The sequence below is a fragment of the Paenibacillus sp. MSJ-34 genome, from assembly GCF_018918005.1.
In the GTDB taxonomy this organism is placed as follows: domain Bacteria; phylum Bacillota; class Bacilli; order Paenibacillales; family Paenibacillaceae; genus MSJ-34.
Genome location: NZ_JAHLPR010000005.1, coordinates 114833 through 157889, shown reverse-complemented (window position 1 = coordinate 157889; position 43057 = coordinate 114833). Strand labels below are relative to the sequence as shown.

General features: G+C 50.8%; 49 protein-coding genes and 1 pseudogene (1 of these 50 only partly in view). 35 read left to right on the top strand and 15 right to left on the bottom strand.

Annotated elements, in window-relative coordinates:
• Positions 1-201 precede the first annotated feature (201 nt).
• The 30 genes from KQI79_RS04140 (at position 202) to KQI79_RS03995 (ending at position 22823) form a co-directional block, all read left to right on the top strand.
• Positions 202-516: a Mor transcription activator family protein gene (locus KQI79_RS04140; RefSeq protein WP_216536956.1), complete on the top strand. Its 315-nt coding sequence runs from the start codon at positions 202-204 to the stop codon at positions 514-516.
• Positions 517-629: 113 nt separating this feature from the next.
• Positions 630-1085: a guanylate kinase gene (locus KQI79_RS04135; protein ID WP_216536955.1), complete on the top strand. Its 456-nt coding sequence runs from the start codon at positions 630-632 to the stop codon at positions 1083-1085.
• A 3-nt stretch (positions 1086-1088) separates the two neighbouring features.
• A complete protein-coding gene (locus KQI79_RS04130) occupies positions 1089-1391 on the top strand; it encodes a hypothetical protein (protein ID WP_216536954.1) in 303 nt (100 codons plus the stop codon).
• Positions 1384-1701, top strand: a complete 318-nt coding sequence (locus KQI79_RS04125; RefSeq protein WP_216536953.1) for a hypothetical protein — start codon at positions 1384-1386, stop codon at positions 1699-1701. Before KQI79_RS04130 ends, KQI79_RS04125 begins: the two co-directional genes overlap by 8 nt.
• Positions 1701-2264 carry a phage protein Gp27 family protein gene (locus tag KQI79_RS04120; protein ID WP_216536952.1) on the top strand — a complete coding sequence of 188 codons (564 nt, stop codon included), beginning with the start codon at positions 1701-1703 and terminating at the stop codon, positions 2262-2264. The genes KQI79_RS04125 and KQI79_RS04120 overlap by 1 nt, the downstream gene beginning before the upstream one ends.
• A gap of 8 nt (positions 2265-2272) precedes the next feature.
• The gene (gene loaP / locus KQI79_RS04115) at positions 2273-2761 is read left to right on the top strand and encodes an antiterminator LoaP (RefSeq protein WP_367398132.1); all 489 of its coding nucleotides are present in this window, start codon (positions 2273-2275) and stop codon (positions 2759-2761) included.
• Positions 2762-2871: 110 nt separating this feature from the next.
• Positions 2872-4608 carry a phage terminase large subunit gene (terL, locus tag KQI79_RS04110; RefSeq protein WP_216536950.1) on the top strand — a complete coding sequence of 579 codons (1737 nt, stop codon included), beginning with the start codon at positions 2872-2874 and terminating at the stop codon, positions 4606-4608.
• Positions 4599-6098, top strand: coding sequence for a phage portal protein (locus KQI79_RS04105; RefSeq protein ID WP_216536949.1), 1500 nt, complete (start codon positions 4599-4601; stop codon positions 6096-6098). The genes terL and KQI79_RS04105 overlap by 10 nt, the downstream gene beginning before the upstream one ends.
• The gene (locus KQI79_RS04100; protein WP_216536948.1) at positions 6095-7099 is read left to right on the top strand and encodes a retron-type reverse transcriptase; all 1005 of its coding nucleotides are present in this window, start codon (positions 6095-6097) and stop codon (positions 7097-7099) included. Before KQI79_RS04105 ends, KQI79_RS04100 begins: the two co-directional genes overlap by 4 nt.
• A 140-nt stretch (positions 7100-7239) precedes the next feature.
• Positions 7240-8286, top strand: a complete 1047-nt coding sequence (locus KQI79_RS04095) for a transcriptional regulator (protein ID WP_253297938.1) — start codon at positions 7240-7242, stop codon at positions 8284-8286.
• A gap of 12 nt (positions 8287-8298) precedes the next feature.
• Positions 8299-8724: a DUF2190 family protein gene (locus KQI79_RS04090; RefSeq protein WP_216536947.1), complete on the top strand. Its 426-nt coding sequence runs from the start codon at positions 8299-8301 to the stop codon at positions 8722-8724.
• Positions 8725-8727: 3 nt separating this feature from the next.
• The gene (locus KQI79_RS04085; protein WP_216536946.1) at positions 8728-9759 is read left to right on the top strand and encodes a hypothetical protein; all 1032 of its coding nucleotides are present in this window, start codon (positions 8728-8730) and stop codon (positions 9757-9759) included.
• 70 nt (positions 9760-9829) lie between these two features.
• Entirely contained in the window at positions 9830-10195 is a 366-nt protein-coding gene (locus tag KQI79_RS04080) for a hypothetical protein (RefSeq protein ID WP_216536945.1), read from the top strand.
• Positions 10195-10581 carry a Fe-S protein gene (locus tag KQI79_RS04075; RefSeq protein ID WP_216536944.1) on the top strand — a complete coding sequence of 129 codons (387 nt, stop codon included), beginning with the start codon at positions 10195-10197 and terminating at the stop codon, positions 10579-10581. Before KQI79_RS04080 ends, KQI79_RS04075 begins: the two co-directional genes overlap by 1 nt.
• Before the next feature lies 1 nt (position 10582).
• Positions 10583-11032: a hypothetical protein gene (locus KQI79_RS04070; RefSeq protein ID WP_216536943.1), complete on the top strand. Its 450-nt coding sequence runs from the start codon at positions 10583-10585 to the stop codon at positions 11030-11032.
• 2 nt (positions 11033-11034) lie between these two features.
• Positions 11035-11877, top strand: coding sequence for a hypothetical protein (locus KQI79_RS04065; RefSeq protein ID WP_216536942.1), 843 nt, complete (start codon positions 11035-11037; stop codon positions 11875-11877).
• 11 nt (positions 11878-11888) lie between these two features.
• Positions 11889-12077, top strand: coding sequence for a YqzN/YkzM domain-containing protein (locus tag KQI79_RS04060; protein ID WP_216536941.1), 189 nt, complete (start codon positions 11889-11891; stop codon positions 12075-12077).
• A 5-nt stretch (positions 12078-12082) separates the two neighbouring features.
• The gene (locus tag KQI79_RS04055) at positions 12083-13546 is read left to right on the top strand and encodes a phage tail sheath family protein (RefSeq protein WP_216536971.1); all 1464 of its coding nucleotides are present in this window, start codon (positions 12083-12085) and stop codon (positions 13544-13546) included.
• Positions 13547-13561: 15 nt separating this feature from the next.
• Positions 13562-13969: a phage tail tube protein gene (locus tag KQI79_RS04050; RefSeq protein ID WP_216536940.1), complete on the top strand. Its 408-nt coding sequence runs from the start codon at positions 13562-13564 to the stop codon at positions 13967-13969.
• A 28-nt stretch (positions 13970-13997) separates the two neighbouring features.
• On the top strand, positions 13998-14432 hold the full coding sequence (locus KQI79_RS04045) for a phage tail assembly chaperone (protein WP_216536939.1): 435 nt from the start codon (positions 13998-14000) through the stop codon (positions 14430-14432).
• A gap of 162 nt (positions 14433-14594) precedes the next feature.
• Positions 14595-16700, top strand: a complete 2106-nt coding sequence (locus tag KQI79_RS04040) for a tape measure protein (protein WP_216536938.1) — start codon at positions 14595-14597, stop codon at positions 16698-16700.
• Between the two features lie 278 nt (positions 16701-16978).
• Complete coding sequence (locus KQI79_RS04035) at positions 16979-17629, top strand: LysM peptidoglycan-binding domain-containing protein (RefSeq protein WP_367398129.1); 651 nt, start codon at positions 16979-16981, stop codon at positions 17627-17629.
• Positions 17626-18651: an XkdQ/YqbQ family protein gene (locus KQI79_RS04030; protein WP_216536937.1), complete on the top strand. Its 1026-nt coding sequence runs from the start codon at positions 17626-17628 to the stop codon at positions 18649-18651. Before KQI79_RS04035 ends, KQI79_RS04030 begins: the two co-directional genes overlap by 4 nt.
• Positions 18638-19051: a hypothetical protein gene (locus KQI79_RS04025; RefSeq protein ID WP_216536936.1), complete on the top strand. Its 414-nt coding sequence runs from the start codon at positions 18638-18640 to the stop codon at positions 19049-19051. The genes KQI79_RS04030 and KQI79_RS04025 overlap by 14 nt, the downstream gene beginning before the upstream one ends.
• Positions 19044-19496 carry a DUF2634 domain-containing protein gene (locus KQI79_RS04020; RefSeq protein ID WP_216536935.1) on the top strand — a complete coding sequence of 151 codons (453 nt, stop codon included), beginning with the start codon at positions 19044-19046 and terminating at the stop codon, positions 19494-19496. The genes KQI79_RS04025 and KQI79_RS04020 overlap by 8 nt, the downstream gene beginning before the upstream one ends.
• A gap of 1 nt (position 19497) precedes the next feature.
• Positions 19498-20592 (top strand): baseplate J/gp47 family protein, encoded by a 1095-nt coding sequence (locus tag KQI79_RS04015; RefSeq protein ID WP_216536934.1) that lies wholly within the window; start codon positions 19498-19500, stop codon positions 20590-20592.
• On the top strand, positions 20585-21151 hold the full coding sequence (locus tag KQI79_RS04010) for a YmfQ family protein (RefSeq protein WP_216536933.1): 567 nt from the start codon (positions 20585-20587) through the stop codon (positions 21149-21151). The genes KQI79_RS04015 and KQI79_RS04010 overlap by 8 nt, the downstream gene beginning before the upstream one ends.
• Positions 21152-21153: 2 nt before the next feature.
• Positions 21154-22200 (top strand): hypothetical protein, encoded by a 1047-nt coding sequence (locus tag KQI79_RS04005; protein ID WP_216536932.1) that lies wholly within the window; start codon positions 21154-21156, stop codon positions 22198-22200.
• Between the two features lie 57 nt (positions 22201-22257).
• Positions 22258-22629, top strand: a complete 372-nt coding sequence (locus tag KQI79_RS04000; RefSeq protein ID WP_216536931.1) for a hypothetical protein — start codon at positions 22258-22260, stop codon at positions 22627-22629.
• Between the two features lie 14 nt (positions 22630-22643).
• Positions 22644-22823, top strand: coding sequence for a hypothetical protein (locus tag KQI79_RS03995; RefSeq protein WP_216536930.1), 180 nt, complete (start codon positions 22644-22646; stop codon positions 22821-22823).
• 70 nt (positions 22824-22893) lie between these two features.
• Here the strand turns inward: KQI79_RS03995 and KQI79_RS03990 are convergent.
• From KQI79_RS03990 to KQI79_RS03960, 7 genes and pseudogenes are all read right to left on the bottom strand, one after another.
• Positions 22894-23343 (bottom strand): annotated as a pseudogene (locus KQI79_RS03990) (ABC transporter transmembrane domain-containing protein); the annotation flags it as partial.
• A 505-nt stretch (positions 23344-23848) separates the two neighbouring features.
• A complete protein-coding gene (locus tag KQI79_RS03985) occupies positions 23849-24013 on the bottom strand; it encodes a hypothetical protein (RefSeq protein ID WP_216536928.1) in 165 nt (54 codons plus the stop codon).
• Positions 24014-24498: 485 nt separating this feature from the next.
• Positions 24499-25446, bottom strand: a complete 948-nt coding sequence (locus tag KQI79_RS03980; RefSeq protein WP_216536927.1) for an aminopeptidase — start codon at positions 25444-25446, stop codon at positions 24499-24501.
• Between the two features lie 32 nt (positions 25447-25478).
• Positions 25479-26153 (bottom strand): AroM family protein, encoded by a 675-nt coding sequence (locus KQI79_RS03975; protein WP_216536926.1) that lies wholly within the window; start codon positions 26151-26153, stop codon positions 25479-25481.
• Positions 26150-27094: a DUF1177 domain-containing protein gene (locus KQI79_RS03970; RefSeq protein WP_216536925.1), complete on the bottom strand. Its 945-nt coding sequence runs from the start codon at positions 27092-27094 to the stop codon at positions 26150-26152. The genes KQI79_RS03975 and KQI79_RS03970 overlap by 4 nt, the downstream gene beginning before the upstream one ends.
• A 63-nt stretch (positions 27095-27157) precedes the next feature.
• The gene (locus KQI79_RS03965) at positions 27158-28216 is read right to left on the bottom strand and encodes an S-methyl thiohydantoin desulfurase family protein (protein WP_216536924.1); all 1059 of its coding nucleotides are present in this window, start codon (positions 28214-28216) and stop codon (positions 27158-27160) included.
• Between the two features lie 11 nt (positions 28217-28227).
• Positions 28228-29847: an OPT/YSL family transporter gene (locus tag KQI79_RS03960; protein ID WP_216536923.1), complete on the bottom strand. Its 1620-nt coding sequence runs from the start codon at positions 29845-29847 to the stop codon at positions 28228-28230.
• 299 nt (positions 29848-30146) lie between these two features.
• Between KQI79_RS03960 and gdhA the strand changes: the two genes are divergently transcribed.
• Positions 30147-31529 carry an NADP-specific glutamate dehydrogenase gene (gene gdhA, locus KQI79_RS03955; RefSeq protein ID WP_216536922.1) on the top strand — a complete coding sequence of 461 codons (1383 nt, stop codon included), beginning with the start codon at positions 30147-30149 and terminating at the stop codon, positions 31527-31529.
• 507 nt (positions 31530-32036) lie between these two features.
• On the opposite strand, the gene KQI79_RS03950 is transcribed toward gdhA, so the two are convergent.
• Positions 32037-32861, bottom strand: a complete 825-nt coding sequence (locus tag KQI79_RS03950; protein ID WP_216536921.1) for an EcsC family protein — start codon at positions 32859-32861, stop codon at positions 32037-32039.
• A 143-nt stretch (positions 32862-33004) separates the two neighbouring features.
• Here KQI79_RS03950 and KQI79_RS03945 point away from each other — a divergent pair, with 143 nt between their 5' ends.
• On the top strand, positions 33005-35155 hold the full coding sequence (locus KQI79_RS03945) for a YhgE/Pip domain-containing protein (RefSeq protein ID WP_216536920.1): 2151 nt from the start codon (positions 33005-33007) through the stop codon (positions 35153-35155).
• Positions 35156-35166: 11 nt separating this feature from the next.
• Here KQI79_RS03945 and KQI79_RS03940 read toward each other — a convergent pair whose 3' ends face one another.
• The 7 genes from KQI79_RS03940 to pdaA all read right to left on the bottom strand — a co-directional run bounded on the left by KQI79_RS03940 (position 35167) and on the right by pdaA (position 40531).
• Complete coding sequence (locus tag KQI79_RS03940) at positions 35167-36312, bottom strand: ABC transporter permease (protein ID WP_216536919.1); 1146 nt, start codon at positions 36310-36312, stop codon at positions 35167-35169.
• 16 nt (positions 36313-36328) lie between these two features.
• Positions 36329-37276 carry an ABC transporter ATP-binding protein gene (locus KQI79_RS03935; protein ID WP_216536918.1) on the bottom strand — a complete coding sequence of 316 codons (948 nt, stop codon included), beginning with the start codon at positions 37274-37276 and terminating at the stop codon, positions 36329-36331.
• Between the two features lie 13 nt (positions 37277-37289).
• Positions 37290-37682 (bottom strand): hypothetical protein, encoded by a 393-nt coding sequence (locus KQI79_RS03930; protein WP_216536917.1) that lies wholly within the window; start codon positions 37680-37682, stop codon positions 37290-37292.
• Positions 37683-37743: 61 nt separating this feature from the next.
• Positions 37744-38517, bottom strand: a complete 774-nt coding sequence (locus tag KQI79_RS03925) for an ABC transporter permease (protein WP_216536916.1) — start codon at positions 38515-38517, stop codon at positions 37744-37746.
• Positions 38514-39227 (bottom strand): ABC transporter ATP-binding protein, encoded by a 714-nt coding sequence (locus KQI79_RS03920; protein WP_216536915.1) that lies wholly within the window; start codon positions 39225-39227, stop codon positions 38514-38516. Before KQI79_RS03920 ends, KQI79_RS03925 begins: the two co-directional genes overlap by 4 nt.
• Positions 39224-39631, bottom strand: a complete 408-nt coding sequence (locus KQI79_RS03915; protein ID WP_216536914.1) for a GntR family transcriptional regulator — start codon at positions 39629-39631, stop codon at positions 39224-39226. Before KQI79_RS03915 ends, KQI79_RS03920 begins: the two co-directional genes overlap by 4 nt.
• A 150-nt stretch (positions 39632-39781) precedes the next feature.
• Entirely contained in the window at positions 39782-40531 is a 750-nt protein-coding gene (pdaA, locus tag KQI79_RS03910; protein WP_230192168.1) for a delta-lactam-biosynthetic de-N-acetylase, read from the bottom strand.
• Between the two features lie 236 nt (positions 40532-40767).
• Here pdaA and KQI79_RS03905 point away from each other — a divergent pair, with 236 nt between their 5' ends.
• The 3 genes from KQI79_RS03905 to KQI79_RS03895 all read left to right on the top strand — a co-directional run.
• On the top strand, positions 40768-42063 hold the full coding sequence (locus tag KQI79_RS03905) for an ABC transporter substrate-binding protein (protein ID WP_216536913.1): 1296 nt from the start codon (positions 40768-40770) through the stop codon (positions 42061-42063).
• A gap of 88 nt (positions 42064-42151) precedes the next feature.
• Positions 42152-43048 (top strand): carbohydrate ABC transporter permease, encoded by an 897-nt coding sequence (locus KQI79_RS03900; protein WP_253297937.1) that lies wholly within the window; start codon positions 42152-42154, stop codon positions 43046-43048.
• A protein-coding gene (locus tag KQI79_RS03895; RefSeq protein ID WP_216536911.1) for a carbohydrate ABC transporter permease crosses the window boundary here: on the top strand, positions 43048-43057 show its start. The gene runs 824 nt beyond the window's last position; only the first 10 of its 834 coding nucleotides appear in the window; the start codon lies at positions 43048-43050; the stop codon falls past the right edge of the window. Before KQI79_RS03900 ends, KQI79_RS03895 begins: the two co-directional genes overlap by 1 nt.

Here is a 43057-nt window from a genome sequence, read left to right as displayed (position 1 = left end):
TTCATGAAAATCACCCAATTCATTAGAAATAAAAAAAGCCTTCTCGGCGATTATTGGGGTGATTTTGAAAAGTCAAGAGGAATGTTTGTTCGCACCCCATGTTTGGGGGTGAAACAATAGAAGACCCTAGCTAGGAAGCTAGAGTCTGCAACGGAATGTGAATTCCGAGAAGCTTATGGTATATAATCGGGGGTGAAGCCGTTGCACGAATGGGTAAAGGAAGTAACGATCGATATGATCCCGGAAACCTATCATGATATCGTGGAACAAATCGGTATGGAACATTTTTTTAAATTGGCTCAAGCATTCGGCGGGCGCACGATCTATATACCGAAATCTGATATCATCCTGCGGCCAATTCGGGACAAGCGAATCAAAGAAGAATTTAACGGATACAATCACGTTGAACTTGCTAGGAAATACGACTTAACGGAAAAATGGGTACGCGAAATATGCGGACCGACCCAAGACAAAAACCAATTGGACTTGTTTGAATATATGCAAAACACCCAGTAAATCTCAGAAGTGCTTCCGCTATATCGTCCTAACTCCCAACTATAAAATACCAGTATAAGGCATTACGCCTATGCTGGTATTTTTTATTTTCCACAAAAAAAGGAGGAACCAAAATGCAAGAAATGGTAAACGATTTTCTTTTGAATCTGGCATTAGCCGGGATAACTCTCCTGGCATCATATGCAATGTACTATATTCGCAAGGCGAACGCGAAGCTTACCGCCGAAACGGCCAAAATCAGCAACGAAGAACAGCGTAAACTCATACAAACCGCTATCGCCCGCCTCGATGATGTGGCGACTAAGACGATCAAAGCCATCGAGCAGACGACAGCCAAGGAATTAAGACGCGCCGTCAAGGATGGCATTGCAAGCGAAGACACGTTGACGAGTCTGGCCAAACAGGCGTATTTAGATATCGTCAAAACATTGGAGCCGGAATACTTGCTGGCGCTCCAAGACTCGCTCGGCGATCTGGAAAAATACATCAAAAATACAATCGAAGCTAAGGTCTTAGAAGTCAAGCAGAACGCGGTCATTGCCGAGGCGCTGGAGCTGCGGGAGGAATAACGGATGGATTTGAACTGGGCTTTACAAAGCGCTACCTTGCTGGGGATCGGTATTATTGGATACTTTATTAAATCGACCTTAAATGAGATTAAAACGCAAATTAAAGAAAACGCTCAACATGTAGAAAACCTTGAAAAGAAAATGGATCAACGCGTGGATAAAGTCGAGAAAGAACTGGACGACCTCCGCGCTGACCTGCCCTTTATTTATACAACCAGGGAAGACTTTATCCGCACGATGAACAACGTGGATAAAAAACTTGACAAAATACACGACAGAGTGATTGGAGGTAGCCATAATGGATGAACAAGCTTATCGCGGTGTCCAGCATAATAAAGGGGTGCGCGGTTACATCATGCGCAGCTTGGCTAAAGGGCATAACAATTCGCTGTTATGCCGACAGCTTGTAAATGTTATGGTAAACGATGGTGTCATCATTAGCCCCGACATATCCAAGCATTTGGATTACCTGGTCGGCAAAGGGTACATCGAATTCACGAACGACCGGATCAATTCGTACAACGCATACGCAAACGATGCCGTCATTCGCCTGACCGTCGAAGGCATCGACTTGCTGGAAGGCTCCACCCCCGACGATCCGGGAGTGGCAATCTAATGGCCGACAAGCGTCGTAGAACTCGTTCTAAGGTAGATGATTTGCCCTTGCACATCAAGGATCAAGTTGACGCCATGATTGCGGACACGCGCTGTACCTATTTCGAAATCTCGGAATATCTATACGATCAAGGTTTCCTTGTATCCAAAAGCTCTATCGGTCGCTATGCGCTCCGACTTGATAAGTCGGCCCAGCGGCTCCTTGAAGCCCAGGAACAAACACGTGCTATCGTGGAATTGATCAAGAAGAACCCAGACGCAGATTACACGGAAGGCGCTCTCCAGATTATGAGCGGCGAGTTAACGAAGAAGTTTGCGAACGCTCAAGAGGAATGGGACGAGATGGACTTGGACAAGGCCGCCCGGATCATGGTCTCCCTCTCCCGAACGAAAGTTTATAAGGACAAAGTCAAAGCCGACCTAGCCGAGCGAACGAAAGTCGCGCTCGAAGAGTTTCGGAAAGAAGTATACGCCGAACTGGAAGGCGTCGAGCCGGAACTTTGCGAGCGGCTAATCCAAGTAGCCAACCGGGTAGCCGAACGATTGGAGGCGGATGACAATTGAACTGGTACGTGTTACACGTCCTCACAGGAGAGGAATTGAACGTGAAAAAGCGGCTTGAACGATCCGCACCGCATATCCAGACGCTGATCCCCAGGCGAAAGTTGATGGAACGCCGTCAAGGTTCTTTCAAGGAAGTGACCCGCCTTTTGTTTCCGGGATACGTTTTCGTTTATACCGTGCTGGATCATGAAAGCTATTACAAACTTGTCGATCAATATGGCGTGATTCGAATTCTAGGCCGCCCGGACCCGTGTCCTGTACCGCTACAAGAAATGGCACATGTCCTGAAATGGTGTGAAGAAAGCGAACTGGTTGGTATGTCAAGGGTGCAGGACGGCGAGAAAGTGACCGTCATTGACGGCCCGCTGAAAAACATGGAAGGTCAAATCGTTCGCGTGGATCGGCGCAAAGGCCGGGCCCGCGTACGCATCACGTTATTTGGAGAACCGAAAGAGATTGACTTCGGTATCGATATTTTGGATAAAGCACCGGAATGAAACGGCACCTTGTTACGGCAGGGCCGGGGAACACCGGGAACACGATGTGAGCTACAACCAGAGCCGAAACAGGCTGCCGGGTGGCGAAGCATGCCCGCCGGAGGTGACGTATGAGCATTCTAAAAGATTTTGCCAAAAAAACTGATAATACCGCCATCCAAGAGACTTTAGAAGTTAAGCGGCTTATGGAGGTGTACTTGTACCGGGGCGATTCGCCTGAACGCGTAGAATTACGCAAGCAGTATCGGGACGGCAAACCAATCACCGGGAAGAATGGTTTGCGTCGGAAACTGGGAGCTATCGACCTTGAGTATTTCGGCAAGGCATACTTCCCCCATTATTTTAACCGGGAAACGCCGGAGTTTCATCGCGTGTTAGATGCGCTTTGGCAGAAAGGGGTATTGAAGCAAATCGCCCCGATGAACAGCGACGCTGCGAAAAAGGTCAATCAGCAGCCTGGAAGCAAGCGGGCCATCGCCGCCCCTCGCGGTCACGCGAAGTCAACGAATGTTACGTTTAAAGATGTGATTCACGCCATTGTATACGAGTACAAACATTATCCCATCATCCTGTCGGATAGCTCCGATCAGGCCGAGGGATTCCTGGAAAGCATTCGGGAAGAATTCGAGGAAAACGAAGCGATCCGCGAGGATTTCGGGGACCTTAAGGGCAAGGTATGGCGTAACAATGTCATTCTGACCAGCACCGGCATCAAGATGGAGGCTATCGGATCGGGAAAAAAGATTCGGGGTCGGAAACATAAAAACTGGCGTCCTGATCTTCTGGTCCTCGACGACATCGAGAATGACGAGAACGTTCGAACGGCAGAGCAACGGAAAAAGCTGCACAATTGGTTTTTCAAGGCTGTCAGCAAATCCGGGGATACCTACACGGATATATTTTATATCGGCACGATCTTGCATTATGACAGTTTGCTCGCCGGTATTCTGAAAAATCCGAGGTATCGATCCGTGAAATATAAGGCTGTCCTTTCCTTCGCACAGCGTCAAGATTTATGGGATGAATGGGAATCCATATACACCGATCTTGAACTGGGGGACGAAGAACGCGAGCAGGCAGCACTTTCGTTTTTCGAAACCAATCGGGAAGAGATGCTCGAAGGAACACAGGTTTTATGGGAGGCTAAACTTTCCTATTACGATCTCATGGTGGAAAAGGTTGGCGATGGTGACTCTTCCTTTAACAGTGAATATCAGAACGAACCAATCAACCCCGAAGATTGTTTGTTTAATGAAGAATGGTTCGACTATTACAATCCATTGGACATGGACTTCACTGACGGTTATTCCTTCTTTGGTTGGGTTGATCCGTCGCTAGGGAAGAAAAAGAAAAGTGACTTTTCCGCGATAATCACCATTGCCAAACAGAACCGAACCGGATATTTGTACGTTATCGACGCCGATATCGAGCGAAGGCACCCGGATATCATTATTACCGATGTGCTGGAGAAAGAGCGCTGGCTACGCATGAGCTACGGCAAGGGTTATTCGAAATTCGGTTGCGAGACAAATCAATTCCAGTGGTTTCTCAAGGAAAAACTTGCCGAAAAATCCGCAGAGGTTGGGCTATATTTACCGATTGAGGAAATGAATCAGAACAGCGACAAAGTCATGCGGATTCAAACATTACAACCGGACATCAAGAACCGGTATATCAAATTTGATGCACGGCATAAGCGATTGCTGGAGCAACTCAAGCAATTTCCGATGGGCGCGTATGACGACGGGCCGGACGCCTTGGAAGCATGCCGTACATTAGCGAAAAGCGCGGGCGTTATCGATAACGGGCTGCTAAGTGTGTTTAGGGGGCTAAGAATATGGGGTTAAAAAGGTGGATGAAACAAGCTGTCGGCGAAATCTCTAAGCTGCGAAGGAAGGTCAGCGCCATGGTCAGCGGTTTCTCCCATTACAGTCTAGACTCTAGGCGCGTTGACTATGAACTCGCCAGAAATCTATATGACAATGCGGAGGACAGCTATAAGCTTGGAGCCGGTTTTTGTAAACCGATCATTAACGCGAAAGCGGGATTCATCGGGGTCCCCTCCTTCTTATCGGACGATGAGAACGCGCGGAAAGTTATTAACGACTTTTTTGCGGCCCAGACATCGAAGATGACAAGGACGCATAAGAAAGCTTTGCTTGAAGGGGATTGTTTCGTTTGGTTGACTCGCGAAGCGGTGGACGCGCCGTTATATCCTGAAGTGAAAGCGCGAATTGTCTATACGATTATCCCGAATGAGGAAGTGGCCTCCATCAATCGCAATCCGCTGACAGGACAGGTTGAGGAATATGTCTTAAAGTCGACGCTGAATTGGATGGATGAGCGAGGCGAGAAGCGAGTCACCAAGGTTACGCAATGGATCAGCGCCCAACGAAGAAAGATTGTACTGGATGGCGATCCGATTCCAGGAGTACCCCGAGTGACCGAGGAACAGAATCCTTGGGGGTTCATCCCTATCGAGCATTTTCAAAACGAACGGGATGAAACCCGGATATACGGCCAGAGCGAATTAGAACCGCTGGAGCCGTTTATCAAAGCGTATCACGATGTTATGTTGCATGCGCTGCAAGGCTCGAAAATGCACTCGACGCCGCGGCTTAAGCTGAAGCTCAAGGACGTTGCGGCATTTTTGCGAAACAATTTCAACGTTCAAGACCCGGCGCAATTCGCGAAAGATGGCGGCACCATTTCGCTAGACGGGCGTGACTTCCTTATTTTTACGGATAGCGAGGATGCGGAATTCATCGAAGTTCGATCCTCCATCGGCGATGCAACAAGTCTCTTGAAGCTGTTGTTTTACTGTATCGTCTCGGTATCCGAAACACCGGAATTTGTACTTGGCGTTCATACCCCGTCTTCGCTTGCGTCGACGAAAGAACAGATGCCGGTCTTTGTACGGATGATCAGCCGCAAACGGGGAAATTTCACGGAAAATTGGCAACGGTTAGCGCGGATGGTACTCGCGATGACCTCCCAGGCGGAAATGACAAGCTTCGAAACGTATGCTACTACGTTGGAATGGGACGAGATCGATCCTCGCGATGAAAAGGAACTGGCCGAAACGATTCAAGCACTCACAGCGGGACTCAATACCGCGGTGCAAGGAGGATTCATCAGTTGCGATTCGGCTGCCGACTTTTTGCGGGCCTATGTTCCGACCATGAAAGAGTATGATTCGGAAGACCCCGAGGCAGACACGGAATGGAAACGGATCGTACAAAACAAAATCGACGCCGAGAGGTTGGCCGACGGAGCGCTAAGCATCCGAGAACTCAAGCGCATTGATAAGGAATTGCAAAGGATGGATGCATCATGAAGCGCGACGAGATCAACCAAATCAAAAAGACGGCCAAGGAATATGCTTCCGAAGCCCTTCGAAGCCGGAAAGCATTCTTGGAACTACGTCTAAGACAGGACCCGGAAATACGTAAAATTTTTATCCGTGCTGCATCTCGCATTTCTTCCATACTGAAACAAGGAGGAACTTCACGAATCGGGACATGGTTACTGACGAAGGTCGAACACCAACTACTTGAACAAGGTGAACAATTACGCGATGACTTGACCGAATCGCTGAAGGAATACATCGAGTCGGGAGTCGAGATCGGGAGCCGTTTCAATCGGGCGGTGAGTATCGATCTACTCACGAATAAAGTCAGTATACCCCGGCTTACCAAGACAGGCATTGACCGAATGTATTTCCGGGTAAACGTAGAAGCGGTTCGAGCATGTTGGGAACGAACGCACAAGGGGCTAAAGTTGTCAGACCGTATATGGGAGAAATCGGCCGCAGCCCGTGATGCTATGCGGGACATCATCCAAGATGCCGTCGCAACTGGCCAAGATGCCGTCACCACGGCACGGATGTTGGAGAGATATGTCAAAGAAGGTGCAAACGTCGAAGCGAAGTATTTCGAAGGTATGATGAAGCGAATGGGTACACGCATTCCTGAAGATATCAGTTATCCAGCGCTGAGACTGGCCCGAACGGAGACAACGGCGGCCTTCGGACAAGGCACGATCCTATCGGCGCAAGTCTCTCCAAGTTGCAACGGAATCCGCTTCTGTCTATCGCCATCGCATCGTATTCGCGATGTTTGCGACGAATTGGCAAGTCATGACATAGGATTAGGGCTTGGCGTCTACAGCAAAGACGATCCTCCTCCCTACCCCGCTCACCCGAATACGTTATCGTACTTGGTTGAGGTGCATCAAGATTCCAAAGATTTCGTTCGGAATCTCAAACAATGGATTCAAGACCCGAAAAGCCAGCCTGAAATTAATGACTGGTACGAAAATGTTTACTCGGCTGCATAAACGGCCAGAATGCCGTTTTAAATCGCTTGACCCTTTAATGGGGCGATTCTTCGACTGAACAATTACACACGCGTTATAACGCGTTATAACGCCGAATCAGAACGTTCAAATCATATACGCCTGCCTGGGAGGTGATAAACATGGCAAAAAAGAAATGGATGAAGCTTTTGGCGACCATCACCGGCGAGATGAAAGCGGAAGATATTCCACCGGCTCCCGGCGTAGACATTGCAGCAATTAAACATGGCGACGACGATCCGATGGAGATTGTCGTGGGAATTCCCGCCGGAAAATCCACGCGCGGTTGGAATTATCGGCCCGAGAGTCTGAAGTCGATTGTCGATTACGTCAACCAGTACACATTAAACGGAATCCTCGGCCATCAAAAGCCGGAGGATGTCGCAACCGAATTTGTAGACCCCGTCACCCACTGGATCGGCGCGAAGATGGTCGGAGAAACGGCATTTTTTCGCGGCATCATCGATAAAGATGCGCCCAAACTGAAACGATGGGTCAGGACAAAGCGAATTAAGCAAGTCAGTATTTTCGGTTACCCGATGCTTGAAACGGTGGACGGCGAAACACACGTTGTTGACTTCGAACCGCTCTCCATTGATTGGACCCCGCTTGATCGGTCAGGCATGCCGACGCGCATCGTCTCGATTGGAGAAATGGACGACCCTAATGACGAAGGAGGAAAAACCATGGATTGGAAAGAGTTGCTCGCACAACTGAAAAATAAAATTGCAGATGGAACCGTCACACTTCGAGATGTGATCTCGGGCTTGGACCCAGAAGGTTCTCAAAAGAATGCCGCTGCGTTCACGCTGCTGGAGAAAATCAAAACGACCCTTGGCGTATCGGAAGACGCCGACCTTTTACCCAAAATAGAGGAAGCCGGTAAAGCGCTTGGAGCGGTCCGACAGCAGGAGCAACAGAAGCAAGTGCAAGACGTTGTGAAAGAGAAAGTCGCTGGTGAAATGGCTCAAGGAATCATTATGAAAATGATCCCCGTCCGGGAAGGAATGACCAAAGAAACGATTGTCGGGGAAATTGATTCTTTGTTGGCGGACGAAAACGTCAAGGCGATGATCAGCCGCATTCATACGGATCGTCCGCCTTATGTAGGTAGCGGCAAAAACAACAACTCGGATACCGAATCGGATACGGTTTGGGCATCCATCTAAGGAGGGTTATCCATGGATACGCAATATGTAGGACAGCCGGTTCCTCGGACAGTACACGGATTGGCGAGAGCGAAAATTAGTGACGGCAAATCTGTTACCGTTACCATACCGCCCGACACGACCGTTACGGCAGGCGAATTCGTCTTGTTGGATGGTTTCTTGGGCGTCGCGGTACAGTCTGTCAAGACAGGCGCTGATGAAACGAAGGAACTCGTACTGACAATCGAACAGGCTGAATACGAAACGGATCAAATTAGCGCCAGCCAAAACTTCGTGAAAGGTACGGCAATTTATTGGAACGCCAGTACGAAGAAGTTCACCGAAACCGCTGCCGGGAACCGCCCGGCGGGACGCGTAACAAACGGCAAGGACGCTAATAATGTCATTTGGTTTTTGCTCGGGCCGCAGCTTGAGCCGATACCGACAACGGGAGGGTAAACAATGAGAATCATATCGTTGGAAACGGAAAAAGAAAACCGACGTCGTCAAGGTACGATTGAAACGAAAGTACCTTTTGTGCTGGATGGTCAGCGCCATTATGTAGAAAAGAAAATTGTCAACGGAGAAATGGGACTGCGGAAGTGGAAAAGGCCAATTGGTGAAATGTTATCCCTCGCGAGCGAAGCAGTCTTCAAGGAATTGCTCGGCAAGATCACTTTGGATGTGGAAATGGGCCGGGAGAAGGTTCCCCTTCTCTATGGAGCGATTTACGACCAGATTTCCGATCCGAATCTGCCTGAACTTTTGGACCCCAAATGGGCGCTTTCCGGCGCGGTGATCTTTGCGGAACACATGGAAGGTCAAGAGGTCAAGTTTGGCAGTTTGAAGGCGGAGCAAGGGCCGACCGCGAGAATCGTCACATATTCGGCAGGTTTCGAATATACGAAGCAAATGATTAAGTTCAACCGCTCGTTTGAAATCGATATTTTGAACAAAGCTATGGGAGAAGGTTATAACGCACTCTTGAATCATATTCACCTCTTCCCGATCATTTCTTTTGCTTATAAGCCCGCCAATAAGACGGAATATCAAGGGAAAGACGGTGAAGAAAGATGGGTGTCAATCTGGAGAACCTTCACTGAAGCAAAGAAAGCGGCGGGAACGGCCAAGCGGCAAGGATCGGTCATCCTGGCTAATAGCGCGGATGCAACCGATATCGAGATGGCCGTCAGAGGTTTTACTTCGGATGGTACAACCTATGCTCCTATCGCTGGGATCGACACGATTGTGTATTATGACGGCTACGAATTAACAGTCGGCAAAAAACAACATACTTACGAAGGGGTAAAACCGGGTGAGGCATTTTTAATCCGCCCGAAACGCGGTTTCAAAGAATTGGTTAAAGAAGATTTGCAAATTGAAACAAATCAAGGCGATCTCACTCGCTTGGTGGAGAAGCAAATGGTCGGTTTCGCTTTCCGCGGCTCCTTTGCAGCCGTGGAAGAAAATGTTCAAAAAATGGCTTTAAAGTAATATCGATTCTCAAATAAAGTGACAAAAGGAGCTTGGGGATACCCGGCTCCTTTTTGGGGAGGAATCAATCATGACGCCAACGAGTGATCTGCGTGAGGAATTACGCGAACTGCTGGATGAAGAAATTCCTCTAGGCGGCACGGAGGCGGACACTGCCTTTACGGATGCACAATTGAATCGCATGCTGAACCAGGCGCCCAATATCTATGCAGCCGCTGCGGAAGGTTGGCGGCGCAAGGCGGCCAAAATTCAAAAGCGTTTGGGGGATATCGTCTCCTATCAAACAGGGGCAGAGCAATATGAACGAGTCGATTTATCGAAAGCATTGGCCGCATCTTTGAAGATGGCGGAAACGTTTGACGGTATGGCCGATAAAACCGGCAGTTCTTCGACCGGAAGCTTTATGTTTCAAGTAAAGCGCCCGGAGGTGTTCTGATGATCGACGCTTCGGTTCGAAAAGCGAATCTCCGCTGGAATATTCTTCAGAACCCGACCGTGATCACGATTCGGATCGCGGAAAAGGTTCGCAAAGGCGGCGGTTTTACGGAGGTTAAATCCGAAATCGGCCCTATGACTGTCCGTATCTTTGCAGACAGTCGCCAGGCACAGGGAACGATTGTTTCAGATACTCCAGGGCGGAAAGAAACAAGCTCTGTCTATTCGCTTCTCGCGGATGATACAGCGGGACTAACAAGCGGCCCGAACATCGAGCAAGAATTCGACGCTGACCCTTACGGATCGTTTCGGATCGGGGCGGTACATCCGCAAATCGTCAACGGAGAGATATGCGGGTACTACGCCGACATCGAAAGGGTGAAATAGAATGTCTGATAACAGGTCAATTGCCGACCGGGTTACCGAAGTGATCAACCGGAGGAAAGCCGCCGCTTTCGCCTTGGCACAGCATTGGGGAAAGAGTAACGAGTCCGATGCGAAATCAAACGCCAGTTGGAACGACCGAACGGGCCATACCAGACAAGGAATACACGGCGGCGCGGAGAAACACGGGGATATCATTGTCATCTATCTCGCCCATACCATGCGAACCGGGACGTATCTTGAAACCGGAACCGGGATTCACGGCCCTAGAAAAAGTGCTTATGTCATCCGGCCAAGAAATAGAAAAGCGCTGAAGTTCGGCGGACCGAACGGGCCGATCTTCGCCAAAAAAATAAATCATCCAGGGATGAAAGCCCGCCCGATCATTGAACCGACGTTACGCCGGAATATCAGACAAATCAAATCCGACTTTAAAGAATTATGGAGTGAGTAATCATGAGAGACGGTATACGTCAGCGTTTGATCGACGCGATCCCGGAGATTGACGGCCAAGTCTATGAACCCCATGCCGCCGGTGCGGATACGCCGAAACCCTATATCGTTATTGTTCAAGGCGTGGATGCAGCGGAAAGCGATTGGGCCGGTTTTCGCCGGATTATCGAGATTTGGCCGTATGTGAATCGGACGAGTTTTTCCGAAGTGGATGAGATCGAGCGGGCCATTGTTTCCGCATTACACGAACAAGTCATTACTGATTTGGAAACCGGCGAAGTATTCACGTGCCTATATCAAGGTGCAACTGGATCGGATATGGTCGATGAAGAATGGGACGCGATTACACGGGGTTTACGTTTTTCGGTGATGGCGATCCAGCCGGTCGGAGTACCCGAGACGGTAGCAAATGACCCATGGCTGGAGGCGCTTGCGGAATGGACAGGATCGACTCTTCCGGATTGGTCGGTTTACCGTAACGCCTGGCCGCTTGGATACAAACGGCCCTCCGTCATGTGGCGGATCGCTGGCATACCAGAAACACGATCCATAAACAGAGCCGCCTATGAGGTACGAAAGCAATTTGTCGGTCATGTGATTGGACAAACGCAAAATGAACAATCTGCCGCATTATTGATGGTCGCCGAAACTCTGACAAGTGCAATCAAAATACCGCTAAATTTAGCGGATCGTCAATATATGACGGTCATGCAATTGCGAGTAAATTCCCAAGCGGACGCTTTGTCGACAGGACAAGTCACCATGACATTATCGCGGAAAATGATGCGGGAATTCGAAGAAGCCCCCAAAATGGCTCAAGTGCAGTTCGATCCGAATATACGGTGAGGTGATACCACGTGGCTAAAAAAAACGAAGCCCCTCCTGCTCCGGCCTATCCGATCAATGAGCTTCTTGCCAAAGCGGAGGTTCTCTTCGCGGTCAAGCCGGAAGTGCTGGCCGGAGCGATTTATGACAGGATTAGTGAAATGACAATCGATGAAGCTGCAAAGCTTATCCATGAATTTATGAAAAGAAAGGTTCGGTGAACGAAATGTCGGGAGGAACATGGAGTCCTACAGATATGCCGGTCTTGCCCGGCATGTTCATGAATTTTCAAGCTGCCGCATCATCCGCCATTCAGTCAGGCGCTCGCGGCGTGGTTATCGTGCCGGTTAAAGCGCATTGGGGGCCGGTCCGGCAATTTGTTGAAATATCGAATGAAGCGGCCATCAAAGAACATTTTTCAGTGGATGAATCTAACGGAGCCACAGCATTTACAACTCTCTTCCTATCGCTCTTGGGTAGGCCGAAGACGCTGCTTGCGTATCGCATTGCAGATGCTTCGGCAGCGGAAGCGACAACAACGATTCCGGGAACCGATGGAACAGAAATGGTCAAATTGACAGCCAAGTATCCGGGAGAACGCGCGAACCAGTTCAGTGTTACGATTAAGCCGAGTTTGGTCGATGCAAACGCGAAAGAGATCAAGCTTTACGAAGGGACTGCCCTATTACGGACGATACACATCCATGACGGAAGCGCGGAGGCAGCGGTCGAAGCGATCAACGGCGATACGATCAATGGACAAGGTTGGATTACTGCTGAAAAGATTGCTGATGGCGTTCTCGGCGATGTGTCCGGGTCGATGTTCGCAGGTGGGAACAGCGGTATTTCCGGTCTTACAAATGCGGACTATATCGCTGCATTGTCGGCTTTCGAAGGTCAAGATTTTAACGTCCTCACTTTGGATGGAATCACGGATGCCGCTTTGCGAGCCAGTTTGGTTGCTTGGGTTAAACGTGTACGAGGCGAAGGGAAAGGAATCATCGCGGTACTGGGCGGATCGAAAACGGATGACACGGCCAGTGATGCCGTAAGTAAAACAGTTGCTCGAGGCGCATCGATGGATTTCGAAGGAATTGTCAATGTCGGAACGGGCGGCGTGCTTGCTGGTAAAGAATATAGTTCGGCCCAGACGGCCGCTTATGTGGCCGGGTTGATCGCGGGCCAACGCTTGAACGAATCGACAACCTATGCGGCATCGCCTTTTGATGATGTGACTCGCCGCTGGACGCGTGCCGAACAAGAACAAGCGGTGAAAAACGGTGTCTTTCTGCTTATCCATGACGGGCGGAAAGTGAAGGCTCTTCGCGGAATCAATAGCTTGGTCACTTTACGAGACGGTCAAAATAACGCCTGGAAGAAAATTAGGACGATTCGGGTAATGGACGCCATTAATGACGATCTACAGCGCACGGCGGAGGATGTTTATATTGGCAAATTGAACAACACCGAAGAAGGTCAGATCGCTTTGATCGGCGCCTGTAAGGAATACTTGCGGGTATTATCGCAAAGTGGTGTCATCAAATCCACCGGGTACAACGTGATACTTGATCCGAAGTATTATGGATCGGCTCCCGCCAAGAAACCCGAACCGGATCAGGTCTTTTTGCAATGGAATGCAGAATTGACCGATGTGATGGAACAAATCTTTGGCACGTTTTACGTGCAATAAGGAGCGTGATAAACCATGATGAACCCAACCAGGGCGATACTCGGCACCTTTGGTCAAGTGTATATCGACGGCGAATGGCAAACCAACATTAACAAGCTGGAAGCGAAAGAGGAAATCGAAAAGCGCGAATTGAAGCTTTCGGGAATGACCCGCAGCGTATTCAAAAAAGGCATTATCAAAGGAACCGGCACCATGTCGGGCTATAAAGTGACATCCGATATGATCCGTCGCGGATTTGAAAAGTTCGATATCATTTCCAAACTGGACGATCCCGAAAGTTTCGGATTCGAACGGATTCGGTTGATTAACTGCATGCCGGATGCCGTTCAGCTCGCGAATTGGACCGCTGGCGAAGAAGTAACCGAGGAAACGACGTTTACTTTCGAAGGTTTCGAGTTGCTCGACCCAATTATTGCAACCTAAACCACCAATTGATTAGGAGGATTAAATCATGAGTACCATGGAGCATATGACTGAAGATCAAATCTTGGATAGTTTGCTAGAAGCTACAATGAACTTGCCTGAAGCAACAGTCTTTATCAAGCGTTTGAATATGAGAATTACATTACGCGGGCTGACATCAAACGTACTAGACGGGATCAGGGAGCGTTGCACTACCCGTCGTCAGGTGAGCGGCAGAATCGAGGAAAAACTTGATAACGAACTGTTTAACGCGACCCTTATATCAACCGCTACGAGGAAGCTTGAAATACAGTCGCTTACATTGAGCGGTTGGGATGATGGCCGTATTACTAGCCGATTGCAACTATCTGATGGTGCGCAAGCGATCCGGCGCATGTTGCTGGCGGGCGAAATTGACGCCATCGGGGATAAGATTTTGGATTTATCGGGATATGGTGTCAGCATTGAAGACGTAAAAAACTAATCGACTCCGGGGGGACGATGACCGCGCTTTATCACATGTGGGCCGTGCATCATCTTCGCCCTGGAGTATTCTGGTCTTTGCCGCATGGAGAGCGCATGATGCTTCTCGCGTTCACCACGAGGGAAATTGAGAACATGCCGAAACCGAAAGGAGGGGTAAAGGGTGGCTGATAATGAACTGTATCGTTTGGATATTGTGATCGGCACGGACGGTATTGAACAATCTGAAAAGCAACTTAGGGCATTGGATAAGATGCTTGAGCAAACCGAAAGACGCAGTAAAGTCTTTGGAAAATCAAGGATTAGTCCAGAAGTGCGACTGAACGACAAAGCTTCATCGAAAGCGAAAGCCATCGGCTCGACATTAGGCAATCTTGCTAAAAAGCCGTTCAGTCTCGTTATTACGGCCAAAGACTTGGCAAGCGGCACAATTAAGAAAGTGCTAGGGCTTCTTTCCAGCCCTCTTGCCCTTCTGGGTGCCGGTGGTGGTATTGCTGGAATTACCACAGTTGGCTTAAATATGGTCATGCAGGAGCAAGGAATTACTTCTGCATTCAAAGTTTTGCTTGGTAGCGCCGAGGCGGCCAAACAGCGTGTCGATGAATTAACCGCCTTCGCCGGACAGACTCCTTATCGCCGTGATGAAATTTACGAGGCGAGCCGGGTACTGCAAGTTTTTACCGGGAATGCCCTCTCCACCGGTGACGGCTTGAAAATGGTCGGTGATATTGCCGCCGGAACGCAGCAGCAATTCGGGGACGTCGCCTTATGGATCGGTCGATTGTATGATGCCCTGTCGGCTAACCGCCCCGTCGGTGAGATGACCTCGCGTCTGCAAGAAATGGGTGCGATTAATGGGGCGGCACGGGATCGCATTGAGAAACTTGCGGATTCCGGGATGAAGATCAGCAAGACATGGCCGCAAGTCACGAAAGAACTATCCAGATTTGATGGCATGATGGGTGAAATGTCGGGGAACCTGCAAAATCTACTACTCGGCACGAAGACGTTTTTTACACAAAATATTTTTAAACGCTGGGGTATGGGGCTCGAAAATGTATTGGGTCCGGCATTGAAGAAATTCAAGCAATGGCGATCCGATAACAAAGAAACCATTGCGATATTAGGCCAAAGCGTCGAAGACTTCGGGAAGAAGATCGGGAACTTTGTTGTCGGCGGGATTGAGAAGGTCACGAAAGCATTTAACCGCCTGGCGCAAGACCCTGCGTTTCAAAATGCGGACTTCCTCGGAAAATTAAAAATTGCCTGGGACGAGATCATAGCGAAACCGTTCGGCGAGTGGTGGGCCAATGGCGGCGAAGAGAAAATAAATTCGACGGCATCTAAAATTGGTTCGGCCATTGGAAGCACTCTCGGCGGGTTGATCATGGGGGCATTAGGCGTTGTGTCGGATGATGAATCGTTTAACGAATCGCCATTTTTAAAGGCTGGGGCAACTGCGGGCAAAGCGTTCCTTGATTCCTTCCTCGAAGCGTTCGACGCGGGTAAGATTGCAAATAAAGCATTGGAAGCTATTAAAGACGTTAATATGAGGGCGGTTGATGAACCAAACACGGGAAATATTCTTAGTGCGGTGGTTACAGATATTGGTGCCTTATGGCTTCTTAAGAAAATATTAGACCCGTTAAAAATTTTCAAAAAAGGCGACAAAGTTCCAAATCCTTCCGTTCCTACGGGAGGAACTCCCTCGCCTACTGCTTCTCCAGGGGGGCCAAACGGGTCTAAAGGAACTCCAACTGACGGTAAGCTTCCGCCAAGAAGTGATACTCACGGTAAAGCGAAAGGGTTAGGGAAAGTAAATGCGAACATTTTTTCTCGTATTGGATTAGCTTCTTTACCAATTGCGATCCCTGCCTTTAGCTATTTTTATAGCGATCATTTGCAAAATCAACGCTTGGAAAGACAGCGAGAATTTACGGAACGGTTCAAGGATGATCCCTATATGCTGGAAATAGGGTCGAAACCATTGTATAAGTCAACGATGGGAAATGGTCATTCGAATGTTTCGAGTAAAATTGAGCTTCCAGAAGTCTATATTTCCGAGCAACAAATGAGCAACTTACAAAATTATCTCGGAAATGTTGGCAAAGAATCCGTGAATCAAATTAATGTGAACTTCCCTCCCGGTGCGGTGAGGGTAGAGATTAATGAGAAAGTTGACGAGAACGAGTTGACGAATCGTATTATCGGTCCGTTAACAGGTTCTTTAGCTGACCAGTTAAGAAGAGAAATGAATAATCGAAAATAAGCAGGAATTTTAGCTTCTTTGGAGAATTATTCCTCTGAAAGGCTGGTGCAGATAAATGATTTATAATTGGGTTACGAGTTATACATGGGGACCATTTGCTTTAATTGCTCTTTTTGTAATAATGCTAGTTGTGGAATTAAAGGATGCTCTTTGGGCGTATAAAGAAAATAAAAAAGGGAAATTTATGGTTTCATCATTCCTAGCAGTTGTTGCGTGCGTTGGTATATACATCTTTGTAAAATAACTACCCTTATCAATTTAAGTTAGAGGGTGATTTTGTGGACTTCTTCCTTGTCGATCCTGACGCCGGAGAATTTCAATTTCCCGTGAACCCGGAGGAAGTCACGATCCGCCGGGATAAACAATACGAAACAATAAATATGATGTCACTTGGCGAAGTGGACTTTGCCCAAGGGGAGAAGGTGAAAGAGATTACCTTCTCTTCTTTTTTTCCCAAGGAATATGATTCGTCCTATTGTCGTTACCGAGACATTCCCGATCCACAAGTCGCTATGAATCAACTTAACGTCATGTTGAATAGTAAGAGGCCTCTTCGTCTGATTATCACAGATACAGCCGTGAACGTCTTAGTCTTTGTTTCAGCGCACAACAGCACGTTTAAAGGCGGTGAACCCGGCGACGTATATTTTGACATTACGTGCCGAACTTGGCGCAATGTCAAAGTGCGAACGTCCCAAGCGAGCAGTGCTTCGGGTGGAGGACAAACGGCAGCGGCTGATAATAGTCGGCCTGATCTGAAGAAAACACCCAAAACCTATGTAGTGAAAGCCGGTGACTCCCTCTCGAAGATTGCCAAGCAGCAGTTGAAGTCAAGCTCCCGCTGGAAGGAAATCTATAACCTGAATAAAAAGGTCATCGGTCCCGATCCGAACAAACTTAAGCCCGGACAAAAGCTGGTGATGCCATGAAATATGAAGTAGTTCTCGCAAATAAATTCTATCTTCGCGATGTAATCGAAAATATAACGCTCAAGGATTCCCTTGACCAAATCGCGTACCAAGCTGACATTCGGGTAGTCATCACGCCCGATTTCCCTAATATCGAACCGGGCCAAGAAATCCGTATATCCGGGATTCCTTTCGGTAGCGACAATATGGTTTACTTGCTCTATCCCGGCGTTGTGTGGGAGTGTTACAGCACGAATCCGGGCTTGAAGCATATGGACATCACCGTATATGATCGAACGATCTATATTGCCAAATCGGAAGACGAATATTTAATGCCTTCGGGACAGACGGCCAGCCAACGATTACGGAAATATGCGACGGATTGGGGAATCCCGTTAGGTAACATCCCGGATACCAAGGTCAAGCTCGGCAAAGGGGTATACCGCTCCCGCGCGATCTATCAGATGATCATGTCTGATCTCAAGGAAACGGTCAAAGCCGGTGGCGATATGTACATCCCGCGAATGACGCCAAAGGGCTTGGAATTATTCAAGGTCGGCAGCAATCAGACCGTTTGGGTGATGGAACAGAACGAGGAAGTGTTGCAGCGGCGAACGCTGGAAGGCGCGGTAACGAAAGTAAAAGTTCTCGGCAAAACGGAAACCAAGAAAACGAAAGGTACGAAATCCAAGAAAGGCAAGCCGAAAGTGAAGGTCGAACTTCCTTCCAAAGTTCTAGCCATCGAATCAGGAGAAACAGCAAAACTCGGTACGCTGCAAAAGGTTGTTCAGGATACGAATATTAAATCGGCTGCCGAAGCCAAGCAGTATGCTAAATCGCTGCTAACCGGCATTCAAGAGACATTCACCGTGTCGGCGCTAGATATTAATACGATCCGGGCTGGTGACGCGGTTATCCTAAACGGCATGAGGTTAATTGTCATGTCCGTATCCCACGATCTCGGCGATCCGGGTCATATGCGGCTGGAACTTGCTTTTCCGGGTTACGTGCAAAGGAGGTATTTTTTCGATGGACCCGTTTAAACAACTTCTATCAGTCTTCGAAATGAGGATGCAGCAGCATGCAGGAGAAGCTATCGACGGTATACCCGCAGAGCTTGGAACGATCACAGAAACGGGTCTCAAGCTGGACTCGTTCAAGTATGAAATTCAAGATTATATCGTTGCGGATTGGACTGTCACCCTTCGCCTTCCCCCTTTCTCTTTGACAGGAAGGACCGTTCCGGCAGACGAGAATGGGAATCCGACAGGATCGCCTTCGGGAAAAATGAGGTTCGATTTTGACGAAACGGAAGTTGAAAACGTGGAATTGGACTTATCGGATGGGTTGCAGGCCGGGCAGCGTGTACTTGCGATTCCGGTCAATGGCGGCAAGGATGCGGTCGTCATTTGTATTGTGGGCGGTGGTGATAGCGATGCCTAATCTCTTTCCTACTTCGGACATGAACGAGCTTGAACCGGTTACCGAGGAAAGTGCAAATGAAGTCTCATTCGGGAGAAGCTGGCGTTTCGATTTTTCGGTTGGCGATTTTGTCATGACGCCAACCGGCAAAGTTGCAGCAAGCAATGATACGGATGCTTGGGTACAATGGTGCAATAAAGCGATCCGAACGCCGAGGTACAGGCATCTAATCTATTCGAGTGATATCGGTCAGGAATTCGACGATTTATTAGGTCGGGGACTTTCGCATGCGGCGTTCGAAAGTGAGATTCAGCGGATCGTTACCGAGACGTTAATGGTCGACCCGCGAACGGCCAGCGTCGATAATTTCTCGTTCTACTGGGAAGAGGACAAATGTTTCTTTACATGCCGGATCACGAATGTTCGCGACGACTCGGCAGAGATTGCGGAAAGCGTGGTGATATAATATGGCAAGGCTTCCGGCGTATTTGGAAGATCAAACAGAAGATTCTATCATGCGGCGCATGATGAACAGAGTTCCCCCGGACATTGATGTAACCGAGGGTTCTTTTATTTGGGACTCTCTCTCCCCTGTCGCTTTTGTTTTGTCGGAAGCATCGATATGGGCGCAGGAAGTATTGCGCCGAGCGTTCGCGAGTACAACTTTCGGTGAATATCTCGATTTGCGCTGCGCAGAACATGGAGTTTCGCGTAGGCTAGCCGTCAAGGCGACTGGGCAAGTGAAGTTTATAGGAACGCCAGGCATTATTATTCCTGCGGGTACGGTTGTAGCGACGCCAGCGGATGAAATATCAGGCGAATCGTCAATTGAATTCGAAACGAAATCTGCCATTACGCTCGATTCGAACGGTGAAGCTATTGCAAGCATTCAAGCACTCGAAGCCGGGAAGCTCGGAAACGTGCTTGCGGGGGTAATTACAGTATTGGCTACGCCGATCTCCGGGGTGACCAGCGTTGAGAATCCAACGGAAACAACCGGCGGGACCGACGTTGAATCTGACGAGTCACTGCTTGAACGATATCTTGTTCGCGTTCGAACGCCAAGCAGCAGCGGCAATAAGGCCGATTATGTGAATTGGTCAATGGAAGTGGCCGGGGTTGGCGGCGTTCAGGTTCATCCTCTTTGGAACGGGCCAGGAACGGTTCGCGTTGTTTTGCTCGATGCAGCAAAGCGAGCAGCATCACAAGATATTGTCGATCAGGTAGCCGGGCATATCGATAGTGTTCGTCCGATTGGTGCGGATGTGACGGTACAGGCAGCCGAAGAAGTGCCGATCAATATCAGCGTGAAACTGGTACTGGCAAGTAATACAACGATTGGTGAAGTGAAAGAGCTTATCGAATCCGGGACGCGCGAATATTTGAAGCAGTTGGCCTTTGTGGACCCGCTCGTCCGTTATACGCGCATTGCTGCTATACTCCTGGATATCCCTCCGATCATCGACTTTGCCGATTTGACGGTCAACGGAAACAGCAATACGAATATCGAAATGCAGCCTGGTCAAGTCGGTGTGCTAGGGACGGTGACGGTCTATGAATGAGTTTCCGATTACAAGTACGCTAGGGAAGGAAATGTTTTCGTACTTGCCGCAGTATTATGAAACCTCTCGTGTTATGAAAGCGAACATCGATACCCAAGGCGCGGAAATGGATTTGCTGCGGCAAGCGTTTGACGAGACGCTTAGTCAATATTTTGTTCGAACGGCGACATGGGGACTTAATCTTTGGGAAAGAGAACTAGGTCTAACAACTGATTCCACGAAACCCATTGAACAACGGCGCTCTGTCGTAGAGTCGAAATTGCGCGGCGTCGGTACGGTCACGGTGGCGCTCATTAAAAGTGTTGCTGAAGCCTACGACGGCGGAACTGTCGAAGTCACGGAGCAACCGGCTTTGTATCAATTCACGGTTACGTTTGTTGATACGCGGGGCATCCCTCCGAACCTCGACGACCTGAAGGCGGGCATCGATGAAATCAAGCCAGCACATTTAGCAGTCGAATACGAATTTACGTATACGACGTGGGCCGAGTTAAGACGAACAACTTGGGGAAATGCGAAACGGTACACTTGGCAAGAGATCAAAACACGGAGGTGGTAACATTGCCTAAAATAACGCCAAATCTAGGCCTTAAAAAGCCGACGGAAAACGAAGCTGCTGATATCGACGTTTTGAATGAAAACATGGATACAATCGATTCCGCCGTCGGCCATCTCGATCAAGAAATGCAAGCGGTAAAGCAATCTGTCAGTGATGGAAAAGCACTCGTCGCCGGGGCCATTACTGGCAAAGGAGTACCAACCTCCCCGAGCGACCCATTCCAGCGGATGGCGGATAATATCGGGGCCATCGAAACCGATAAAACCGGAGATGCTACCGCCGCCGCTGGAGACATTCTTGCACCGAAAACGGCTTATGCGAGGGGGCAAAAATTGACTGGAACCATGCCTAACCGTGGCATTCAAACAATCACGCCCGGTTCGGCAGATAAGGCTATTCCCGACGGATACATCGCCCCCGGTAGCAAGGTTGTTGGAGATCCCGACTTAATTCCCGGAAACATCCGGTCTGGCAAGGACATATTCGGCGTGGTCGGTAATGTGATTGAAGCATTGGGGGACGCCGCGGCCGGGGAAGTATTGGCGGGACGAACATTTTCGAAAGCCGGACAAGCCGGGATCGCAGGCACGATGCCCAACCGTGGCGCTGTCTCGCAAACTATAACGCAGCAAAACGGGCAGTACACTATTCCGGCAGGGTACCATAACGGGGCAGGAAAGGTAATAGCACAGTTTGCCAATCTGATAGCGTCCAATGTGCGACAAGGGATAAATATAGGCGGTGTTATAGGGTCGCTAGTAGAAGGTAAAAAGTTTGCAACGGGGACAACACAAAACTCTGGGTCGTCATTAATTATAACAGGCCTTGACTTTACGCCGAGCTTATTTATTTACAAAAGTGTCAGTCCTACGTTTGTGTATTATTGGGGATTTGTGGCATCAAGCGCGTCAGTATTCGGTGCCGCTTTTGGTTTGAAAATGTATGGGACCGGTAATTATATTTTTGACACCGGAACATTCAGTAGTGGTGGAGTCAGTGTAGATACTCGCGTTGGAAATATCAACATGCAATGGATAGCGATCGAATAAAGCAACGCTGGTAATTATCGACATTGGTTTATTTCGCTAAACGAAAGGAGGATACAAATGAAAATAGGTAGACGAATCTATTTTGATAAATCAACCGGAAATGTCATCGTAGATACCGGAGAACGCAGCGGACATGTCGTAGAAACCACGAATGAACACGATTTTGAGGTTTATACTGCACTTACAGAAAGAAATCGGGAAACCGTCGGCGTCCTGGAACTCGAATACGGCCAGTACGCAGAAGACTTTGCAGCTTGTAACGGCTTTAGAGTCAACCCGGAGACGCTGGAGCTTGAATTTTCGTACCCCAATCCGGACGACCCGGAAACGCCACCCGCGTATCGGAAGCCATTATCTGAGGAATTGGAAGAAACAAAAGAACGCATTACGGACCTTGAGCTTACGATCGCCGAAATGATGACTATGTAAAGGAGAGATGACGAATGAAGGACTTTCAAATCAGGGTAATCGCACGGGCGTGCATTACGCGCCATGACATGGGCGAGGGAGATATTAAAACGATTGTTTCGTCTTATAACTTGGCCCAGCCAGACAACGAGCGAGTCGAAGCGTATGTATATGCGACTCGCCCGGATATCGAACCGCAACGATTAGATGCTTAACGCCCCGAAACGGGGCTTCTATTTTTGCCAATTAACTTGAGAATTTTTGCCGAAAATTTTGCGCGGCTACAGATACGGCCATTATAATGCCGCCGATGATGTGTATCGGCGGCATAACCATCATGCGCAGAATCATAATGAATACTTGCTGCACTTGGGTAATATCGTTTGTCGTCCTCGTAATGAGCGAAGCGGTCCCGATCTTGTCGAACTCGTTCAATGAGAAATTTTCCACATGCGAGAACACTTTGCCCCGAAGGATTTTACCGTAGCCGACCGAAATTTTGGACGATAAATAACTCGCCGCAATGGAGCAAATTACGCCTCCGGCCGCGACGAGCAGCATAAAGCCGCCTACTTTTAGAATGAGGGGCACGTCTCCCTCCACAATCCCCTTGTCTACAATATCCGCCATCAACGTCGGCAAATAAAGATCCGATAAGGTCTGCAAGAAAATAAGGACCAGTACGAAAACCACTGGAACCCAATACGGTTTCAAAAACCGGAACAACCTAATCACATTTCACCATCTCCTGACCCTTTTGTTAAAGCATGTTCCAAGGTATTTGTTCTTGTATGTTTATACTATACGACATGTATATGAACTGAATATGAACGGGAAATGCGAATAGGGCGTGTCATAGTGTCATAGGAGTCAATTTCATAATTCGCGCGGACCTACGCTTCTTGTTTGGCGCTAACGAAACTAACAATCCTTATTGGGCTCAAAATGACGACGTTCCAATCCTAACGAAAGCAGGTATCGTTATTCCTCGGAAATCGGCTGTCTTACCGCCTTTTCCCCCTCATTAGCGTGTTAACGTTTCGTTACGCCAGCAACCAGGTGATTTAGCAGGCATTAGCGTGTTAACGTTTCGTTAGCTCGCTCGACGGGCCGTCAGCCACGAAGCTATTATGAAATTGACTCATAGGGCCAACATTTAGTCCGCCTTCTGTCGAAATCCCCTTCGTTCAGGAGAAGATGGTCGCGGGTACATTCAGTCCTTTGTCGGAATCCCCCTCATTCAGAAAGCGGATTTTTCGGTCAGACCATGCTCGTCAGTTTGCTTGAAGCCCTTCACGATTACCGGTCCTTGGCACCCGTCGGTCTTGGCGTCGGCGACCGTCCGGTAGTTAATATTTTGCAGTGATATCGGTGTTTTGTTCGATTGGGTTAACGGCAAATGCAAGATTCGTCCCTCCGCCCCACTGAACGAGAGGGATATCGACAGAAGGCGGCAGAAGCCCACTGGCGTTGCATTAACTTTTTTCAGCAAATATTGAGACAGCTGTGTGGGTTACGGTGCTATTCCTTCACATTTCTTCTGCCGCCCTGCTCCCCAAGTCGCGGACACAGGAGACGCTAATTGTGACAAACGGCCCGATTTCGGACCTTTTGCGGACATACGATCCTTTATTCGCGGCAAAAGCGCAAAAACAAGCCCTCCGACAAACAGATAACGGAACCACTGTCCGCCTAAACAGCGAAAAAGCGAGTTTGACACAAAATAACGGCCGTACGGTCCGGATAGCAATTCCTCAATGCAACGCCATTGGGCAGAAGCAGATGATTAGGACAGGCAGAGCACTAGCGTTATGAGCTTGATGTCCAATGCAGCAGCCGCAACGCCAAAAGAAAAAGCCGAAGAGCGTCATGGCTTCTTCGGCCTTACAGTTATATCGTTAATTTCCCGCGGGAGAGGATTTGCACATCGTCGATATAGACGTCCGGTTCGTGAACGACCAAATCGATGTGAACGCCGGCGTCGATTGTGCCGCCGAATGTAATATTGCTGCCGAAGGCCACATGGATCGTCCCGTACACTTTCTCGTCCTCCAGCACGTTGCCGGTCACTCGCGCCTTATCGTTCGTACCGATGCCGAACTCGCCCAGCATCCGTCCGTCACCATCGCCCAATGTGGCGAGGAGCCGATCCGCGACCGATCCCTTCGCGTCTACCAAGCGTCCGCCCTCTACCGTTATCGTTAACGGGGAATCGATTTTCCCGATGCCGGCAACCGAACCGTCGACGACGATTTCGCCGGAAGCCGTTCCAAGGAGCGGCGCGATGTAAGCTTCGCCGGAAGGCAAATTGCCCGATTCGCCCGGGTTCAAGTACATCCCCGTACTCGGAATGCCGCTTGCGCCGTCGATCGAGAAACGCAATATTTTCCCGTCCTTCTCGATACGAACCTGGCGCCCTCTCGTCAATATTTCCGTCACTTTCTCGGTTCTTTCCTTCACTTGCTCATAATCGGCCGAAATCGCGCCTTCCACCAGCATATCTTCCGTAATGCCCGGCATCGTCGCTACCCGGACGCCGGCCGCGGCGGCGTTCTTCCGGGCCTTCGTATGCGTAAGCGAGAACTCCGTCGCGCACACGACGACGTTCGCCTGCTTCATCGCTTCCGCAATCGGGGCAGGCGGCTCCTCGCCGTCTCGTTGGCGTTCCGCCATGACCATAAGAATGGACTCGGATCCTATTCTCCGTCCCGCTTCGCATAACGCTTCCGCGATTTCTTTTTTCAACCGGTCGCAGACGACCAAAAGCGTCTCGTTCTCCTGCAAAGCTAAACATTGCCGCAATAAATTGATGCCGACTTCCACGTATTGCGCATCCATGACCGTCATCTCCTTACATTTGTTTTCATCCGTCATACGAATTCGGATACGACTTTCGCGACGAGCGAATTGGACAGAATCACCGGCAGTTCCGACCGGCGCTCGACGATCTTCTTATAATCCTCGATATATCCCATACAGTCAAGGAGAATCATCTCAGCCCCCTGGCGCACCAATTCGTCCGCCGCAGCCTCGAAGCCGCTCTCCTCCGAACCGTAGGGAGACGCCGCCGCGTAAACGGGAGCGATGCCGCTTGCGCGCCAATGGTCCGCGAGCGAATCCTCCTGCTCCAGCAACGGGACAATAATGCCTAGCGTTCGGTTCGCGGCAATGGAGGAGACCGCCGCCCGAATGACGCGATCCGGTTCGACGAGAACGGCCTTGCGCGTATGCAACCCTTCAAAGGTGCCCGTGCATAGCACCAAGATGATGCCGCAGCCCGTCTCCTCCAATAAATCGATCTTGTCCTGCAGCAAAGGCTCGATTTTCGCGCCGGACAAAACGACCGATTCGCCCGATAACAATTTGGTTGTCAGAAACTCGTCATTGCCTTCTGGCGCGAAATGGCGAGCGATGTCCTGAGCGGTCATTCCGTCCAATGCGCCGGCCTGAACAATTTGGGCCTTCTCCCCGATATATTTCTCCAAAATCGGACCGACATCGGAACGGGGGGCTTGGCCGATCGTAACCGCACCTAATTTTTTCATCGTGATTCCGCGTTCCCTTTCGTTTGCAAAATTTTCATCGAGCCGTACAGCCGCTCCAACAGCGCAAATTCTTCTTCATCGTAAAATTTGCAAATGCCGTTCGTAAACTCTTTCGCGACTTCAATCGCAAAGCGGGCCGCAGCGGCGATATCCACCTCATGGCTCGCTCCCGTTCCGCAGCCCGGCACCGCCGATTGCGCGGTGATCGCCACGCCGACCACCGGCGCCGACGTGGCAACGGCAGGCTGCATAATGCTGTTGAAATGAAACAACCCGTTTCCGTACGGCGTAATATCCTGCATCGTAATCGGGAAGGTGACCGGCAAACTCGCGGTGGTCATTTCCATAATTCGCAGCAAATCTTCGCTTACGCGCAAAATATAGCCTTCCTTCGCCGTGGGGGAAATGGCAATTCCTTTATGGTTAATCAAGCGGTTGCCTTTGGACGTGTCAATGGACAACAGCGCGTCCATTTCTTCCGTGACCTGGAAGCGGTTCATCGTTTCGTCGTCCACCGGCGAATCCATAAAGTCGACGGGTACATGCGGCTGTGTCGGCGCATCCGGGCATATATGAGTCGTGATGATAACGTCTCCCTTCAACCGGTCGCCGTTCACGGCCATTTCGGCAAGCTTTAAAGCGGCGGCCAAGGCGGCGACGGCTCCGTCGGCATCGGAGACCATCCCGATACGGCTCGGACGGGCGCCGATCCCTCCAAGCTGCCCCAGGATGCCGAGCGTAGGCGCCGAGCCTCCGCCCGATTTGCCTTCCGTGCCGGGGATCTCGATCTTCACGAAATCGGTCTTCCCTTTATCGCCCTGCACCGTCTCTACCGTGACGTTCGCTTCCGGGTAAGGCGCGAATAACGCTTTGACCCGGTCCCCTGACACATATGCGCTATCGATGGTTTCGTATACTGTCAATGTCTGTTTCAATGTCATGGCTTACAAACTCCTTTTATAAGTAAATACGGAAAAATGCGAATCGGGGCATAAACCTTCCCTCTACAATATATACGATAAAATCGGCTTGCCGACAATCTCCTCGATCGGTTGCAGCAGCTTCCGATTGCGCATCGTCGCCCCCAAAATCAAGTTATGCCTCGGTACGGCGATAACGGCAACATTCCGGCCCCTACCGATCCGGGCCGATTCCAGCGGCAACCCGCTCTCGGCATCGAAGGTCATGATCAAGTCCGGAAACGTGGCGATCCGTTCGCCGCGAGCCTCGAGCGTCATGTATTCGTTCCAGAACGTCATCTCGAGCGAACCGATCTTGACGAATCCTACATCGAACCCTCCGGTCGTCCGCAGCTCGAATTCGGTCACTTGCCCGACGTCCACCAAACGTCCGCCCAGCAGAGAGGCGACCGCTTCCACGGCCTGCAACCCTTGATGCGATTGCATCGCTTGTCCGATGCGAATCGCTTGGCTGATCGCGCCGGGACATCCGTTCTCCTTCACATACGACACTTGCACCGGATTCCGCGCCACCGCGATCATGCCGCCCGCTTCGACGGAAGCTTGTCTTACAAGCGTTGATACATGTTCTACCGAACCGGAAGCGCATAGTTCGGTATAACGTTTGCCCTTGCCGCCGGCTGCGCCTTGCACGGAAACGTAGGACTCCAGTTCCGACAGATTCATGGAACCCATGCTTCCCGTCGGATGCGCGCGGCCGTTGCACGGCGCGTCCAGCACCGGCATTCCCGTTACGGCGGATTGAAACCAGCCGTTCACCGTCGTGCTCGCACCGTTTTCGTTTGTAATCATCGCCGATATGTTATGGCCCAACTTGTCCGTCAATAACTCCAAAGCCCTTATATAATGGACCGGCTTCACATATTGATCGGCAGCGGCCGGCGCCCCTACCGCAGAGACCGTTACCACCCAATCGTCATCGTTCATTTCGTCGATGGTGAAAAGCTGCGGATGTCCTACTTCCAATGCGAGCCTGCCAAGCTGCAGCCCTTCCTCGATCGGGCCTCCTCCGCCGCCTCCGAGCACGGCTCCGCCCAGCACAGCCGCTTCCATCATTTTTTCATCGATTTCAATGATCGCCAACTTGGCTCACCTTACCCTTTCTTCATGGAGAATACGGAACTGAAGAAGTTGTATAACGCATCCCCGGCGATAAAGCCTGCGGCCAGAATGCTGATCGGCGCTTCCGCCGCTTCTCCCTTCCACTTCGTAATGATCGTGCGGATCAGCAATCCGGCAAGCACCGCCCAGCCCGCTTCCGGATACGTGAGCAGCAAACCGGTCGAGAAGAGAATTCCCAATTGGCGTCTTTGCCCGCCAAGCCATTGCAGCAAAGCGCCCGGGATGGCCCAAATCAGCAATTCTTTCGCGATATCGCCCGAAACTCCCGCTTCGATCGTCGCCGCATATACCTTGTCCACCGGCGGCACCAAATCTTGCGCAAAATAGTGATTATACGTGAACAACACAACAATCAGCGCAATGCCGAACGCGATCATGGCACTCGTAAACTGCTGTCTCCGCCCGTCCTTCTCGAATTCGGGATCGCTGCCGTTGCCGCGGAGAATGTAACCTGCCTTCAAATCGAAGCCCATATCCGCAAAGGCCGGTCCGGTCGCCGCACTAAAGCCGACAAGCAGAGCCAAAGCCGTCGGCGGGAAGCCGATGAGCAAACCGATGATCAATGTGATAAGCGCCACGGCGAAAGCCGGGAACCAACCGGAATGCATCGCCGAGATTCCGACGATCAATTCATGGACATACGCCATAAATGCGGCGAAAATAATAAATCCGATAAACATGCCTACGGACATTTCGGTAATGAGGCCGCCAATCACCGCAACGATCAGCGAAACGATAAGATATAGTACGAATCCGACGATCAGGGAACGGGATGTTTCCGTTTTGGACTTTCTTTCCATGCTGTGCTCTTGTGCGCTTCCCTCTGCGGTTGCACTTGCGTCCCCATCGTCTTTCTTTTTCTTCTTCATAATGATCATCGTAACCTGGATCAGAGCCACCAGGCCGGCACCGATCATAAATCCGTGCGGAATGTACGAATCGGTCAGATCCACGCCCAACACCGGCATGGAATATCCTTTAATCAACAGGCCGATGCCGAACATGGCGAGCGCCCATACATTCCCGATAAACGCGACGCCGAAAGCGGACATCGGGATCCCGAATATGGAGCCGGCCACGCCGCCGGCAATGCCGAGACCCAGCAATCCGGCTCTCTTCCCGCCCTTATCGCCGGCGAAAATCGATTCCGCGGTCGCTCTTCCGTCAGGCCAAGTGCCGCTTGCGGGAAAAATATCCGTATTAAACAGCCTGTACAACATAAACGAATCGACGAACATCGCCAGAGCCGCACCGATCAACATCGGCATAATCAATTCCGTCTTGCCGAGAATGAACGGAATCCCGATCGGGATAAGCAAGCTGTTAGCCGCACCGTACGTAGCCGAAGAGATGGCTGTCTGAATCAGATTTTGGCGGTGAATGGACCGGTACTTGCGAAAAATCGCAACGGGAATCCGTGCGATCAACATAGCCAAGAGCGCCCCTATAATCGAGGTGCTGGCCGTAATCCCCAACGTGACAATCAATTGCATCCCGATGAGCGCGCCCAGAACCGCAGTGGCGACCGTCAGCAATAGCGTGAACGGTTCGATCGCTTTTGGATGTTTTCCGTGCTTAGTCTGTTTTTCCATGTCTCTTCCCCTTCTATTAGTAAATATTAAAAAATTATATGCATAATTATGCACTTTGTCATTAGCAAAGCCTTCCAATGAATACCGCTAATTCCCATATTATCCGACTTCGGCCTATTCGCTATTCACCCGTACCCGATACAAAGACACATTGATTAATTTTTTTTATTACTTTTATCTTAACGTTCTATTGGATTTATCATTATGCATAATGTAAGATAATCTTACAACGTGAGAAGGAATTCTCACAACGTGAACCCGACCGGGCGAAATCTTTGTATTATTAAGGAGGAGCACGCATGACCATCACTCAACAAGCTCAAACGGAAAATTTTACGGCAGCCAAACAATATGTGAATGAAGTTTTCGAGACGGTAAAGAAACGCAATCCGAACGAGAACGAATTCCACCAAGCCGTCAAAGAAATATTGGATTCCCTCGTCCCTGTATTCGCGAAACAACCTAAATATATGAACCATGCTATTTTGGAACGGATCGTAGAACCGGAGAGAGTCATTTCGTTTCGGGTTCCTTGGCTGGACGATCAAGGCAAAGTCCAGGTCAACCGCGGATTCCGCGTTCAATTCAACAGTGCGATCGGACCTTACAAAGGCGGCATCCGTTTCCACCCTTCCGTCAATGCCAGCATCATCAAGTTCCTCGGATTCGAACAAATTTTCAAAAATTCCTTGACCGGACAACCGATCGGCGGCGGCAAAGGCGGTTCGGACTTCGATCCGAAGGGCAAATCGGATAATGAAATTATGCGGTTTACGCAAAGCTTTATGACAGAACTGTATAAATATATCGGACCGGATACGGACGTTCCTGCCGGCGACATCGGGGTAGGCGCAAGAGAAATCGGATATATGTTCGGACAATATAAACGCATTCGCGGCGGCAACGAAGCGGGCGTGCTGACAGGGAAAGGCATCGTCTACGGCGGAAGCTTGACGAGAACGGAAGCGACAGGTTACGGTTGCGTATACTTCGTCGAAGAGATGCTGAAATCGAAGGACTTGAGCCTGGACGGCAGCACCGTCGTCGTGTCCGGATCGGGCAACGTCTCCATCTATGCGATCGAGAAGGCTCAGCAACTGGGCGCGAAGGTCGTTGCATGCAGCGATTCGAACGGATATATTTACGACGAGAACGGCATCGACCTGGCTACGGTCAAAAGACTGAAAGAAGTCGAGCGCAAGCGGATTAAAGAATATGTGAACGAGCATCCGCATGCCGTTTACACGGAAGGCTGCGAAGGAATCTGGACGATTCCTTGCGATATCGCGCTTCCTTGCGCAACGCAAAACGAAATTGACGAGCGATCGGCGCAAATTCTGGTCGATAACGGAGTCAAAGCGGTTGCGGAGGGCGCGAACATGCCTTCTACGCTGGAAGCGATCGAAGTGTTCCTGAACAATAACGTTCTGTTCGGGCCTGCGAAAGCGGCGAATGCCGGCGGGGTTGCCGTATCCGCATTGGAAATGGCGCAGAACAGCATGCGATATTCCTGGACGTTCGAGGAAGTCGATGCGAAATTGCATCAAATCATGAAAAATATTTACGATAACAGCGTGAAAGCGTCCGAAGAGTACGGCTATGCCGGCAACTTGGTCGTCGGCGCCAACATCGCGGGCTTCTTGAAAGTGGCCGACGCTATGCTGGCACAAGGCGTTGTGTAGTCTATATCGAAACTTGAACCGCCCCTCCATGTCTTGCATGACATGACGAGGGGCGGTTTTGCGATGGTCGGTTCCTCACTTTGATAGGAATAATGTCGTCCTGCCTGCGAAAGCGGGGATCTATCCTGCATAAAATACAACATTTCACATCCTCCCCATATATTCATGATGCCTATGTTGTAGTTTTTACAGCATGCTGGTGGCAAAACGGGCTATCGTGCCCTTTTATCGGCGATAATGTTGTACAAAGTGCAGCATAAATGCTCTTTATATGCCTTTATATCCCTCATTATGTTGTATTCCGTACAACATGTGCGGCCCCATTCGTCGGTTTAGGGAAATGAACGGTGCACAAGACCGTATTTTGACCCGATGCCACGGCGCGATCGGCCTGAGAATGTATCCGGTTTGCGGAGCTCATCCCTTGGCGCCGCGCCATCGGCCTGAAACGCAACAAAACATTCCATGCATCGCTAGTGATGAATGACGCTTTTCCTCCGGCGTCCGCTACACTTGGTCGGCTGCCCCCAGCTTGATCAGAATTCTCCGCTTGCGGTACAGCATTTTCCCTGTTTCGGCTACATCCTCCACCGTCGATTTATTCAGAAACGCGCCGAATACCATGCCGGCGACCGGAATCATCTGGAACAGCTTTTTCCAACCGAAGTTGTCGACATACGCCGTAATCGTTTCCCTCCAGCCTTGAAGCTGCGAGACGACCTGCTGATGGCGCAGCTCGCCGTCGAAAGACGCCAGCTCGTCCAAAATCGCCTGCTTGCCGACAATATCCGAAGAAGAGAACTGCAAGCATTTGACGATAAAGACACGTTCGGCTTGATCGTTCGGGTCGAAGCCGTAGCAGATGGCGGTTTCCTGCAATACTTTGAGCGAGAGCCCGAGCAAGGCGGGAATATCGATGGCGAGCGTAAACAAACCGCCGAAGCCTGTCGTAGCCCCTTGGAAAAAGGCCATATTTTTGCGCGAATGCTGCAATTCCGCCGCCGTCCTATCCATCGCGCCGAGCGGTAAAGAATGCGCATTATCCAACGTTACCGCATCCGCTTGCCCATAGGTTTGCCTCGCCTGACGCTCCAACTGCCGCAATATGCCGTTCTCATTGACCAAGTATCGGCCGCCGGTCTGTACGTAAGCGCCGATCTCGTCGATGATTTGCCCGATTTTGTCCTGCAAAAATTTCGGCGTCAACCGGTCCAACAGAACGAACGGCAATCGGCCAAGCTTCTCCCAGAACCACAAATCCCGCTGCTCTATCTCCCACTTCTCGACGACGGCAAGCTCCCGCATGAGCTCGGTTTGCGATTCATTGTACATGTTCGTCTTCCTTTCCTTCCGGAATCTATAACACTGAATACGATATGAAACCGACGCCGTTTCAATACGCTTGGGAAGGATAGTTCTCCGTCCTTTATGCAACAATATAACGAAAAGGAAATCGTTGGGGGCGCCGGGACGCGATGAAAAACATTTGGTTTCTTTACATAACGGACTTAAAACATATCGTACGAAATTGGGCAGCGGCAGTCATCCTGTCCGGGCTCGCCATCCTGCCTTCTCTTTACGCCTGGTTTAATATCGAAGCGTCATGGGACCCTTACGGCAACACCCGAGGCATCGCAATCGCGGTGGCCAACAACGACCGGGGAGCAACCATACTGGATAGGCCCATCAATATCGGGAAAGAAATCGTCGCTTCGTTGCGGGAGAACCGGCAAATCGGCTGGACGTTCGTGGACGAGGAAGAAGCGTTATCCGGCGTCAAGCATGGGACGTACTACGCCAGCATCGTCATTCCCGAGGAATTCTCCGGACGAATCGCCACGGTGCTGTCCAACGAACCGGTCAAGGCGGAAATTTTCTATTATGTCAACGAAAAAATTAACGCCGTCGCTCCGAAAATCACATCCAAAGGTGCCTCGAACATTATCGATCAAGTTAGCTCCAATTTTGTGAAAACGGCCAACGGGGCCATTTTCAGAGCTTTTAACGAACTGGGCGTTGAATTGAAGAACGAATTGCCGACGATCGAAAAGGTAAAAAATTTGGTCTTTCGCCTGGAGGCTTCCTTTCCCGAAATCAATCGCACGGTGAGTACGGCGTTGAACGACGTCACTAAAGCGAATCAAATCGTCGGCGAAGCGCAGGCCAATCTCCCCGCGATCGTCGAGATCGGCAAAAAGGCGGAGAACTTCTCGCGCGGCCTAAGCCAGCTTCTCGGGTACAGCCGGGAAGGAGTCGAGGCCATATCCCCTTATATCAAACAGGATCTCGGGTCGCTGCAGCAAACCGCGCTCGCGATGGCGCAAGTCGCCTCGATCCTCCGCGACGCCAATACGGACCCGTCGCTTGCCGTTCAGGTGTTGGATCAAGCCGCAAGGCGGCTGGGCACGGCTATAACGTTAGCAGACGGGCTGAGCGGCTGGTTCGACAGGCTGAACCGCTACACGCCGGGCGCTCCGTTCACCTCCGTGACGAATAAGCTGCAGCAGATCCGAACGAGACTGGAGCAGCAGCAAACGATCGCAGCGGAACTGAAGGACGCCATCGGCCGCGGAGAAGCCGCCTCCGCCGAGCTCGTCGACCGGTTCGAGCGGCTCGCCGAGGAAACGGCGGCGCTGACCGGCGACTTGCTGGACCGGTACGATCGCGAAATCAAGCCGAAAGTGCTTGAGGGGCTGGGAAACGCCAAGAATGCGGTCGATTCGGCGCAATCCCTGCTTGCGGGGGCGCTTGCCCGGGTGCCGGACGCAGACCAAATCTTGAAGGACGCTTCCCGGATTCTAGCGATAGGACAAGATGAGATTGCGGCCATTCAAAAAGAACTGCCCTTCGTCCAAGCGAAAATAAAAGATATCGCGGACAAAATGAGGGCGTTACAAGCGCGAGGAGAAATTGAAGAGATCATTTCGTTGTTAAAGCATAATTTTGAAAAAGAGAGCGAGTTTTTCGCCGAGCCCGTCGTTTTGAAAGAAACGAAACTATACCCGATTCCGAACTACGGTTCGGCGATGTCGCCGTTTTTTACGACGCTTTCGTTATGGGTAGGCGCTTTGCTCCTCGTCTCCTTGCTGACGGTGGACGTCCATAACGGAAGCAAGCCGTTTACCAACGTGCAAATCTATTTCGGAAGATACTTCACCTTCGCAACGATCGCCTTATTGCAGGCGCTGTTCGTCACGCTCGGCGATATTTACTTGTTGGGCGCATACGTGCTGAACAAGATATGGTTTATCGGCTTCGGATTGCTGCTTAGCCTCGTATTCATGTTGATCGTATATACGCTGGTATCGGTGTTCGGCAATGTCGGCAAAGCGATGGCGATCGTGCTGCTCGTGCTGCAGTTGGCCGGCTCCGGCGGCACGTTCCCGATCCAGGTGACGCCGCCTTTTTTCCAAGCCATTTATCCCTATTTGCCGTTTACCTACGCCATTAGCATGATGCGGGAAGCCGTCGGCGGCATCCTGTGGGATATTGTGTGGCGCGACTTGATCATGATGGCGGTCTACGCGGGAATCGCGCTCGTGATCGGCCTGGCGCTTAAAACGCCGATCAACAAAGCAAGCGCCCGCTTCGTTCGCAAGGCGAAGGAGAGCGGGCTGATCCATTAAGCGTTATTCCGCTAGTTCGATGCGGAACGCATATATCCGGGCAGTCTGACGACGGCTACGGCCAGCCCTGCCAGCCCGAATGTCAGCAGCACGAGTACCGGCCCCATGACGTCGCCGATATGGGCGCCGTGCGCCATGACATTCTGCAAGGAATGCTGCGCCCAATATTGCGGCGTGAAATGGCCGATCGTTTGAACGAATGGCGGCATCAGGTAAGAGGGCATCCACAATCCGCCAATCATCGCGCCGCCCGTCGCAATGAGCTGGGTGGTCACCATGGCCGCACCCTCGCCGGGGACGATGAACGACAAGCCTAGCCCAATGCCGGTTCCTGCAATGCTTAACGCCGCGACGATGATCGCGAGCGCCGCCACGTCTCCCAAATTCAAATGGTAGACGAAATGCCCGAAAGCGAACAGGACGACGCATTGCGCGATCACGGTCAGCACGAACGGAACCCACATGCCGATCAAGTACTGAAGCGGCTTGACGGCCGTGCTGCGGACTCTTGCCAGCAGCCCGTTCTTCTTCTCTTCGAAAAACCGCCGCGACATCGTAATCATAATGAAAAATACGAACATCACCGTCATGCCCGGGACGAGTTGAGCGATCACATCCACGCGCTCGGACGATGTTGGCACATGATCGATACGGATGGGAGAAGCCAGCGTTTGCTCCGCTTGGGCTTTCGTCTCTCCTTTGGCGATCAGCGCATGGGACAGTTTCTGTTCACGGTATTCATTGGAGATGCCGTTCAATATCGCTTGGATTGGCGCAAGAGAAGATTGGGCCGCAGGATCCTCGTACAGTTGAATGCCCGCAACTTCCCCCTTCTTCATGGCTGTTTCAAAGCCGCTTGGAATGACCAGAACGGCCGAGAACTGCCCTTGCTTGATACGGTCGATCTGGTCGTTCAAGCTGGCTGCTTCCTCCAGGCTCACTGTCATCGCCTGTCCCACTTGGCCGAGGAACGCCCGCGACGCCTCCGTTCCGTCTTGGTCAACGGCTTGAATCTCAATCGAAAAAGAATCATTGGAGCCGACGCCGAACACCGTTCCGAACATAACAATAAACAAGATCGGCATCAGCAGCAGGAAGAAGAAGCTGCGCTTATCTTTCCGTATGAGCTTTAATTCTTTGACAATAATCGCCTTCATCTCTATTCTCCTTCCCCTAGTCTCTCAATGCGGTTCCAGTGACGCGCAGAAAGACGCTTTCCAGCGACGGCCTAACCACTTCCAATTGCTTGACATCCCATCGTTGCTGCGACGCTTGCCCCAATAGCCGCTGCATAACCGTACCGACCCGCTCGGTTTCCAGAACCCATCCCGAGCCTTCCTTGTGCGCATGGAACACATCCGGATCGTGCGGCGGCTCGCTCAAGCCGGCCGCTTCCAAATAAATCGCCTTGCGGCCGTAGCGTTCGAGCAATTCGCCCAGCGGACCGATCGCTTTCACCGAACCTTGGTCCATAATCGCCACTTCGTCGCACAGCGCTTCCACTTCTTCCATATAGTGCGTCGAGTAAATGATCGTAACGCCTTCCCGGTTCAACTCCCGGATCAAATCGAAAATATGATTGCGCGACTGCGGATCGATGCCCACGGTCGGCTCGTCGAGAATGAGCAGCTTCGGCCGGTGCAGCAATGCCGCGGCGATGTTGATGCGCCTTTTCATCCCGCCGGAGAAAGTCTGCACCTCCTGCTTGGCCCGTTCCGACAACCCTGTTCTCTCCAGCACATCGTAAATGCGCCGTTTCAATTCATTGCCGCGAATGCCGTATGTTTGCCCGAAAAATTCGAGATTGTCGTAAGCGCTCAGCTTCTCGTACAGCGTAATCTCTTGCGGCACGTAACCGATGTAACGGGAGACCGCATCGGGGTTCTCCGTCATTTCGCGTCCGAACAATCGGGCAGACCCGCCGTCCGCTTTCACGATTCCCGTCAATATTTTCATTGTAGTCGATTTCCCGGCCCCGTTCGGTCCGAGAAAACCGAAGGAAGTTCCCGCCTTGAGCGAGAAGGTTACGTCTTGAAGCGCTTGTTTCTTGGCATACGATTTGCGCAAGTTCGAAACTTCCAAAATCGTTTCCGCGGCCGATTGAATCGTTGCCTGTGTCATGATCTTTCCCCCTTCATACTCCATTTCTTTTCCACAAATAAAACGAATAACAACCGAAATAAGATATAAATAGGCCAAGTATAAAGAAAGCTAGCACAATTCCGTAATCTTGACCGGATACCTCGTTGCTAATCAGCTCTCTTACGCCGTATCGAATCACCGCATAGATCGCAATAAAGAGCAGTAAAAGCCCGTATTTTTGCCATTTGTTCCGATCCGCCATTTCCTTTCTTTTGACCCTGACATAATAGCGAAAATAACCGACAAGCAATCCGATGACGAAAATCAGCATAAAGAAATAAAATAAAGGCTGGCGGTCGGCCAAAGCTTTGACCGTTGTCGCGAGAAACACGATGCAGAGAATGGAAAATACGAGACCATAATAATAGATCGACCTGTTTCTCAAGGTACCCGCCTCCTTCCGGATGATCAAATCGGTGATCCTTCCCGCCCGCAAAACCGGACCCTTAAGATAATTTACGGTCCAGAATATAGGCGCACAACCGAACGAGCAAGTATGCGGCCAACCAACTGAGCGCCATGCAAGCCGGTACGATCCATGAGAACGGGAACCAAATCGCCTTCCCCTCCGACAATAATAAGTTGTCCGCATCGGACCATCCGAAGCCGGGTGCCCAGTAGATAAAGCTCATTCCGCTCATAATGACGACCCAAAGAAGCGGAGTCAGCGGACGAAGGGAGCTATACTGCGAAAGGCATGTTACCATTCCAAGCGCGATAATAAGCGGGCTAAATCCGGCAGGAAGAATGAGCCAATTGATTCCCGCCACCATGAAACCGCCTACTTCGGCAAGCGTATGATGTCCGAGCGTCACCGCGATAAACAAGGCATATACCGATAGGATCGCATAGGCGGCAACAAGGATCGCGATCGTCCGCAGCCATGCGCCGAACCATTTGGCTCCCGCGAGGCTAAGGCGCGAGTACGGCAAAGTCAGCCACCATCCGTGCGTCTCGTTCTCCCATTCCCTCTTCGCCGTTCCGAAACCGAAAAAAAACATCATATACGGGAAACCTGTCGTAACAAACCAAAGCCCTCCCAGCCGCAGTTCGTCCTGGAGGGCATAATAAACGGTTGCCCCGATGCCGATAGCGACCAACAGCAATAAATAAACGATCCACCACCACTTCGCGACCGACGGCCGCTGCTGCTTCCTCCGGCTTCCCTTCCATTTGAATTCATGGCGTACAAGCGCCCAAAACGTTCCGGTCGAATTCAATGTTTCCACTCCTTCTTATACAAAGTCCGAAAGACGTCATGCAACGATCCGTATTCCGCCCGCAAATCTTCCGTCTCCCCCGACCAAATGGCTCGACCTTGATTCATCATGACCGTATAGTCAAACAGCCCTTCGACTTCCCGAATATCATGCGTGCTGATCAATACCGTCTGATCGCGTTCTTCCAAATAATCGATCAAACCGGAAACGATGGCTTCCCGGGAAATAACGTCGATTCCCGCAAACGGTTCGTCCAGAATGACGAGCGGCACTTCGCGCGCCAAACAAAGAATAAGCATCACCCTGGCTTCCTGTCCGCGGCTCATCCCTCCGACTCTCATCTCGATTTCGATATCCATGAATCCCGCTAATTTCTGCGCCTGATCCATGCGGAAGCCGGGCAGGAACGATTGCCCCCATTCGAATGCCTGCAGAACGGTATGGTTGGGGTACCACCGGGCCCGGTCCGGCAAATAAGCGATGCCGCGGTTCGTTTGCCAGCCTGCGGGTTGCCCCAGCACTGCGAGTTTCCCTTGGTCCGGCTTGACGAGCCCGGTAAGCGTACGGAAAAATGTCGATTTCCCGCAACCGTTCGGGCCGAGGATGCCGGCGATTCTCCCGGTCGGAATGACGATATCCAATCCGTCGAGCGCCTTTTTGTTGCCGTAACGCTTTGTCACCTGTTCGGAAACAATGATGGGCTGCGTCATGATGGTGTTCCTCCCTTATCCGAATCATAGTTTTGCTCAATATATTTTTGAATGTCGGCCCAGGACAGCCCCAGACTCTTCATCTGATCCAGAAACGTATCGATATACCTTGCGGCAAGATCTTGCCGGAACGATTGGACGCGCTCGAGCGATGAGGTAACATACGTCCCCTGTCCCCGCCGCTTCTCCGTTAAGCCGTCCCGCTCCAATTCCTGATAGGCACGCATAACGGTGTTCGGATTCATCCGCAGTTGCTGCGCCAATTCCCGTACCGAAGGCATCTTCTCTCCCAATTCGATCTCCCCTTTTGCGATCGAGCTTCTCACTTGATCCAATATTTGTTCGTATAACGGTTGACTGAAGTCGATTCGGAATCGAAGCGAGCCAACCCGTTGTTCTTCCATGGCCGTTCCTCCTGTCTCACCGCATCGTCGACATCGGTGATTTAAGTGTATTATATCACTTAATACACTTAATGCAAGCAGGAAATTTGCTGAAAATAAGAACAACGCCCCCGGCTTCATGGCCAAGAGCGTTGTTATACGGCACAGCATTCAATAATGCTTCGTTTGAAGCTGGCTCAAACTTTTAAATTCATATCCCTGTTTCCGCGCGTCGTCAATCATTTGGCCCAAAGCCTCGGCATTATCCTTGGAGACGGAATGGAGCAGAATGACCGCGCCCGGATGAAGCTGCGCCATGACACGGTCATACGCATAACGCCAGCCTCTTTGATCCTGGGTATCCCAATCTTTGTAGGCGATCGACCAGAACACGTTAGTATAACCTTGTTCCCGGCTCACCTTGAGCGTCCTTTCGCTAAAAATTCCTCTGGGCGGGCGCAGGAAAGGCATCTCTTGCTGGCCGGTGACGCTCGCAACCGCTTGTTTGACGCGGGCCAGTTCCTCGGCGATTCGCTCGTCCGACACCTGCGTCATGTCCGGATGGCTCCAGGAATGATTGCCGATCAAATGGCCTTCCGCGGTCATCCGCTTCAATAGATCGGGCTGATCCTTCACGTAATGCCCGGTTACGAAAAAAATCGCCGGTGCCTTCTTCGCTTTCAGCACATCCAAAATGTTGGCCGTATACCCGTTTTCATAACCGTTATCGAACGTGAGATACAATTCTTTCTGCGACGTATCCCCGAGAAAAATCGCTTGATGCTTTTGCAATATATCCTTGAATCCTTCCTCGTTGATCGAAGCCGGACTGCCGTTGCCGCCTCTCTTAAAACCGAAGTGGTAAGCTCCGTCCGCCCGGGCGGCAGCCGTCCCTTGCAGCGATATGAGCAACCCGCATATGGCGGCGAACGCAATCCATGCCAGTTTCCGTTTTCTCACCGTTTCACTCCTATTCCATCATTGGTTATTGTTATCATTAGCGAAATGTTCGAGTTATATCCCTTGCGCTTCAACCCAAAAATATGTCCATCGATTCCAAAAAAGCGACATTTTGGAGAGCGGCGGATCCTTATATGATGAAGTCATGAAAGATCGAAGTTGAATCTTTCAACATCGAAATAGGGGGTAACGAGGTCATGAAGAAAGTGTACAAGAGTTTGTCGAGCATGCTGCTCATGCTCGCAGTCGTTGCGCTTGTCGCCGCGGGATGCGGCGGCAAAGATGCGGGCAGCGGGAACGGCTCGGCGCCGGATACAAACGCCGGTAGCGGAGGCGGAGGCGGAACGACGCAAATTTTGTTCTGGAGCCCGTTCTCCGGCTCCGACGGCCCGTTCATGAAAAAAATCGTAGATCAATACAACGCTTCGCAGGATCAGTATAAGGTCAATTTCGTCATTCAGCCGAACGGCGAATATTACAAGCAGTTGGATGTCGCTCTCAGTTCGTCCAAAGAGCGCCCGGATTTGATGATTATGCATGTCGATACGGTGCCGACTTACGTCAACAAGGGGCAATTGCAGCCTCTGGACGACATTGCGGCGTCGGCGGGCATCAATAAGGAAGATTATGTCGAGGCGCCGGTCGAATACGCCACCATCGACGGCAAATGGTACGAAATCCCGCTCGATATTCATCCGCTCGTCATGTATTACAATAAGGATCTGTTCGAGCAAGCGGGAATCCAAAACCCGCCGACAAACCGGGAGGAATTCGAATCCGCCGTGGAGAAACTGACCGATAAAGACAAGGGCGTATACGGATATGTGCTGCCGACCTTATGGCCGCAGCAGTTTATCTTCCCGACCCTCGTCTGGCAGAACGGCGGCGAGCTGTGGAACGGCAGCGACGTCGCTTACAATTCCCCGGAAGCCGTTGAAATGGTGCAATGGATGCGCAGCCTGGTCGATAAAGGATACTCGCCGGGCAATGTACAGCAGGACGGAGAGAATACGTTGTTCCTGCAAGGCAAAAACGCGATTCAGTTCAACGGCCCTTGGATGAAATCGCAATTCGACGAAGCAGGCCTGAACTACGGCGTTGCGCCGGTGCCGCAAATCGGCAAAGCGAAGCAGGCCGTATTCGCCGGTTCGCACGGTTTCGTCATTCCGAAAGATCTTGCCGATGAGAACAAAATTGCCGGCATCGGCGATTTTCTGAAATATGTCGCAACCAATTCGATGGATTGGGCGGCATCCGGCCAGGCGCTCGCCGCCAAACCGATGCTCGAAAGCGAAGAGTTCAAGCAGCTTGAAGTACAAAACAATATCGCATCCAGCTTCTCCTACGTCCAATTCGCGCCGAACGTGCTGAATTGGGGGACGATTTCCGAGCCGATCTGGGGCGAGCTGAACAATGCGCTGCTCGGCAAGAAAGACGCGCAGCAAGCGATGGACGACGCCGCGGCGAAATCGAGACAAGCGATGAAAAATTAAAGCAGCGCAAATGCAGGGCACGGTGGAAGACGGGAATCCGATGAGACGCTCCCGTCTTTCTCTCTACCTTCATAAGGAGGGATTCTCATTGAAAAGCACGCTGCAATCTCGCTTGACTTCTTCTTTATTCGTTCTGCCGTATTTGCTTTGTTTCGCGGCTTTCCTGCTCTTCCCGATCTTGTACGGCTTCTATATTAGTTTGCATCATTTCGAATTGTTATCCGTAACGCATCAGTTTGTCGGGTTCGAGCATTACTTGAAAATTTTCACCCCAGGCACGTATTTGAACAGCATTTTCTTCGACGGCCTATGGGCGACGGCGCAGTTCGTCCTCTATTCCGTTCCGCTGCTCATTATCGTCGGGCTGGGGCTGGCGCTGCTCGTCAACCGCCTTCCCGGCAAATTCCGCGGCTTGTTCCGCACGTTCTACTTTATGCCGTATGCCATCTCCGCTTCGGTCATGGCTGTCATATGGCTCATGATATTCGATACGAACGCAGGCTTTCTCAACAGCTTGCTCGGAAAAATGAACATTCCCCCGGTTCCGTGGCTGACCGACCAGCCTTGGGCTTGGGTTTCGCTCGTCTCCACAACGCTATGGTGGACGATCGGATTCAATATGATCATTTTCATTAACGCTTTGAACCAGGTTCCCGACGATTATTACGAAGCGGCTTCGATCGACGGCGCGAACGCCTGGCATAAATTCGCGCGGATTACGCTGCCTTCCATCCGGCCCGTCATGCTGTTCGTCATGGTCACTTCCACGATCGCTTCGTTCAACATTTATGCGCAGCCGTTTCTATTGACGCGGGGCGGACCCGGCGATTCGACCAAAGTGCTGCTGATCAACGTGCTCGATCAAGCGTTCATTCGGAAGGAAATGGGCTCCGCTTCCGCCATGGCCATTCTAATGGCGATATTAATTATGATCGTCTCGGTCGTTCAATACCGTCTCACCTATGCCCGGAAGGAGGATGCATAATGAGAAAAG

Coding starts and splice junctions, on each gene's coding strand:
- KQI79_RS04135 (WP_216536955.1), top strand. CDS start 630: ATGCAAGAAATGGTAAACGATTTTCTTTTGAATCTGGCATTAGCCGGG.
- KQI79_RS04130 (WP_216536954.1), top strand. CDS start 1,089: ATGGATTTGAACTGGGCTTTACAAAGCGCTACCTTGCTGGGGATCGGT.
- KQI79_RS04125 (WP_216536953.1), top strand. CDS start 1,384: ATGGATGAACAAGCTTATCGCGGTGTCCAGCATAATAAAGGGGTGCGC.
- KQI79_RS04120 (WP_216536952.1), top strand. CDS start 1,701: ATGGCCGACAAGCGTCGTAGAACTCGTTCTAAGGTAGATGATTTGCCC.
- terL (WP_216536950.1), top strand. CDS start 2,872: ATGAGCATTCTAAAAGATTTTGCCAAAAAAACTGATAATACCGCCATC.
- KQI79_RS04105 (WP_216536949.1), top strand. CDS start 4,599: ATGGGGTTAAAAAGGTGGATGAAACAAGCTGTCGGCGAAATCTCTAAG.
- KQI79_RS04100 (WP_216536948.1), top strand. CDS start 6,095: ATGAAGCGCGACGAGATCAACCAAATCAAAAAGACGGCCAAGGAATAT.
- KQI79_RS04095 (WP_253297938.1), top strand. CDS start 7,240: ATGGCAAAAAAGAAATGGATGAAGCTTTTGGCGACCATCACCGGCGAG.
- KQI79_RS04090 (WP_216536947.1), top strand. CDS start 8,299: ATGGATACGCAATATGTAGGACAGCCGGTTCCTCGGACAGTACACGGA.
- KQI79_RS04085 (WP_216536946.1), top strand. CDS start 8,728: ATGAGAATCATATCGTTGGAAACGGAAAAAGAAAACCGACGTCGTCAA.
- KQI79_RS04080 (WP_216536945.1), top strand. CDS start 9,830: ATGACGCCAACGAGTGATCTGCGTGAGGAATTACGCGAACTGCTGGAT.
- KQI79_RS04075 (WP_216536944.1), top strand. CDS start 10,195: ATGATCGACGCTTCGGTTCGAAAAGCGAATCTCCGCTGGAATATTCTT.
- KQI79_RS04070 (WP_216536943.1), top strand. CDS start 10,583: ATGTCTGATAACAGGTCAATTGCCGACCGGGTTACCGAAGTGATCAAC.
- KQI79_RS04065 (WP_216536942.1), top strand. CDS start 11,035: ATGAGAGACGGTATACGTCAGCGTTTGATCGACGCGATCCCGGAGATT.
- KQI79_RS04055 (WP_216536971.1), top strand. CDS start 12,083: ATGTCGGGAGGAACATGGAGTCCTACAGATATGCCGGTCTTGCCCGGC.
- KQI79_RS04050 (WP_216536940.1), top strand. CDS start 13,562: ATGATGAACCCAACCAGGGCGATACTCGGCACCTTTGGTCAAGTGTAT.
- KQI79_RS04045 (WP_216536939.1), top strand. CDS start 13,998: ATGAGTACCATGGAGCATATGACTGAAGATCAAATCTTGGATAGTTTG.
- KQI79_RS04030 (WP_216536937.1), top strand. CDS start 17,626: ATGAAATATGAAGTAGTTCTCGCAAATAAATTCTATCTTCGCGATGTA.
- KQI79_RS04025 (WP_216536936.1), top strand. CDS start 18,638: ATGGACCCGTTTAAACAACTTCTATCAGTCTTCGAAATGAGGATGCAG.
- KQI79_RS04020 (WP_216536935.1), top strand. CDS start 19,044: ATGCCTAATCTCTTTCCTACTTCGGACATGAACGAGCTTGAACCGGTT.
- KQI79_RS04015 (WP_216536934.1), top strand. CDS start 19,498: ATGGCAAGGCTTCCGGCGTATTTGGAAGATCAAACAGAAGATTCTATC.
- KQI79_RS04010 (WP_216536933.1), top strand. CDS start 20,585: ATGAATGAGTTTCCGATTACAAGTACGCTAGGGAAGGAAATGTTTTCG.
- KQI79_RS04000 (WP_216536931.1), top strand. CDS start 22,258: ATGAAAATAGGTAGACGAATCTATTTTGATAAATCAACCGGAAATGTC.
- KQI79_RS03995 (WP_216536930.1), top strand. CDS start 22,644: ATGAAGGACTTTCAAATCAGGGTAATCGCACGGGCGTGCATTACGCGC.
- KQI79_RS03980 (WP_216536927.1), bottom strand. CDS start 25,446: ATGGATGCGCAATACGTGGAAGTCGGCATCAATTTATTGCGGCAATGT.
- KQI79_RS03975 (WP_216536926.1), bottom strand. CDS start 26,153: ATGAAAAAATTAGGTGCGGTTACGATCGGCCAAGCCCCCCGTTCCGAT.
- KQI79_RS03970 (WP_216536925.1), bottom strand. CDS start 27,094: ATGACATTGAAACAGACATTGACAGTATACGAAACCATCGATAGCGCA.
- KQI79_RS03960 (WP_216536923.1), bottom strand. CDS start 29,847: ATGGAAAAACAGACTAAGCACGGAAAACATCCAAAAGCGATCGAACCG.
- gdhA (WP_216536922.1), top strand. CDS start 30,147: ATGACCATCACTCAACAAGCTCAAACGGAAAATTTTACGGCAGCCAAA.
- KQI79_RS03950 (WP_216536921.1), bottom strand. CDS start 32,861: ATGTACAATGAATCGCAAACCGAGCTCATGCGGGAGCTTGCCGTCGTC.
- KQI79_RS03945 (WP_216536920.1), top strand. CDS start 33,005: ATGAAAAACATTTGGTTTCTTTACATAACGGACTTAAAACATATCGTA.
- KQI79_RS03940 (WP_216536919.1), bottom strand. CDS start 36,312: ATGAAGGCGATTATTGTCAAAGAATTAAAGCTCATACGGAAAGATAAG.
- KQI79_RS03935 (WP_216536918.1), bottom strand. CDS start 37,276: ATGACACAGGCAACGATTCAATCGGCCGCGGAAACGATTTTGGAAGTT.
- KQI79_RS03920 (WP_216536915.1), bottom strand. CDS start 39,227: ATGACGCAGCCCATCATTGTTTCCGAACAGGTGACAAAGCGTTACGGC.
- KQI79_RS03915 (WP_216536914.1), bottom strand. CDS start 39,631: ATGGAAGAACAACGGGTTGGCTCGCTTCGATTCCGAATCGACTTCAGT.
- KQI79_RS03905 (WP_216536913.1), top strand. CDS start 40,768: ATGAAGAAAGTGTACAAGAGTTTGTCGAGCATGCTGCTCATGCTCGCA.